The sequence below is a fragment of the Roseomonas sp. SRI_022 genome (assembly GCF_057586215.1).
In genome coordinates this window covers 1-56,933 of sequence record NZ_JBYCZL010000017.1, presented here as the reverse complement: position 1 = coordinate 56,933, position 56,933 = coordinate 1, and the positions used below count along the sequence as shown (strand labels likewise).

At 69.0% G+C, this 56,933-nt stretch carries 47 protein-coding genes and 1 tRNA gene (1 of these 48 running past the window's edge); 21 read left to right on the top strand and 27 right to left on the bottom strand.

All coding sequences use genetic code 11. The features are described 5' to 3' along the window. The 6 genes from AC2YHJ_RS17355 to AC2YHJ_RS17330 all read left to right on the top strand — a co-directional run. On the top strand, positions 1–857 hold the 3' portion of the coding sequence (locus AC2YHJ_RS17355) for an ABC transporter substrate-binding protein (RefSeq protein ID WP_487397346.1). The gene continues 304 nt to the left of window position 1, outside the view; 857 of the gene's 1,161 nt are visible here — the last part of the coding sequence; the start codon falls outside the window, past its left edge; the stop codon is at positions 855–857. Further along, a complete protein-coding gene (locus tag AC2YHJ_RS17350) occupies positions 854–1,924 on the top strand; it encodes a FecCD family ABC transporter permease (protein WP_487397345.1) in 1,071 nt (356 codons plus the stop codon). Before AC2YHJ_RS17355 ends, AC2YHJ_RS17350 begins: the two co-directional genes overlap by 4 nt. Next, the gene (locus AC2YHJ_RS17345; protein WP_487397344.1) at positions 1,921–2,694 is read left to right on the top strand and encodes an ABC transporter ATP-binding protein; all 774 of its coding nucleotides are present in this window, start codon (positions 1,921–1,923) and stop codon (positions 2,692–2,694) included. Before AC2YHJ_RS17350 ends, AC2YHJ_RS17345 begins: the two co-directional genes overlap by 4 nt. After that, positions 2,691–3,461 (top strand): class I SAM-dependent methyltransferase, encoded by a 771-nt coding sequence (locus tag AC2YHJ_RS17340; RefSeq protein ID WP_487397343.1) that lies wholly within the window; start codon positions 2,691–2,693, stop codon positions 3,459–3,461. The genes AC2YHJ_RS17345 and AC2YHJ_RS17340 overlap by 4 nt, the downstream gene beginning before the upstream one ends. 11 nt (positions 3,462–3,472) lie before the next feature. Continuing rightward, the gene (locus tag AC2YHJ_RS17335; protein ID WP_487397342.1) at positions 3,473–4,048 is read left to right on the top strand and encodes an NUDIX hydrolase; all 576 of its coding nucleotides are present in this window, start codon (positions 3,473–3,475) and stop codon (positions 4,046–4,048) included. 292 nt (positions 4,049–4,340) lie between these two features. Further along, positions 4,341–4,727 (top strand): hypothetical protein, encoded by a 387-nt coding sequence (locus AC2YHJ_RS17330; RefSeq protein ID WP_487397341.1) that lies wholly within the window; start codon positions 4,341–4,343, stop codon positions 4,725–4,727. A 364-nt stretch (positions 4,728–5,091) separates the two neighbouring features. On the opposite strand, the gene AC2YHJ_RS17325 is transcribed toward AC2YHJ_RS17330, so the two are convergent. From AC2YHJ_RS17325 to pip, 5 genes are all read right to left on the bottom strand, one after another. After that, on the bottom strand, positions 5,092–5,343 hold the full coding sequence (locus AC2YHJ_RS17325) for a hypothetical protein (protein WP_487397340.1): 252 nt from the start codon (positions 5,341–5,343) through the stop codon (positions 5,092–5,094). 270 nt (positions 5,344–5,613) lie between these two features. Next, entirely contained in the window at positions 5,614–5,925 is a 312-nt protein-coding gene (locus AC2YHJ_RS17320) for a c-type cytochrome (RefSeq protein WP_487397339.1), read from the bottom strand. 166 nt (positions 5,926–6,091) lie between these two features. Then, on the bottom strand, positions 6,092–7,483 hold the full coding sequence (locus AC2YHJ_RS17315; RefSeq protein ID WP_487397338.1) for a PQQ-dependent sugar dehydrogenase: 1,392 nt from the start codon (positions 7,481–7,483) through the stop codon (positions 6,092–6,094). A gap of 174 nt (positions 7,484–7,657) precedes the next feature. Further along, positions 7,658–7,734 (bottom strand) — tRNA-Arg (locus AC2YHJ_RS17310). 25 nt (positions 7,735–7,759) lie between these two features. Continuing rightward, a complete protein-coding gene (gene pip / locus AC2YHJ_RS17305) occupies positions 7,760–8,707 on the bottom strand; it encodes a prolyl aminopeptidase (protein ID WP_487397402.1) in 948 nt (315 codons plus the stop codon). Between the two features lie 121 nt (positions 8,708–8,828). Between pip and AC2YHJ_RS17300 the strand changes: the two genes are divergently transcribed. From AC2YHJ_RS17300 to AC2YHJ_RS17280, 5 genes are all read left to right on the top strand, one after another. Beyond that, positions 8,829–9,581, top strand: coding sequence for a hypothetical protein (locus AC2YHJ_RS17300; RefSeq protein ID WP_487397337.1), 753 nt, complete (start codon positions 8,829–8,831; stop codon positions 9,579–9,581). A gap of 78 nt (positions 9,582–9,659) precedes the next feature. Beyond that, on the top strand, positions 9,660–10,601 hold the full coding sequence (locus tag AC2YHJ_RS17295; RefSeq protein ID WP_487397336.1) for a metal ABC transporter substrate-binding protein: 942 nt from the start codon (positions 9,660–9,662) through the stop codon (positions 10,599–10,601). Continuing rightward, a complete protein-coding gene (locus tag AC2YHJ_RS17290; protein ID WP_487397335.1) occupies positions 10,601–11,821 on the top strand; it encodes a hypothetical protein in 1,221 nt (406 codons plus the stop codon). Before AC2YHJ_RS17295 ends, AC2YHJ_RS17290 begins: the two co-directional genes overlap by 1 nt. A 15-nt stretch (positions 11,822–11,836) precedes the next feature. Continuing rightward, positions 11,837–12,544, top strand: coding sequence for an endonuclease V (locus AC2YHJ_RS17285; protein WP_487397334.1), 708 nt, complete (start codon positions 11,837–11,839; stop codon positions 12,542–12,544). A gap of 43 nt (positions 12,545–12,587) precedes the next feature. Next, complete coding sequence (locus AC2YHJ_RS17280) at positions 12,588–13,586, top strand: Bug family tripartite tricarboxylate transporter substrate binding protein (protein ID WP_487397333.1); 999 nt, start codon at positions 12,588–12,590, stop codon at positions 13,584–13,586. Positions 13,587–13,811: 225 nt separating this feature from the next. Here the strand turns inward: AC2YHJ_RS17280 and pap are convergent, their stop codons facing one another. The 4 genes from pap to fsa all read right to left on the bottom strand — a co-directional run bounded on the left by pap (position 13,812) and on the right by fsa (position 17,763). Then, complete coding sequence (gene pap, locus AC2YHJ_RS17275; RefSeq protein WP_487397332.1) at positions 13,812–15,293, bottom strand: polyphosphate:AMP phosphotransferase; 1,482 nt, start codon at positions 15,291–15,293, stop codon at positions 13,812–13,814. 73 nt (positions 15,294–15,366) lie between these two features. Beyond that, positions 15,367–16,299 carry a tyrosine recombinase XerC gene (locus tag AC2YHJ_RS17270; protein WP_487397331.1) on the bottom strand — a complete coding sequence of 311 codons (933 nt, stop codon included), beginning with the start codon at positions 16,297–16,299 and terminating at the stop codon, positions 15,367–15,369. A gap of 127 nt (positions 16,300–16,426) precedes the next feature. Continuing rightward, on the bottom strand, positions 16,427–17,110 hold the full coding sequence (locus tag AC2YHJ_RS17265) for a hypothetical protein (RefSeq protein WP_487397330.1): 684 nt from the start codon (positions 17,108–17,110) through the stop codon (positions 16,427–16,429). Beyond that, positions 17,107–17,763 carry a fructose-6-phosphate aldolase gene (gene fsa, locus AC2YHJ_RS17260; RefSeq protein ID WP_487397329.1) on the bottom strand — a complete coding sequence of 219 codons (657 nt, stop codon included), beginning with the start codon at positions 17,761–17,763 and terminating at the stop codon, positions 17,107–17,109. Before fsa ends, AC2YHJ_RS17265 begins: the two co-directional genes overlap by 4 nt. 73 nt (positions 17,764–17,836) lie before the next feature. Between fsa and AC2YHJ_RS17255 the strand changes: the two genes are divergently transcribed. Together AC2YHJ_RS17255 and AC2YHJ_RS17250 are read left to right on the top strand one after the other, a co-directional pair. Next, a complete protein-coding gene (locus AC2YHJ_RS17255) occupies positions 17,837–20,059 on the top strand; it encodes a primosomal protein N' (RefSeq protein WP_487397328.1) in 2,223 nt (740 codons plus the stop codon). Then, positions 20,034–21,263 carry an OprO/OprP family phosphate-selective porin gene (locus tag AC2YHJ_RS17250; RefSeq protein WP_487397327.1) on the top strand — a complete coding sequence of 410 codons (1,230 nt, stop codon included), beginning with the start codon at positions 20,034–20,036 and terminating at the stop codon, positions 21,261–21,263. Before AC2YHJ_RS17255 ends, AC2YHJ_RS17250 begins: the two co-directional genes overlap by 26 nt. Before the next feature lie 9 nt (positions 21,264–21,272). Here the strand turns inward: AC2YHJ_RS17250 and AC2YHJ_RS17245 are convergent, their stop codons facing one another. From AC2YHJ_RS17245 to AC2YHJ_RS17205, 9 genes are all read right to left on the bottom strand, one after another. Then, positions 21,273–22,865, bottom strand: coding sequence for an ABC transporter substrate-binding protein (locus AC2YHJ_RS17245; RefSeq protein ID WP_487397326.1), 1,593 nt, complete (start codon positions 22,863–22,865; stop codon positions 21,273–21,275). A 106-nt stretch (positions 22,866–22,971) separates the two neighbouring features. Beyond that, positions 22,972–24,570, bottom strand: a complete 1,599-nt coding sequence (locus AC2YHJ_RS17240; RefSeq protein ID WP_487397325.1) for a hypothetical protein — start codon at positions 24,568–24,570, stop codon at positions 22,972–22,974. A gap of 192 nt (positions 24,571–24,762) precedes the next feature. Then, positions 24,763–25,545, bottom strand: coding sequence for a succinate dehydrogenase iron-sulfur subunit (locus tag AC2YHJ_RS17235; protein WP_487397324.1), 783 nt, complete (start codon positions 25,543–25,545; stop codon positions 24,763–24,765). Between the two features lie 13 nt (positions 25,546–25,558). Then, positions 25,559–27,370, bottom strand: a complete 1,812-nt coding sequence (gene sdhA, locus AC2YHJ_RS17230; protein ID WP_487397323.1) for a succinate dehydrogenase flavoprotein subunit — start codon at positions 27,368–27,370, stop codon at positions 25,559–25,561. A 98-nt stretch (positions 27,371–27,468) separates the two neighbouring features. Then, positions 27,469–27,861: a succinate dehydrogenase, hydrophobic membrane anchor protein gene (sdhD, locus tag AC2YHJ_RS17225; protein ID WP_487397322.1), complete on the bottom strand. Its 393-nt coding sequence runs from the start codon at positions 27,859–27,861 to the stop codon at positions 27,469–27,471. Positions 27,862–27,866: 5 nt separating this feature from the next. Continuing rightward, on the bottom strand, positions 27,867–28,313 hold the full coding sequence (sdhC, locus tag AC2YHJ_RS17220) for a succinate dehydrogenase, cytochrome b556 subunit (protein WP_487397321.1): 447 nt from the start codon (positions 28,311–28,313) through the stop codon (positions 27,867–27,869). A 130-nt stretch (positions 28,314–28,443) separates the two neighbouring features. Then, positions 28,444–28,848, bottom strand: a complete 405-nt coding sequence (locus tag AC2YHJ_RS17215; RefSeq protein WP_487397320.1) for a DUF350 domain-containing protein — start codon at positions 28,846–28,848, stop codon at positions 28,444–28,446. A gap of 296 nt (positions 28,849–29,144) precedes the next feature. After that, the gene (locus AC2YHJ_RS17210; RefSeq protein WP_487397319.1) at positions 29,145–30,263 is read right to left on the bottom strand and encodes a glutathionylspermidine synthase family protein; all 1,119 of its coding nucleotides are present in this window, start codon (positions 30,261–30,263) and stop codon (positions 29,145–29,147) included. 3 nt (positions 30,264–30,266) lie between these two features. Next, positions 30,267–30,626, bottom strand: coding sequence for a hypothetical protein (locus AC2YHJ_RS17205; RefSeq protein WP_487397318.1), 360 nt, complete (start codon positions 30,624–30,626; stop codon positions 30,267–30,269). A gap of 93 nt (positions 30,627–30,719) precedes the next feature. Between AC2YHJ_RS17205 and AC2YHJ_RS17200 the strand changes: the two genes are divergently transcribed. The 3 genes from AC2YHJ_RS17200 to AC2YHJ_RS17190 all read left to right on the top strand — a co-directional run bounded on the left by AC2YHJ_RS17200 (position 30,720) and on the right by AC2YHJ_RS17190 (position 33,656). Next, positions 30,720–31,949: an MFS transporter gene (locus tag AC2YHJ_RS17200; RefSeq protein WP_487397317.1), complete on the top strand. Its 1,230-nt coding sequence runs from the start codon at positions 30,720–30,722 to the stop codon at positions 31,947–31,949. 202 nt (positions 31,950–32,151) lie between these two features. After that, positions 32,152–32,793 carry a trimeric intracellular cation channel family protein gene (locus AC2YHJ_RS17195; RefSeq protein ID WP_487397316.1) on the top strand — a complete coding sequence of 214 codons (642 nt, stop codon included), beginning with the start codon at positions 32,152–32,154 and terminating at the stop codon, positions 32,791–32,793. After that, positions 32,790–33,656 carry a DMT family transporter gene (locus tag AC2YHJ_RS17190; protein ID WP_487397315.1) on the top strand — a complete coding sequence of 289 codons (867 nt, stop codon included), beginning with the start codon at positions 32,790–32,792 and terminating at the stop codon, positions 33,654–33,656. The genes AC2YHJ_RS17195 and AC2YHJ_RS17190 overlap by 4 nt, the downstream gene beginning before the upstream one ends. A gap of 188 nt (positions 33,657–33,844) precedes the next feature. On the opposite strand, the gene AC2YHJ_RS17185 is transcribed toward AC2YHJ_RS17190, so the two are convergent. The 9 genes from AC2YHJ_RS17185 to AC2YHJ_RS17145 form a co-directional block, all read right to left on the bottom strand. Beyond that, a complete protein-coding gene (locus AC2YHJ_RS17185; RefSeq protein WP_487397314.1) occupies positions 33,845–34,867 on the bottom strand; it encodes an aspartate-semialdehyde dehydrogenase in 1,023 nt (340 codons plus the stop codon). 606 nt (positions 34,868–35,473) lie between these two features. Continuing rightward, the gene (locus AC2YHJ_RS17180) at positions 35,474–36,595 is read right to left on the bottom strand and encodes a hypothetical protein (RefSeq protein ID WP_487397313.1); all 1,122 of its coding nucleotides are present in this window, start codon (positions 36,593–36,595) and stop codon (positions 35,474–35,476) included. Further along, positions 36,592–37,248, bottom strand: a complete 657-nt coding sequence (locus tag AC2YHJ_RS17175; protein WP_487397312.1) for a hypothetical protein — start codon at positions 37,246–37,248, stop codon at positions 36,592–36,594. Before AC2YHJ_RS17175 ends, AC2YHJ_RS17180 begins: the two co-directional genes overlap by 4 nt. Next, entirely contained in the window at positions 37,241–41,242 is a 4,002-nt protein-coding gene (locus AC2YHJ_RS17170; RefSeq protein WP_487397311.1) for an Eco57I restriction-modification methylase domain-containing protein, read from the bottom strand. The genes AC2YHJ_RS17175 and AC2YHJ_RS17170 overlap by 8 nt, the downstream gene beginning before the upstream one ends. Further along, on the bottom strand, positions 41,242–44,136 hold the full coding sequence (locus AC2YHJ_RS17165; protein ID WP_487397310.1) for a helicase-related protein: 2,895 nt from the start codon (positions 44,134–44,136) through the stop codon (positions 41,242–41,244). Before AC2YHJ_RS17165 ends, AC2YHJ_RS17170 begins: the two co-directional genes overlap by 1 nt. Beyond that, positions 44,133–49,352: a DEAD/DEAH box helicase gene (locus AC2YHJ_RS17160; protein WP_487397309.1), complete on the bottom strand. Its 5,220-nt coding sequence runs from the start codon at positions 49,350–49,352 to the stop codon at positions 44,133–44,135. The genes AC2YHJ_RS17165 and AC2YHJ_RS17160 overlap by 4 nt, the downstream gene beginning before the upstream one ends. Positions 49,353–49,468: 116 nt before the next feature. After that, positions 49,469–49,840 carry a hypothetical protein gene (locus AC2YHJ_RS17155; protein WP_487397308.1) on the bottom strand — a complete coding sequence of 124 codons (372 nt, stop codon included), beginning with the start codon at positions 49,838–49,840 and terminating at the stop codon, positions 49,469–49,471. Continuing rightward, positions 49,837–51,189, bottom strand: a complete 1,353-nt coding sequence (locus AC2YHJ_RS17150; RefSeq protein ID WP_487397307.1) for a recombinase family protein — start codon at positions 51,187–51,189, stop codon at positions 49,837–49,839. Before AC2YHJ_RS17150 ends, AC2YHJ_RS17155 begins: the two co-directional genes overlap by 4 nt. Continuing rightward, positions 51,186–51,704, bottom strand: coding sequence for a DUF2924 domain-containing protein (locus tag AC2YHJ_RS17145; protein ID WP_487397306.1), 519 nt, complete (start codon positions 51,702–51,704; stop codon positions 51,186–51,188). Before AC2YHJ_RS17145 ends, AC2YHJ_RS17150 begins: the two co-directional genes overlap by 4 nt. 475 nt (positions 51,705–52,179) lie before the next feature. Here AC2YHJ_RS17145 and AC2YHJ_RS17140 point away from each other — a divergent pair, with 475 nt between their 5' ends. The 5 genes from AC2YHJ_RS17140 to AC2YHJ_RS17120 all read left to right on the top strand — a co-directional run. Beyond that, positions 52,180–52,968: a hypothetical protein gene (locus AC2YHJ_RS17140; RefSeq protein ID WP_487397305.1), complete on the top strand. Its 789-nt coding sequence runs from the start codon at positions 52,180–52,182 to the stop codon at positions 52,966–52,968. Continuing rightward, the gene (locus AC2YHJ_RS17135; RefSeq protein ID WP_487397304.1) at positions 52,965–54,860 is read left to right on the top strand and encodes a 7-cyano-7-deazaguanine synthase; all 1,896 of its coding nucleotides are present in this window, start codon (positions 52,965–52,967) and stop codon (positions 54,858–54,860) included. Before AC2YHJ_RS17140 ends, AC2YHJ_RS17135 begins: the two co-directional genes overlap by 4 nt. A gap of 175 nt (positions 54,861–55,035) precedes the next feature. Further along, the gene (locus AC2YHJ_RS17130) at positions 55,036–55,218 is read left to right on the top strand and encodes a helix-turn-helix transcriptional regulator (RefSeq protein WP_487397303.1); all 183 of its coding nucleotides are present in this window, start codon (positions 55,036–55,038) and stop codon (positions 55,216–55,218) included. After that, the gene (locus AC2YHJ_RS17125; protein ID WP_487397302.1) at positions 55,218–55,436 is read left to right on the top strand and encodes a hypothetical protein; all 219 of its coding nucleotides are present in this window, start codon (positions 55,218–55,220) and stop codon (positions 55,434–55,436) included. The genes AC2YHJ_RS17130 and AC2YHJ_RS17125 overlap by 1 nt, the downstream gene beginning before the upstream one ends. Continuing rightward, the coding region (locus AC2YHJ_RS17120) for an AAA family ATPase (protein ID WP_487397301.1) at positions 55,433–56,933 on the top strand (1,501 nt) is incomplete at its 3' end. The genes AC2YHJ_RS17125 and AC2YHJ_RS17120, both read left to right, overlap by 4 nt.

Below are 56,933 nucleotides of genomic sequence, written 5' to 3'. Positions count from 1 at the left end.
CGCAGGCGGAGCGTCTGCCGCGCTTCTCCAACGCGGTGAATGCCGATTTCAGCACCGAGCAGGCGATCGCGCTCGACCCCGACCTGGTGCTGTTCCCGCTGTCCGCGCATCAGCGCATGGAGGCGACGAACACCTACGACAAGCTCGCCCGCGCCGGCATCGCGACGGCCGTGGTCGATTTCCGGGAGCAGCCGTCGCAGAACACGACGCCGAGCATCGAGGTGCTTGGCCGGCTGATGGGCCTCGATGCCGAGGCACGCGCCTTCAACGACTACTTCCTGCGCGAGACGCGGCGCGTCTCCTCCCGCGTGTGGAACCTGCCGCCCAACCGCCGCACCACCGTGCTCATGGAACGCGCGGCGGGCTACGATCCCAACAGCTGCTGCCAGACCTTCGGCAATGCCAATCTCGGCGTGACCCTGCAGGAGGCCGGTGGCATCAACTGGGGTGCAGGGCGCTTCCCGGGCCTGGGCGGCACGGTGAATCCCGAGACGATCTTCACTGACGACCCCGAGGTGATCATCGGCACCGGCGCGGACTGGTCGGAGAGTGTGCAGGGATCGCGCGGCGTGCCCTTCGGCTACGAAGCGACGCCCGAGCGCGTTCAGGCGGCGATCCGCGCCCTGGCCGAACGGCCGGGTTGGCCGTCGCTGCGCGCCGTGAAGTCGAAGCGCTTCTATTCGATCTACCACCAGTTCTACACGTCGCCAGCGCATCTCGTGGCGCTGCAGGTCTTCGCGAAGTGGCTCTATCCGCAGACCTTCGAAGGGCTTGATCCGGACGCGACCTGGCGCGTCTATCACGAACGTTTCTCGCCGATCCCGCTGTCCGGCGTGTTCTGGGCCCAACTCGCATGAGTGCCGCCTCGCCTGCCATGCCCGCGGCCGGCGAGGCAAGCCGCGGGGCGGGCCGGATCGCGCTGCGGCGGAGCGCGCTGCTCGTCGCGGGCGTGGTCGCCGTCGCGCTGCTGTTCATGGTGGATCTCGGCACCGGCCCGGGCGCGCTGTCCTATGGCGACATCTTCGGCGCGCTGCTGCATCCCGAGGCCGCCTCGGCGCGCCTCGCCGTCATCGTGTGGGACATCCGCCTGCCGGTCGCGCTGCTCGCTGTCGTGGTGGGCGGCATGCTCGGCCTGGCGGGGGCGGAGATGCAGACCATCCTCGACAATCCGCTGGCCGATCCCTTCACGCTCGGGCTGTCCTCCGCGGCGGGCGTCGGCGCGTCGGTCGCGATCGTGACGGGGATGTCAGTGCTGCCCACGGCGGGGCCGACGCTCGTGACGGTGAACGCCTTCGCCTTCGCCTTCGGCGCCGCGATGCTGGTGCATGTTTTCACCCTGGCGCGCGGTGCGACGTCCGAGACGATGATCCTGTTCGGCATCGCGCTGATGTTCACCTTCAACGCGCTGCTCGCGCTGCTGCAATACCGCGCGTCGGAAACGCAGCTCGTGCAGATCGTCTTCTGGATGATGGGATCGCTGCAGCGCGCGAGCCTCGAGAAGATCGGCATCGCCGCCGGCGTGCTCGGCATTGCCGCGCTGCTGCTGTGGCGTCGCCGCTGGGCGCTGACGGCGATGCGCTTCGGCGACGATCGCGCGGCGAGCCTCGGCGTCGATCCGCGGCGGCTGCGGCTGGAGGTGCTGGTGATCGTGGCGCTGCTGTCGGCCACCGCGGTGTCCTTCGTCGGCGTGGTGGGCTTCGTCGGGCTGGTCGGGCCGCATGTCGCGCGGCTGCTGGTCGGCGAGGACCAGCGCTGGTTCGCGCCGCTGTCGATGCTGTCGGGGGCGGCGATGCTCTCGGCGACCTCGATCGTGTCGAAGGCACTGTCGCCGGGCATCATCTACCCGATCGGCATCATCACCGCGCTGGTCGGCGTGCCCTTCTTCCTGTCGCTGGTGATGACGCGCCGGAGCCCCGCGCGATGACGAAGCTCGCCATCGAGGACCTGTCCGTCGCCTATGGCCGCCGTGCCGTGCTGCGCGACGTCACCGTGCCGGCGCTGCTGCCCGGGACCGTCACCGCCCTGCTGGGGCCGAACGCCTCCGGCAAATCGACCTTGCTGCGCAGCATCGCCGGGCTGAAGCGCCCGACGGCCGGGCGTATCCTGTTGGATGGCAAGCCGATCGAGGGCATGCGCCTTGCCGAGCGCACACGCCTCGTCCGCTATGTGCCGCAGGTCTATGCCGCCGCGGCCCGGCTGACCGTGTTCGACGCCGTGCTGGTCGCCGCACGGACAGCTGGGGCCGACGGCGGCGGGACGGCGGTCGCGGGGCGGGTCGAAGCGATCCTCGCCCGCACGCGCATCGAGCATCTGGCGCATCGGCTGATCTGCGACCTGAGCGGCGGGCAGCAGCAATTGGTGGCGCTGGCGCAGGGCCTGGTGCAGCCGGCGCCGGTGCTGCTGTTGGATGAGCCGACCAGCGCGCTCGACCTGCGCCACCAGTTGGAGGCGCTGGCTCTGCTGCGGTCGGTTGCGCTGGCCGATGGCCATGTCGCGGTGGTGGCGCTGCACGATTTGTCGCTCGCGGCACGGCATGCCGATCGCGTGCTGCTGATGGGGCAGGGCACGGTGGTCGCGGATGGCTCGCCGGCCGAGGTCTTCTCCGATCCGGTCTGCGGGCGCACCTATGGCGTGGACCTCGTCGCGGAGACCTCCCGACGCGGCACGCTGATGATCGATGCGGCACTGCCATGAGCGCGACGGGCAATTTCGACCTCAAGGAGGAGATCCGCGACTACTGGTCCGGCCGCGCGGCAGGGTTTGACGCAGCGCCCGGGCACCGGATCGACGATGCGGACATGGCGGCCTGGCAGCGGCTGATTGGGGCGGGGCTCGGGCCACTGGCCGGGCGCACGGTGCTCGACCTCGCCTGCGGCACGGGGGAGGTGAGCCGCGCGCTGCTCGGCCTCGGCGCGCAGGTGACGGGCGTGGATTTCTCCGAGGCCATGCTCGGGCGGGCGCGGGCGAAGCTCGCGGGGCAGCTTTGGCGGGGGCGGCTCGCCGATGCCGAGACGCTGGCCGGCCTGGCCGATGCCACCTTCGACGGTGCTATCACGCGACACCTGGTGTGGACGCTGACGGAGCCAGCGTCAGCCTTCGCGGCCTGGTTCCGCGTGCTGAAACCCGGCGCGCGGCTGCTGGTGGTGGATGGTGACTGGGTGCGGGAAGGGCTGCGCGCGAGGCTGCTGCGGCGGATCGCCGCGGCGCTGGGCGGCACGGCGTCGGCGGCGGCCGATGGCGCGGTGCATCGGCAGATCCTGTCGCGCGTGCCCTACCATGACGGGCTGACGCGGGACCGGCTGATCGAGGACCTGCTGCGCGCGGGCTTCGCCGATCCCCGGCCGCATGGGGTGAGCGGGATCTACCTGCGCGGGCTGCATGGGGCGTCGTTGGCGGAGCGGCTGCGCCTGCTGGCGCCGACGCGCTTCGCGGTGTCGGTGCGCAAGCCCGAAGCAGGCTGAAGCGGGCAGGGGTGGCGTCCCTGCGCCGACGTTCAGGGGGCTGCACGTCACGGGAACCCTCGCCACGGTGGACGGCAGAGTCGCAAACCTGCGAGTCTCCGAATGCTGCCGATTCGCGACCGCTGGAAGGGGGGTTCCGCGTGTCACGTGACAAGGGCCCGGCGTGGGGACGCCGCAGGCGCCGCCAGTGCGCGGCGCTGCCGATCCGTGAGCGCGACGGAGCGCTCCACGTCCTGCTCATCACCACACGGGGAAGTGGCCGTTGGGTGATCCCGAAGGGCTGGGCGGAGAAGGGCGTGGCGCCGCACGACCTCGCCGCGCGGGAGGCCTTCGAGGAAGCGGGCCTGCTGGGCCTGGCGGCGGCCGAGCCCGTCGGCGCCTATTCCTATCTGAAGCGCTTTCCCGATGGGCGGGTCGCCCCCTGCGAGGTGGAGGTCTTCACCCTGAAGGTCGAGGCGCGGGCTGAGACCTGGCCCGAGCGTGGCCAGCGGCGCAAGCGCTGGGTCCTGCTGGAGGAGGCGGCGGCGCTGGTATCCGAGCCGGGGCTCGCGAAGCTGCTGCTGGGCCTGCCGCGCCTGGTGTCCTGACGCCACCCGGCTGCGACGAAAGCCGTTCGCCCTTACGAGGGCTCACGAGTTCGACAAGTCCCGCCGCGACATCAACCAAACCGGCAACCCTGCGTTCATGTCCCGAGGGGGACCGCGACCCTTGACGTGGAGGGGTCGCGCCTGCGCCGGGCGCGACCGCATTGGCGGAGATGGAGCACCACCGTGGGAGGGAGCAATGGACTTTTCTGCATACATGGACGCCATCATCGCCTCCGATGAGGGAGAATGGCTGTGCGTCTCGCGGCCCGTTTTCCTTCAGGACTGCCAGGAAATGTCCGGCCCCAGCGGACATTGGGTGGAGGTCGCGGGGCACCATTCGCTCTATACCCTCAAGCCCAACCTCTCGATCGCGATCGCCGTTGGCCTGCCGCATCGGGAGGACGTCACCGACGCCTGGGTGAAGGGCTTTCCCGACACCAAGGCGCGGAGCCACTTCATCGACCTGCTCTGGTGCGGCCGCCCGATCTATCGCCTGATCGGCGTCGCAGTCGATGGCGGCCGGGCGACGCTGCCGCTGCCGATCGCCGACACCCTGGACGTACCGAAGCGGGCTGCGACGTTCTTCAAGCTGCTCGACGGCATCAGCGGCGGCGATGTCTTCGCCGACTATTTCAAGATCGCCGGCTTCACGCTCGTCGATGTGGCATGGCCGGCGTGATCCACGGGCTTGCGTGCACAATCGGACGGATCGGCGCGTCCCGCGTCAGGCGCCGGCGTCGAACCCCGTCTGCCGGGGATGGCGAGAACGAGGTCGCGGAGTTCCTCCGGGACCGGTTCCTCCGCCACGCGTGCGTAGGAAGCGCGAAGCGCGTCCCGGAACCAAAGGTTCAGCGCCGCTTCGTGGATAGGCGGGCGGCGCCTTGGTGGGCTCGAGGGGAAGGATTCGGTTTTCGCCGTCCGGGCGTCGTTCGGCTGCCTCGACATCATCCGTTCAGACCAGGTTCCTGCGGTGTCAACACGCGGAACGCGATCGCGTTGCATCACGGATCGCGTACAGGAACGCACGGCACGAAAATCCCGGTTCAGGCCTCGGGCGGCTCCTGCGGGGCCTGCAGGCTGAGATCCGCCACCCGTCGCAGCGCCTTCGCGAAGGCGTAGTGCAACTCGGGGTCCGCGCCATTGAGGATGTTGTTGTCGGCCTGCACGGCGGCCTGGCGCAGTTCCTGGGCGGTCCAGCCGAGCGGCAGGGCGCCGGTGCGCTCCAGATGCGCCGTCAGCCGTGTCAGCAACGTCACGGACACCATGCCCAGCAGCTTCGCGTCGATCTTTTCCATCGCATGCCCCTCCCGAGCCAGCCGAGCGCGCCATCGGCGGCTTGTTGCGCCGCCATCTTTTGTGAGCCTGCGCGGGACTCAAGAGGGGAGGAAGCGCCGCGAGCAGAAATTTTCCGCTGATCTGGCAACCGGGGTGTCCGCGCGGACGGGCGTTGCGGTGACGCGGGCGGCGGTTCGAGGCTTCGCGGCCAGTCTGCCCTGCGCTTCACCTGGCGGGCATCGGCGCCGGCCACTGTCCAATGCCCGCAGCTTCTGTGCATCGGGCCGCGCCTACTGGTGGGACAGGATCCACCTGACCAGCGCTTCGGCCTCCTCCTGCGTGAGATTCGCTTGCGGGGGCATCGGCATCTGGCCCCAAATTCCACTGGTGCCGGCCAGGACCCTTTGGCTCAGCGTCGCGACCGCCGTGGTGTCATTGGCGTATCGCGAGGCGATCGCCGTGTAGGGAGGGCCGATCATCCTGCGTTCGGCGGAATGGCAAGCCACGCAGTTCTTGCTCCTCGCGAGTTCGGGACTTGCGTAGGCGCCCGGAGACACGAGGAGCGCGACGAGAAGGATGGCGAGATGGCGAAGGTCGGGCATTGGCACGGCTTTCATCCTGCGCCATCCGGACCGGACGGCATCGCAGCGGAGTGGTCAGGGTGAGGAGAAGGGCCGGCAACAGGCGGCCCGACCCCGACACGCGAACGATAAGGCGTCGCAGTCGGCTGCACCGCCAGCAGGGCCGTGCAGCCGCTGCCGATCAGGCTCAGTTGGGCCTGAACTGGTAGATCTCGCCCTGGTCAATGGCGACATACAGATTGCCGTCCGGCCCTTGCACGACGGAGCGGAAGCGGCCGGCCGGAATTGGCAGCGGCACCGTGGTCCGGGTGGCGGACGTGCCGTCTGCCGCGATGTCCAGAACGTCGAGCCGGTTCCCGACCGGCGTTCCGTGGATGCCGATGCCCATCAAGGACACCACCATGCGGCCGTTCCAGTCCCGCCACTGCGGACCGTTCAGGAACGCGCAGGACGACATGCCCTGGGACAGGCCTTCATTGTTCCAGGCGGGCCTCATCGCTTGGGGGTAGGCCCTGGTGTCGGTCATCGGCATGTACGCGGCCCGCTCCGCCGGAGGGACTGCGCCCATCTGGTTCGGCATGTAGCCGCAGTATCCGTCGGGGCAATCGCCGCGACCATTGACGTTCGGCCGCGGATCCCAGCCGCTGTTGCCGCCGGCGGCGAGCAGCGTCACCTCGTCGCTGTGCCAGGGGCCGTTCTCGGCCGTATAGGCTTGGTTATTGCCCGGACGGAAGCAGATGCCCTGCGGGTTGCGATGCCCGTAGGTGAAGATCCGCGGATCGAAGCCCTGCGGGGCGTTGTTGCCGGCGGCGGGTCGCCCGTCCCGATCAATGCGCAGCACCTTCCCGCCAACGAGGGTCGGGCTCTGGGGCACCACGCCATTGTGGGTGTCGCCGGTGGTCACGTAGAGGAAGCCATCGGCCGGGCCGAAGCGAAGGCGCCCGCCATTATGCGCGCCGGCATCGCCGAAGGGGTGGTTGCTGGCGGCGGCCTTGTAGGGGATGTCGGTGACGATGTCGGTGCGGTTGGCCGTCCGCGTCAGATCGGCGTTGACCGTCAGCCGGAGCACGCGGTTCGTCCCCGGCGCCGTCAGGCTTGATGCCGAGTAGACGTAGATGAAGCGGTTCGAGGCGAATTCGGGATCAATCGCCACACCGCTCATGCCTGCCTGACCGCTGCAGAAGAGGTCGGCTGCGGTCTCGGGGTACCCCCGGGCATCCTTCATGCCCAGCAGCGGGTTGATGGTGCCGGACGGCAGCCGCACCGAGAGGCCGCGGCATTTCTCGGTGAAGAACATCGTGCCGTCGGGCAGGAAGGCCATGTCCCAGGTCAATTCCCGGCCAGACACCACGGTGGTGCTGGTCAGGCTGGGCCCGGCGGTCTGGCTCTCGACCAGTGCCGGAACGAATAGGGTTGCAGCGGCCAGGATCACGCCGGGCACTGCGAAGCGCAGACGTCGTTCCAAGGTTGCTCCCTCCCAATTTTCTTTGCCGACATTTGCCCGGTGCACGGCTTGTTCGTCCGCCATGTCGTTGTTGGCCGAGCGGCCGAACTCCGGGCGCGGGACGGTACTCTCCACCTGCTTTCAGCGGGTAGTGAAAACCCCGGGATCGGGCGCTTCGCGGGGGGGCGTGGTGGTCGCCCGGCTTACTGTTTGCTGCTAAATCGCAACAATACGCAGGCGTGAGAGAACCGCGGCCAAGCGGCGCCCCAAGGGGCGATCATCAATCAGACAGCTTGCGGGGTGTGTCAGTGGTGTCCCCGGCGAGATTCGAACTCACGGCCCTCAGATTAGGAATCTGATGCTCTATCCTGCTGAGCTACGGGGACCCACTTGGCCACCCATACCACGGCCTCAACGCCGCCGGAACCGCTCCACCGCGCCGACCAGCGCCGTCCGCACGCCCGGTTCCAGCGCCGAATGCCCGGCATCCGGCACCACCGTCAGCCGCGCACCGGGCCAGGCGGCGGCCAGCTCGAAGGCCGTCTCGGGCGGGCAAACCATGTCGTAGCGCCCCTGCACGATCTCGGCAGGGATGTTCGCGATCCGATTGATCCGGCCGAGCAGCCCCTCGGGCGGCAGAAACAGGTCATGGGCGAAGTAATGCGCCTCGATCCGCGCCAGCCCCAGCGCCGTGCGGTCCTGCGCGAAGCTCGCCACCGTGTCGGGTGACGGCAGCAGGGTCGAGCACGATCCCTCATACTGGCTCCAGGCCCGCGCCGCGGGCAGGTGCACCGCCGGGTCCGGGTGGCAAAGCCGCTTCAGATAGGATGCCAGCAGGTCGTCGCGCTCGGCTTCCGGCAGATGCTCGGCGAAGGCGGCCCAGGCATCGGGGAAGACGCGCCGCAGCCCGGTCAGGAACCATTCCACCTCTGCCTTGCGGCCGAGGAAGACGCCGCGCAACACGCAGCCCATCACGCGCTCCGGATGTTCCTGCGCATAGGCGAGTGCGAGCGTCGATCCCCAGGATCCGCCGAACAGCAGCCAGCGGTCGATGCCGAGGAAACGGCGCAGCATCTCGATGTCGGAGACGAGATGCGGCGTGGTGTTGTCGCGCAGCTCGCCCAAGGGGCGGGACCGGCCGGCGCCGCGCTGGTCGAAGATGATGACGCGCCAATGGCCGGGGTCGAAGAAGCGGCGATGCACCGCGCCAGCCCCGGCACCCGGCCCGCCATGCAGGAACAGCACCGGCTGGCCGCGCGGATTGCCCACCTGTTCCCAATACATGACATGCCCGCCGGACAGCGGCAGCAGGCCGGTTTCGTAAGGCGCGATATCGGGAAAAAGGTCGCCGCGGGGCATAGGCACCATGTGCCCAAGCCTGCGCCGCACTGCAATGGTGGAACGGTCGCCGGGATCACGGGGCACCACCGCACGCGACCGGTTAACGGGCGCGGCCATTCCGGTCTAACATGACGCTTCCATGGCCGAGACGCCCTCCGCCCCGCCGCGTTCCGCCACCGCTGGCCAGGTCGCCTGCGGCGTCTGCGGACGCGAAAGCCGCCAACCGCCGTTCCGCCCGCCAGCGCCGGAACAGGCGCCCGACCTCGACCTGCGGCCGGGCGAGCCGGTGCGCTCGACCATGACGCGCTGGCTGCAGCAATGCCCGCATTGCCACTATGCCGCGCCGGCCATCGCCAAGGCGCATCCGGGTGCTGCGGCAGCGGTCTCGGCCGCCCCGTTCCGGGCGCTGATCCAGGATGCCGGCCATCCGGCGCTGGCGCGGCGCTTCCTCGCCTGGGCCCATGTGCTGGAGGAAACCGGCGCGCTGCACGCCGCGGCGGAGGCGACGCTCCAAGCCGCCTGGGTGGCGGACGACGCCGCGCGGCCCGACCTCTCCCGCGCCTGGCGGCAGGAAGCGGTGGCGCTGTGGCGCTCCGGCCCGCCGCTCGATGCCGAGCAGACCGTGCGCGTGATCGATGCGCTGCGCCGGTCGGAGGCCTGGGAGGATGCGGAGGCAACGGCGGGCGAACTCGCCATGCTCGCCCCGCCCGAGGCGGTCGGCCATGTCATCGCGCTGGAACGTCGCCTGGTCACGGCAAAGGACGCCGGGCGCCACACCGTCGCGAGTGCCCTGCCGCCACCGGCACGCCGGCCACATGCGACACACCGGCGGCGGGATCCGGGGGCGGGCGGCCTGTTCGGCTGGTTGAAGCGGCTGTTCCGTAAGGACTGACTGACAGAGGCGGCGGGCCTTGCGTCACATTCGTTTGGATGGATATGTTATGGTATAACATCTCAGGTGCTGCCCGCCGTGAACCGTCGATCCCTGCTCGCCCTGCCTGCGCTGCTCGCCGCCTGTCCCGCCGCGGCGCAGGCCGACCGGCTTCCGGTCGTGGCCTCCTTCTCGATCCTCGGCGACATGGCGGCGCAGATCGGCGGCGATCGCATCGCCCTGCGAGTCATCGCCGGTCCCGATGTCGATGCGCATGGCTTCCAGCCGCGGCCTTCCGACGTCGCCGCGCTGCGTCAGGCGCGGCTGGTGCTGCGCAACGGCCTTGGCTTCGATGCCTGGATGGATCGGCTGGTGGCAGCCGCCGGCTTCCGCGGCCCGGTGGTAACGGCGACCGAGGGCATCACGCCGCGCGCCATGGCCGGCCATGCGCATGACCATGGCGGCGCCGGGCGGCGGCAGTCCCACAGCGTCGGCCCGCGCAGCGTGCCCGACCCGCATGCTTGGCAGGATCTGCGCCTCGGCCAGGTCTATCTGCGCAACATCGCAGCCGGGCTGATTGCCGCTGATCCGCCGGGGGAAGCGGCCTATCGCCGCAATGCGGAGGGCTATGCCGCCCGCCTCACGGCGCTCGACACCTGGGTGCGCGCGCAGGTCGGCACGGTGCCGCAGGATCGCCGCCGCGTTGTCACCAGCCATGACGCCTTCGGCTATTTCGCCGCAGCCTATGGCATCGAGTTCCTCGCGCCGCAGGGCGTCTCGACGGAAGCCGAGCCCTCGGCCGCCGACGTCGCCCGGCTGATCCGCCAGATCCGCGAGCAGCGCATCACCGCTGTCTTCCTCGAGAACATGGCGAACCCCGCGACCATCCGCCGCGTCGCGGCCGAGGCGCGGGTGCAGGTCGGCGGGCGGCTCTATGCGGATGCGCTGTCCGCCCCCGATGGCCCGGCCCCGACCTATGAGGCGATGTTCCGCCACAATGTCGGGCTGCTGGTGCCGGCGATGCGGGGCGAAGCGGGCTGATGCGGGCATTGGTGGCGGGGCTTCTGGCCCTCGCCGTGCCGGCCGCGGCGCAGGATGCGTCCACCGTGCGCTTCCCGCAATTCAGCGCCGAGATCGACATGAGCATGATCGGCGTCGGCACCACCGCCGCGACCGATCGCGCGCGCACCGGCACCTCCGTCTTCCTGTTCGGCGAGGTGGCGATGGGCCTCGCGCTGACGGAGAACGTCTCCCTCCAGGGCGTGCTCGCGACGGAGCCGGTGGGCGAGGGGGATTCCACCGGCGGGTTCCCCGATGGCGGCGTGATCGGCTTCCGGCGCCAGGCGGTTTTCCTCGAACAGTTCTATGCCGAATGGAAGCCCGCTGACACGCTGACCCTGCAGGGCGGCATCCTCGTCGCACCCTTCGGCCGCGGCTATCACGACTTTCCCGGCATCCTGACCGCGATCCGCGCGCATGAGGTGTATCTGGTGGACCAGTCGCTGGGCGCGGCCGGCACCTGGACATATCTTTCCAATCCGCGCTTCGGCGAGCATGACATCTCGGCCGCGGTCTTCACGCTCGACCGCACCTTCCTGACCGGCACCTATGTCACGTCGCGCCGCTGCTGCTCGGAACGCTACGAACGCTACAACCGCAACACGGCGGCGCAGGGCGGGCCAGGCAACAACGGCACCTTCAACAACGGTGTCGTCGCGCTGGACGGCGACCGCATCCCGTTTCTGCCGGGCTTTTCCTACCATCTCGCCGTGATGTCGCTCGCGCCAGGGTCGGACGGCACGGCGCGCGAATGGGGCTATGCCGCCGGGCTGCGTTACGAACACCGCTGGGACAGCGACCAGGCGACGCTGGTCTTCGCCGAAGGCGTCCAGTTCCGCGACGCCGGCGGCCGCCCGCGCGTCGAGGTCGAGACCACCTCGATCGATGCCGATACCGGGGAGGACATTTCCGGCACGGCGGAGACGACGCTGAGCGACCGCGTCACCTTCACCACGCTCGGCATCCAGCATCGCATCGGGCGCTGGCGCGCCACCGCCGCCTGGCAGCAGCTTCGTCGCAAGCGCAGCATCGACCCGGTGCCGGCGGAGAACTGGTACGAGGCCTCTGTCGGGCGAGAACTCGGTTCCGGCTTCGGCCTCGATCTCGGCTATCAATATGCGCGCTATGTCGATGAGGAGAACGGCAGCCGCGGCACCTCGCACTCCATCCTCGTGCGGCTGCGTTACACCAGCGGCTTCTGAGGGCATGCTCCGGCCATGAGGCCGGAGACACCGTCGCATTGGCTGCATCCGCGCGACATCGCGCAGGCGCGCGAGGCGCAGGCCGAGATGGCTGCGCGCCTCGTGACCACGGACGATGTGCCGGCGCGCATCCTGCGCATCGGCGGCGCGGATGTGTCGAACACGCGCTTCGATCCGGCGAAGCGCGTCCATGCCGCGCTGGTGACGCGTGATGCCGCGACGGACGCGCCCATTGCCTGCGCGACGGAAACGCGCATCGCCGATTTCCCCTATGTCCCCGGCTATCTCGGCTTCCGGGAGGTGCCTGCGCTCGCCGCCGCCTGGGTGCGGCTGCGCGTGAAGCCGGATCTGATCCTGGTGGACGGGCAGGGCATGGCGCATCCGCGCGGCCTCGGCCTTGCCTGCCATCTCGGGCTGGTGCTCGGCGTGCCGACGATCGGCGTGGCGAAGTCGCTGCTGGTCGGCGCCGGCGAGCCCGGCCCCGAACCTGGCGACACCGCGCCGCTACTGTGGAAGGGCACGCACATCGGCACTGCGCTGCGCACGCGGCGCGGGGCGAAGCCGGTCTATGTCTCGATCGGGCATCGCGTGTCGCTCGCGACCGCCGTCGCCATCGTGCTGGCGGCGACGCGCGGGCGGCGCCTGCCCGCGCCGATCCGCGCCGCGCATGATGCGGCCAATGCGGCGCGGCGTGGCTTGCCCGCCGATGACGAGCCGCCTTAACTGGTCGCCGTCACATCAACGAAGATCGTTCCGGGAAACGCCCATGACACAGAATGACGCGCCTCGCCGCGCCTTGTCCCGCCGCGCGGCACTCGCCCTTGGCGCCGGCCTGCCGCTGGTGGCTCGCGGCGCCGCGGCGCAGGACCTGCCTGCCCGCCCCGTGCGCATCATCGTGCCCTACACGCCCGGTGGGACCACCGACATCGCCACGCGCCTGGTCGCCGAGCCGCTGTCGCGCGTGATCGGCCAGCCGGTGGTCGTGGAGAACCGTCCCGGCGCGAACAGCATCGTCGGCGCCGCCGCGGCCGCCACCGCTGCACCGGACGGCACCACGCTGGTGATGGTGCTGCCCGCCCATGCCGCCAATGCCACGCTGCAGGCCGGCAAGATGCCGTTCGATGCGATCACCTCCTTCACGCCGGTCAGCCTGGTGGTGCAGGCGCCGCTGGTGCTCGCCGGCAGCAAGCACATCCCGGCCGAGGATTTCCGCGGCTTCGTCGAATACATCCGCGCCCGCCCCGGTCGCGTGAACTACGGGTCGAGCGGCATCGGCGCCACCGCGCATCTCGCCATGGAGCAGATGCGCCTACGCCTCGGCCTGACCATGGAGCACGTGCCCTATCGCGGCACGCAGCCCGCGCTGCAGGACCTGATGGCCGGCAATATCGGCCTGATGTTCGACACCTACTCCACGCTGAAGCCGCAATTCGAGGCCGGCAACGTCCGTCCGCTCGGCATCGCCACGCTGACGCGCCCCGACTTCGCGCCGGAGCTGCCCACCATCATCGAAGCCGGGTTGCCCGACTTCGCCGCGAGCTCCTGGTGCATGCTGCTCGCCCCCGCCCGCACGCCGGATGCGGTCACCGAACGCATCGCGCGGGAAGTGCACGCCATCGTGCGCGAGCCGGCGATGACGCGACGCCTGCAGGATCTCGGTTTCGTCGTGGAAGGGCGCCCACCGGCGGCGACCGGGGCGTTCCTGAATGCCGAGGTCGCGCGCTGGGGCGAGGTGATCCGGACGGCGAATATCCGGGTGGAGTAGGAGACTGGAGGGGCGCTGCCCCTCCAGGCCACCCCGCCAAAGGGCAGTGCCCTTTGGAATGCCATCCATTGGCGCTGGGCGGCGCTGTCAGGATGGGCACCGAAGCGCGCTGCCGCGCCGTGCGGCGATGCGGCGCGCCTGTTCCGCCCGGTGCCAAGTCCCGGCTTGCCAAATGTCACTGGCATTTGGTGGGGAGGTCCGGAGGGGCAAAGCCCCTCCGGTCGCTCATCGCTTCAGCGCGTCCTCCACCCTGTCCGCCAGCGTCGCGATCACCTTCACCCGCGCGTGCAGCTTGTTGTCCGCCTCGACCAGCGTCCACGGCGCGATGCCGGTCGAGGTGCGTTCCACCATCTCGCAGACCGCCTCCTCATAGGCGTCCCACTTCTCCCGGTTGCGCCAATCCTCGGCGGTGATCTTGTGCTGCTTGAAGGGTGTGGCCTCACGGTCCTTGAAGCGGCGATGCTGCTCGTCCTTGCTGGTCGCCAGCCAGAACTTCACGACCACCGCGCCATGGTCGGCGAGCTGCTCCTCGAAATCGTTGATCTCGGCATAGGCGCGGCGCCAGTCATGCTCGGCGGCGAAGCCCTCGACGCGCTCCACGAGGACGCGCCCGTACCAGGACCGGTCGAACACCACCAACCGTCCGGGCTGCGGCACATGACGCCAGAAGCGCCAGAGATAGGGCTGCGCGCGCTCCTCCTCGGTCGGCGCCGCGACCGGGACGATGCGATAGGCGCGCGGGTCGAGCGCTGCGCCGAGCCGCCGGATCGCGCCGCCCTTGCCGGCGGCGTCATTGCCCTCGAACACCGCGATGACGCTGATCTTGCCGTAGCGCTTGTGGCGCGTCGCGCGGGCGAGCCGCCCCTGCGCCTCCGCCAGCGCCGTCTCGTAATCCTCCCGCGACATCTCCTGCTTCAGCGTCAGCGCGCGGATGACGTTGACCTTGTCCGGCAACGGAGCGGGCGCGACGGCCGGCGCCGCGGATGCCGGCTTCGGTGCATCGAGCCGCGCCCGCAGCGCGCCCAGCAGATGCCGCCCGACGAACAGCGCGCGATACCGGTCATCCGCCGCCGGCACCACGGTCCAGGGTGCATCGCCGGTCGAGGTTGCCCGAAGGAAGGGCTCGCAGACCTCGATGAAGTCGTCGTAGCGCTCGAACAGCGCGTGGTCGTAGCGGCTGACCTTCCAGGACGTCTCCTTGTCCTTCTCCAGCGCCTTGATGCGCTTCTTCTGCTGCGTCTTGGACAGATGGAACCAGTATTTGATCAGCAGCACGCCCTCGGCGGCGAGCATGCGTTCGAGGCGCAGGATCTCCTCGATCCGTCCGGCGAAGCCGCCCGCGCCGAGCTTGCCCAGCACGCGTTCGAGGATTGGCACGGTCTGCCAGGCGCCGAAGAACACGCCGATGCGTCCCTTGGGCGGCAGCGCCTTCCAGAAGCGCCACATCGGTGGATGCGCGGCTTCCTCCTCGGTTGGCAGCGCGAAGCCGGTGACCTCGATGAAGCGGGGGTCCATCCACTCGCTCAGCAGGTGGACCGTCTCGCTCTTGCCCGCGCCCTCGACGCCGGCGATCAGGATCAGCACGGGGAAGCGGCGCTGTTCGCCCAAAGCGCGCTGCACCTCCAGCAAGGCGCGGCGGAGTTCCGCCTCCTCCCGCTTGTAGTCCGCCTTGGCCACCTGGTGATCGAGTTCGGCCGCTTCGAACATGGCGTGTCGTCCTGCCGACGCTGCACTGATCCATCATGGTGCATGAAGCGCCTGCGGCGCCATAGCGCGGCCTTCACCCCGCGCGCGGATGCGCTTTCTTCCAGGTCGCGAGCAGCCCCGCGGCATCCACCGCCGTGTATCGCTGCGTGGTGGACAGGCTCGCATGGCCGAGCAGTTCCTGGATGGCGCGTAGATCCGCCCCGGCACCCAGCAGATGCGTCGCGAAGGAATGGCGCAGCGCGTGCGGCGTGGCGTGCTCCGGCAGCCCGGCCAAGCGGCGGAACTCCCGCAATGACTTCTGCGCCACCGCCGCATCCAGCCGCTTGCCGCGCGCGCCGAGGAACAACGCTTCGTCCGGCGCGCCCGGCCCACGATGGCGCAGATACTCCGCGACCGCCGCGCGCACCGTCGGCAGCACCGGCACCAGCCTTTCCTTCGAACCTTTGCCGATGACGCGCAGCGCCGCGTCCTGCCCCAGCAGCGGCGCGTCGCGCAGGTCGAGCGACAGCGCCTCCGCGATGCGCAGCCCCGCGCCGTACAGCAGCGCGAACAGCGCAGTGTCGCGCGCCGCCTGCATCTCCGGCCGCTCATGCCGGCCGAGCGAATGGACCTCGCCGACCTCCCGCGCGACGGCGCGGGCCTGGTCGGGTGTGAGCGCGCGCGGGATGGGCGGCTTCGGCCGCGGGCCGCGCAGCGCGCCGAGCGGCAGTGCGGCCATGCCATGATGGCGCGTCAGGTAGCGCAGGAAGCCCCGGATCGCCGCGAGCCGTCGCGCCCGCGTCGCCGTGGAATCGCCCTCCATCGCCCGTTCCGCGAGGAAGGCGCGCAGATCCGGCGGGCGCAGCGCGCCGAGCGCCGCCAGGTCCGCCTCGCCGCCCAGGTGACGTGTCAGGAAACCGAGGAATTCGGCGGCGTCATGGCCATAGGCTTCAAGCGTATTGGCGCTCGCGCGACGTTCGCGGGCCAGCCAGTCCAGCCAGGCTGTGCGTGCCTGATCGCCCGTCATCGGGTTCGGCCCGCGCACAGCGGGGCGGGCGAGGGATCGGCACCGGCCCGCACCCCCACCCGGCCACCCAGTCCAGGATATTGTCGTTGGGTGACCGGGTGGGGGTGTGGGCTGGTGCTGCCCGTCATCATTGACGCGACAGCGCCGCCGAGACGGCGCGGCCGAGGAAGGCGAGGATCGCCACGGTCTGGCGCATCGGCAGCGCGGCCGGGTCGCGCGCGCCCACCGCGATCAGCGCCGGCGGACCCACCGGTAGCGGCACGCGCGCCAATGCGTCGCGCACCACCAGCGGCGCCGCCTCGGCATGCAGCAGATCGACATCGGTCGGCATGGTGCGCACCACCGCGTCGCGGCCATGGCCGACCAGGCGCGTCACCGCGCCGCGCGGCAGGCGGATCATGGCGGCGGGCAGGGCGCCGGGACCGAAGCCGGGCTCGGCCGCAAGGGTGCAGGTCTCGACGCCGAGCAGCGCGGGGATTTCCTGCGTCACGGCTTCCATCACGTCCTGGGTCCGCATCAGCGCCAGCACGGCGAGGCGCACCCGCACCGACAGGGCCGCGCCGGCGCGCCCGGCCTCCAGCGCAGCATGCACTTCCGATTCCATGGCGCGGGCGCGGCCGCGTTCCGCAACGAGCATCGCCGCCATGTGGTCGGCGAGGTTCTCCCCATGCAGGCGCCGCGGCGGCACCAGCACGCGATAGATGTCCGGACGTTCGGACAGGAAGCCCGGATGCATACGCAGGAAGGCCTCGACCTCCTCCGCCTGGAGATCCGTTGACGGGACAGCCTGGGCGGGGAGGGGCGCGGTCATAGGATGGATTGTCCCGTCTTGTTCCAGTCGGCCAGGAAGGCCTCCAGGCCGCGATCGGTCAGCGGATGCTTCAGCAGCATACGGATGACGGATGGCGGAAGGGTTGCGACATGGGCACCGAGCTTCGCTGATTCGATCAGATGGATCGGGTTGCGGACCGAGGCGACCAGAACCTCGGTCTTCAGGGCGGGGTAGTTGCGGTAGATCTGGACGATGTCCGCGATCAGCCGCATCCCGTCGGTCGAGATGTCATCCAGCCGGCCGACGAAGGGAGAGATGAAGGTGGCACCCGCCTTGGCGGCCAGCAGCGCCTGCGCGGCGGTGAAGCAGAGCGTGACGTTGACCATTGCGCCTTCGCCGGCCAGCGTGCGGCAGGCGACGAGGCCCGCTTCGGTCAGCGGCACCTTCACGCAGACATTGGGCGCGATGGCGCGCAGCACGCGGCCTTCCGCCAGCATGCCGGCCGCGTCCGTCGCGGTCACTTCGGCGCTGACGGGACCCGGGGTGATGGCACAGATCTCCGCAATCACGGTCTTCATGTCGCGGCCGGATTTGGCGATGAGCGACGGATTGGTGGTGACACCATCGACGAGGCCGGCCTCGGCAAGGGACCGTATGTCGGCAACCTCGGCGGTATCGACGAAGAACTTCATGCTGAGAGACCTTCCAGGGGCAGATTGCGGCGTGTTCGGAACGAAAGCCGTGCGCGGGATCACAGTGTAACCCATGGTGCATGCAAATTTGGAGCGGACGGAGGACACGTCGTCTCTTGTTCCGCGCGCGGCACGGCTGCGCGTGCTGCTGCCTTTGCCGCTGGCCGATGCTTACGACTATCGAGCTCCGGCGGGCGTGCCGGTCGCCCCCGGCGCCTTCGTCGTCGTCCCGCTTGGCCGGCGCCAGGCGATCGGCGTGGTGTGGGACGGCGCGCCCGACCCCAACCTGCCGGAATCACGTCTTCGTGACGTCGAGCAGTTGCTCGATGTCCCACCGATGACCGCGACGCTGCGCCGCTTTGTCGACTGGGTCGCCGCCTACACCTTGAGCCCCCCCGGCGCGGTGCTGCGCATGGCGATGAGCGCGCCCTCGGCGCTGGAACCGCGCGCGCCGCAGGCCGGCTGGCGCCGCGCATCCCGACCGCCCGAGGGCGCACGCATCACCCCGCCGCGTCGCCGCGTGCTGGACCTGCTGGCCGATGGCGGCGCACGCGCGGGGGGGGAGATCGCCGAAGCCGCCGGCGTCGCCCCGGCCATCCTGCGTGGCATGGCCGATGCGGGGCTGATCCAGCCCGCCTTGCTGCCGCGCCGCCCGGTCTTCGCCGCGCCGGACCCGTCGCATCCCGGCCCGGTCCTGGGTGCCGAGCAGGACGCCGCGGCGCGCGCGCTGCGCGAAGCGGTGGACCGGCGCGCCTTCTCGACCACGTTGCTGACCGGCGTGACCGGCTCGGGCAAGACCGAGGTGTATTTCGAGGCGGTCGCCGCCTGCATCGCGCAGGGCCGCCAGGCGCTGGTGCTGCTGCCGGAGATCGCGCTCTCGGCGCAATGGCTCGACCGCTTCCGAGCGCGCTTCGGTGCGGCCCCGGCGCTGTGGCATTCCGAACTGACCTCCCGCACCCGGCGCGAGACCTGGCGCGCGGTGGCGGAAGGCGAGGTGCGGGTGCTGGTCGGGGCACGATCGGCGCTGTTCCTGCCCTTCCCGGATCTCGGCCTGATCGTGGTCGATGAGGAACACGAGACGGCCTTCAAGCAGGAGGAAGGTGTCGTCTACCACGCGCGCGACATGGCGGTGGTGCGGGCGCGGCTGTCCTCTGCGGCCTGCGTGCTGGCGAGTGCGACGCCGTCGCTCGAAAGCACCATCAACGCCGAGACGGGACGCTACGCTGCCGTGCACCTGCCGGCGCGGCACGGTGGCGCGGATTTGCCCGACGTCGGGCTGGTCGATCTGCGCCGCACGCCGCCGGAGCGCGGCCGCTTCCTGTCCCCGCCGCTGGTCGAGGCGGTGACGGCGACGCTCGCGCGCGGGGAACAGGCCATGCTGTTCCTGAACCGGCGCGGCTATGCGCCGATGACGCTGTGCCGCGCCTGCGGGCACCGGATGCGCTGCCCGAACTGCACCGCCTGGCTGGTCGAGCACCGCGCGCAGCGCCGCCTGCAATGCCACCATTGCGGCCATGTCGAAGCGCCGCCCGAGGCCTGCCCGCAATGCGGCGCGGCGCATTCCACCGTGCCGATCGGCCCGGGCGTCGAACGCGTGCTGGAGGAAGCAAGCGCCCTGTGGCCCGAGGCTCGGCGACTGGTGATGGCATCCGACACCATCCCCGGCCCGGCCGCCGCGGCCGCCGCCGCGCAGTCGATCCAGCGGCGGGAGGTCGATCTCATCATCGGCACGCAGATCGTCGCCAAGGGCTGGCACTTCCCGCACCTGACGCTGGTGGGCGTGGTCGATGCCGATCTCGGTCTGGCCGGCGGGGACCTGCGCGCGGCCGAGCGCACCTTCCAGCTGCTGCACCAGGTCGCCGGCCGGGCAGGGCGGGAGGAGCATCGCGGCCATGTCCTGCTGCAATCCTTCGCCCCCGAGCATCCGGTGATGCAGGCGCTGGTCTCGGGCGACCTCGAGGCCTTCATGGCGGCCGAGGCGGATGACCGCCGCCCGGGCCACTGGCCACCCTTCGGGCGTCTCGCCGCGCTGATCGTCAGCAGCGAGGACGAACGCGCCGCCGAGCGCACCGCCCGCGACCTCGGCCTCGCCGCGCCGGGCGGGGAGGGGGTGGAGGTGCTCGGCCCCGCCCCGGCGCCGCTGGCGATCCTGCGCGGGCGGCACCGGCGCCGGCTCCTGCTGAAGACGCGGCGCGACATCGCGGTGCAGCCGCTGCTGCAGGATTGGCTTGGGAAGGTTAGCGTGCCGGGCAACGTCCGGGTGCAGGTGGATGTCGATCCGGTGGGCTTCCTGTAGCGGTCTCGGCCTGGCCGCGCTGCTGTTCGGCGCGACGCCGCGCGCCGCAGCCGAGGAAGCATGGCTGCCCCGCCTTGCGCTGTTCGATGGCCGCTTCACGGTGGCACCCGCCGGCCGCCTGGACCTCGATGCCGGATCCTTCGCCGGGCAGGAGGTTCGGCCCGGTTTCCAGAGCAACGTCACCGTCCGGCGGGCGCAGGTAGGCGTGCTCGGGCAGATCCTCCACGACCTCGACTACGTGCTGCTGTGGGATTTCGCGCCGGGCTCGCCGGGCGCCCAGCCGGATGGCGGGCGGCTCTACGAGGCGCAACTCGGCTGGCGGGTGTCCGAGGCGGTGACGGTGCGCGCGGGCGTCTTCACGCCGCTGCACACACTGGAGGTGTCAGGCGGGTCCTTCACCCAGATGTTCATGGAGCGTGCCTCGATCATCCAGATCGCGGCCAGCCTGGCCTCGGGGTCGAGCCGCATGGCCGCGGGTGTCGAACTACACGGCGAGACATGGTTCGCCAGCGCCTACGGTACCGGCGGTGTGACCGCGCCGCCGGCCGAGGGCAGCGACGGTGACGATCGAGAACGCGGCATCGTCGGCCGCGCGGCGTTGCAGCCCTTCGATGGACCCGTCCGCGTGCTGTTCGGCGTCAACGGCGCGCTGCAGGCGCAGCCGCGCAGCGCCGGGCAGGACGCCGTGCGGCTGCGCGACTATCCCGAACTACGCATCTCGCCGAATCGCTTTCTCGACACGCGCAGCATCCCGGCCGGGCAGGCCTGGGCGGTGGGGCCTGAACTGTCGGGCATGATCGGGCCGCTGCATTTCGCCGCCGAGTACCAGGCGATCGGCGTCGATGCCGACAGCGGCGGGACGCGGCATTTCTCCGGCTGGTATGCGGCGGCGTCCTGGCCGTTGCTGGGCGCGCCGCGGCGCTGGGATGCGCGGCGCGCGGCGTGGGTGAAGCCAGAGGAAGCAACCCTCGATCCCGCGGCCGGCGCCTGGGGCTGGCTGGAACTGGCCGGGCGCTACAGCCGGGCGGACCTCGATGACGGCCCGACGCGCGGCGGCGTGCAGTCGATCTGGACGGTCGGGCTGAACTGGTATCCGGCCGACCGTGTCCGGGTGACGATGCAAGGGGAGGTCGGGCGGATCACCGGCCATGGGCCCGACCGCCCGTTCCAGGCGGTCGGCTGGCGGATCTCCTTCGCGCCCTGACCGCGACCGTTACCGCGCCTGCCGCACCCCCATCGCGATGGTGCGTTCATCCATCCGCGGGTCATGCGTCAGCCCGCGCCGCACCGCCCAGGTGTTGACGTACTGGATCAGCTGGATCAGCGGCTCCTCCTCGGCGTAGAGCGCGACCGCCTCATGCCAGATCGCCTCGCGCCGTTCGTCGTCGAGCGTGGCGGAACCCCGCGCGGCCAGCGCATCGAAGGCCGCACCCGAGAAGCGCGCATTGTTGTTCGCGCCGGTCAGCAGCTGGCGGTTGTTCGTCGCCAGCGTGTTGATGAGGAAGTTCGACCCTTCGCCGGTGGAACTGCCCCAGGCGGCCATCTGCATGGCGTATTCGATGCGCGCGCGGCGCGGCACGAAGGCGGTCCAGGGCAGTGCCTCGACCTGCACGCGCACGCCGATGCGCGTCCACATCTGTGCGATGGCCTGGGTCAGCCGCGCATCGTTCGGCCAGCGGTCATTGGGCGTATGGACGGTGACGCGGAAGCCGTTCGGATAGCCTGCCTCGGCGAGCAGGCGCCGCGCGCCATCGGGGTCGAAGGCGCGCGGGCGGACATTCGCATTGTAGCCGAAGGCGCCTTCGGGCAGCCATTGCGCGGTCGCGGTCGCAGCCCCTTCCATCACCTGGTCCACCAGCGCCTGCCGGTTGATCGCCATCGACAGCGCGCGGCGCACCCGCACGTCCTTGAACGGGTTCACCGGCAGCGGCGTGCCGGCATTGTCGGTGATCAGCGGCGTGCCGCCGTCGCGCGAGTAGTCCGGCGCCATGTAGACGGTGCGCGTGCTGGCGATCTCGGTAACCGTGACGCGCGGCTCGCGGCGCAGGCGGGCGAGGTCGGAGGTCGGCACCTGCTCGATCACGTCGAGATCGCCGGCCAGCAACGCCGCGGTGCGCGCCGCGTCATTGTTGACGATGCGGTAGTTCACCCGTGCCCAGGGCTCCGCGCCACCGAAATACGCCTCGTTGCGCGCCAGCTCGATGCGGTCGCCGGAGCGGTAGGACACCAGGCGATAGGGCCCGGTGCCGACGGCGGCACGGCCAGTGTTGTAGTCGTCGGAACTCGCACCTTCCGCCGCGTGGCGCGCGATGATGGACACCGATGCGAGGTCGAGCGGCATCAGCGGATGCGGCGCGGCGGTATGCAGGCGCAGTGTGTGCGGGTCCACCACCTCGACGCGGGTGATGGCGCGCAGGAAGCCCTGGAAGCCGCCCGGGCTGTTCGGCACGTTCGGCACGCGGCCGAAGGTGAAGACCACGTCGTCCGCCGTGAAGGGGCGACCGTCGTGCCAGGTCACGCCCTCGCGCAGCTTGAACTCCCACACCGTGTCGGAGACGACGCGCCAGGACGCGGCGAGCGACGGATGCGGGCGCGCCCGGCCGTCGCGTTCCACCAGCCGGTCGAAGATGTGCATGGTCAGCGCGTTGTTCGGGCCGACATTGTGGAAATGCGGGTCGATGGTGGTGACCGGCGAGGCGGAGCCGATCGTCAGCGTCTGCGCCAGGGCGGGCGGGGCGAGGCAGGCGGCCAGGGCCGCGGCCAGCGCCGCGATGCGGGCGGGGCCGCGCGGGCGAGGATTGGTCATTGGTCGTTCCCGTTCTTGTGGCCCGCGACGGGTGGCCCCGGCGGGATGCCGGGATCATGGCACAGGCACCAGATGGGGAAAGCACCCCCGGGCCGGACGGGCGGCCTCAGCCGCCCGGCCTGCTCAGCAGCAGGGCGCCGAGGCCGCCTGGCGCATCGCCCGCGAACAGGGTGATGCGCAGCGGTGGCGCGCCCGCCTCGATATCGAGGAACAATTGCGGCTGGCGGTCCACCCGGCCCTGCCGCAGCGGCGGGGCGCCTGGCGCGCCGATGGCGAAGCGGATCGCCGGCAGGCCTTCCCCCGGCAGAGGCATGAACCGCAGGCGCCAGCGGCCTGGCGCCGCCGTCGCGAAGCTGCCCCAGGCGCGGCGTGGCGCGCCGCCGGCCGACAAGGCTTCCAGCCAGATCGCCGCATAGCCATCCGGCATCAGCCGCGGCATCCCATGCGGGCCGGCATAGTCCATGTCCTCGGGGTCGAGCACATGCACCTCCCGGCCGGTGATGCGCTCGGCCTGCGCCGCGAGGTGCGGCAGGCGCAGATGCTTGCCGAGCCGCTGGCGCTGCGCCCAGGCGATGCCCCGCGCGTGTTCCTGCCGTTCCCACAGCGGCGCTGGGCGGAACGCCGGCTTGGGCGAGCCCGCGAGATGCAGGACCCAGCCGCAGCGCCAGTCATGCGGCTGCACGCCGATCGGGATGTAGTTGAACCCGGCTTCGAGCTCGGTGATCGGATGGCCGGCCCGGCGGGCGACGACATTCATCAGGTTCTGTTCGATCAGCGTACCGGCAAGGACGCCGCGGCCGAGCTCGTCGAGCATGTGTAGATGGGCGCGCGACAGCACCATGACGCCGGCGTTGAAGTAGGTTTCCGGCGGGAAGGGCGCGCCGCCGAGGAAGGCGACGGATTGCTCGGTCAGGTGCTGGCGGTCGATGCGCCGGCCCTCGGGGAAGGCGCCGACCGCGCCCGGCGGCACCAGGGCGAAGAGGTCCGGACAGTGCGGGCGGATGACGAGGTCCGAATCCATCAGGATGAAGCGGTCATATTCGGCCGCGACATCGCGGGCGGCGGCCTTCAGCAAGGCCAGGGGCAGGCCCGGCGCGTCGTGCAGCAGCCGGAGGTCCGCGCCGATGGCAGCGGCATAGGCGGTGATGCTGGGGCCGCTGATCTCCCATTCCGCCTCAGCCTGCCGCCCGACCACCATGACGATGATCGCCCGCTTGCCGGCCGGGGCCGGCAGCGGTGCGGCAGCGCGGCGAGGACGCAGGGCGAGCAGGTTCGGCGCGGCTTCCAGCGGGTCGCAGCCGTGGTCGAGAGTGTCGGCCGCGGCCCGCGCCGCGCCGGTGAGAAGCAGCAGCCCGCCCGGATCGAGCAGGTCCGGCGCGGCGGCGATTGCCTCCGGTTGGTTCAGTAGCAGCGCGTCGGCGCGCAGTCCCTCCCGCGCCGCTTCGCGCAGGGCGGCGGCCGGGTCCGGCAGCGGCGCGCGTTGCCGGAGGTGCAGCAGGCGATCCTCGGGCAGGTAATCGCGGAGTGCCTGCAGGAGGCCGGGACCTTGGGCGATGGCCATCACCCAATCTGCCCCGATCCGCCGCCCCGCATGGAGCAGCGGCCGGGCGGCCGGGCCGGACCAGGCGGTCAGGAGGCGGCGCGCGTCGGGTGCGTGGCGCGCGATGCTGTCGGCGAGCGTCGTCGCGTCGGGGAAGGGGGTCATCGGCGCCGGCACTGTGACCTTCGGCCCGATGCTAGGCATCAGGCCGCGAGCGCACGGCGCGACCGCGCCCAGATCGACCGTCGTGCCCCGCGCGACAGTGCAGGGCGCGAAGGCAAGGCCGGCGGATGCCGGCCGCCCGCCGTTTGAGGGACCAGATATGGAGCCAAGGCTGACGACCGCGAAAGGCGGTCGTCAGCCTTGGCGTTCGACCATCAGCTTCTTGATCTCGCCGATCGCCTGCGCCGGGTTCAGCCCCTTCGGGCAGGTCCGGGTGCAGTTCATGATGGTGTGGCAGCGATACAGCTTGAACGGATCTTCCAGCGCATCCAGCCGCTCGCCGGTCGCCTCGTCGCGGCTGTCAGCGATCCAGCGATAGGCCTGCAGCAGCACTGCCGGGCCGAGGTAGCGGTCGCCGTTCCACCAATAGGACGGGCAGGCGGTCGAGCAGCAGAAGCACAGGATGCATTCCCAGAGGCCGTCGAGCTTCGCCCGTTCCTCCTTGGACTGCAGGCGCTCGCCATCGGGCGGCGGGGGGGTGTCGGCCTTCAGCCAGGGCTCGACCGAGCGCAGCTGCGCGTAGATCTGCGACAGGTCCGGCACGAGGTCCTTCACCACCGGCATGTGCGGCAGCGGGGAGATGCGGCAGTCGCCCTTCACCTCGTCGATCGGCTTGAGGCAGGCCAGCGTGTTCAGCCCGTCGATGTTCATCGAGCAGGAGCCGCAGATGCCCTCGCGGCAGGACCGCCGGAAGGTCAGCGTGGAATCCACCTCGTTCTTGATCTTGATGAGTGCGTCGAGGACCATCGGGCCGCACTGGTCGAGATCGATCTCATAGGTGTCGGTGCGCGGATTGGCGCCGCCATCCGGATCCCAGCGGTAGATCTTGAACGCCTTGACGTTCTTCGACCCGGCAGGCGCCGAGTAGGTACGGCCCTCGCCGACCGTGGAATTCTTCGGAAGCGTGAACGTCGCCATCGGTCGGGATTCCTCAGTACACGCGCGGCTTCGGCGGGAAGACCTGCACTTCGTTGGTCAGCGTGCGCATCTTCACGTCGCGGTAGTCGAGCGCCACCGCATACTTATCGTCCACCCGCGCGAGGGTGTGCTTCATCCAGTTCACGTCGTCGCGCTCGGGGTAGTCCTCCTGCGCGTGGGCGCCGCGGGATTCCTTGCGGGCATCGGCACCGTGGACGGTGGTCAGCGCATTGCCGATCAGGTTGTCCAGCTCCAGCGCCTCCATCAGGTCGCTGTTCCAGACCAGGGAACGGTCGGCGATCTTGATGTCGGCATAGCCGGCAGCGACCTTGTCCATCTTCTCCACGCCCTCCTTCAGCAGTTCGGAGGTGCGGAACACCGCGGCGTGGGTCTGCATGGTACGCTGCATGTTCAGCCGCAGTTCGGAGACCGAGGTGCTGCCCTTCGCGTTGCGCACGCGATCGAAGCGATCGAGCGAGGCCTCGCCGGCCTTGGGCGGCAGCGGCGCCTGGGAGGCACCGGGCTTGAGCGTTTCGGCGGCGCGGTGCGCGGCGGCGCGGCCGAACACCACGAGGTCGAGCAGCGAATTGGTGCCGAGCCGGTTGGCGCCATGCACCGACACGCAGGCCGCTTCGCCCACCGCCATCAGGCCGGGCACGACGCGGTCCTGGTCGGCGGCGGTCGCGGCCAGCACTTCGCAGTGAATGTTCGTGGGGATGCCGCCCATGTTGTAGTGCACGGTCGGCAGCATCGGGATCGGCTCCTTCGTCACGTCCACGCCGGCGAAGATCTTCGCCGTCTCGGAAATGCCGGGGAGGCGTTCGTGCAGGATGTCGGCACCCAGGTGTTCGAGGTGCAGGTGGATGTGGTCCTTCAGCGGACCGACGCCACGCCCTTCGCGGATCTCCATCGACATGGCGCGGGACACGACGTCGCGCGAGGCGAGGTCCTTCGCCGTCGGCGCGTAGCGCTCCATGAAGCGCTCGCCCTCGGAATTGGTCAGGTAGCCGCCTTCGCCGCGCGCGCCTTCCGTCACCAGGCAGCCCGAGCCGTAGATGCCGGTCGGGTGGAACTGCACGAATTCATTGTCCTGCAGCGGCAGGCCGGCGCGCAGCGCCATGCCGCCGCCATCGCCCGTGCAGGTATGCGCCGAGGTACAGGAGAAGTAGGCGCGGCCATAGCCGCCCGTCGCCAGCACCACGGTCTGCGCGCGGAAGCGGTGCATCGACCCATCTTCCAGGCACCAGGCCATGACGCCGCGGCAGACGCCTTCCTCATCCATGATGAGGTCGAGGGCGAAATACTCGACGAAGAACTCGCAATTATGCTTCAGCGACTGCTGATACAGCGTGTGCAGGATCGCATGGCCGGTGCGGTCGGCCGCCGCGCAGGCCCGCATGGCGGGTTCCTTGCCGTAATGCGTCATGTGGCCGCCGAAGGGGCGCTGGTAGATCTTGCCGTCCTCGGTGCGGGAGAACGGCACGCCGTAATGTTCCAGCTCGATGATCGCGGGCACCGCCTCGCGGCACATGTATTCGATGGCGTCCTGGTCGCCGAGCCAGTCCGACCCCTTCACGGTGTCGTACATGTGCCAGCGCCAATCGTCCTCGCCCATGTTGCCGAGCGCGGCGCCAACGCCGCCCTGCGCCGCGACGGTGTGCGAACGCGTCGGGAAGACCTTGGTGATGCAGGCGGTCTTGAGGCCGGCCGCACCCATGCCGAAGGTGGCCCGCAGGCCCGCGCCGCCGGCACCCACCACGACGACGTCGTAGGTGTGGTCCACGATGCGGTAGGCGCCGTTGGAAGGCTTGCTGATCGCGTTCATCGCATCCGTCTCACTCGTTCCGCGCCGCCGGGGATGGCACCCCGGCCCGCGATGCTGTCGTCAAGCTAGGCGGTCTTCGCAGCCCCGCCAGGGGTTGTTCAGATCGCGATCCGCAGCACGGCGAGGGTCGCCGACAGCCACAGCAGGAAGCAGGCACCCTTGATCGCGAGCAGCGTGCCCATCTTGGCCATCTCGCCGCGCACGTAGTCCTCGACCACTTCCTGCAGGCCGTGGGCGGTGTGATGGAAGGCAGCGGCCAGGAAGGCGAGCAGCAGCACGGCGTTGAACGGCCGGGCGATCCAGTTGGTCGCCTCCAGCCAGGTGGCGTCGGGCATGCGCGCGAGCGCAAAGACCAGCCAGATCGTCAGCGGCAGCAGCGCGATCGAGGTGACGCGCTGCATCCACCAGTGGTGCGTGCCCCCCTTTGCGGCACCGAGGCCGCGCACGCGGCCAAGCGGAGAGCGGAGGGAACGTATCGTCGGCGCGGCCATCGGCGTCAGATCCAGGTAATGAGCATGATGAGCCAGGTCAGCGCGGTCAGCGCCGCGGTGCCGATCAGCACCCCCCGGCCGGTCAGGTAGGTGGTCGGCAGGTCGAAGCCGCGCCCGCTGTCCCAGTACAGGTGCCGCAGCCCGTTCAGCGTGTGGTACCAGGCCACCGCGGTCAGCCCCATCAGCCCGATCACGCCGACGAAGGATCCGAAGAACCACTGCGCCCCGTTGAAGGATGCCTCCCCGGCCGCCGCGGCGACCAGCCACCATACCAGGAACACCAGGCCGATCGCCCAGAGCACGCCGGTGATGCGGTGCGTGATCGACAGCGCCGAGGTGATCTGCAGCATGTCATACGCTTGCAGATGCGGCGACAGCGGGCGGCGGACGAGGGTGCCGTCCGACCGGCGCCCGACCATCACGGCCTCCCGCGCGTCGGTGATCTTCGACATGGGTCCGTAACTCCAGTGGGCCGCCCGCCCCGATCCCCGAACCGGGGGGCGGCCTTTTCACGCGCTCTTGTATGGTGCGCCGCAGGAGAGCGTCAATTCCGAGACGGGCGCGACCTGGCCGGGGAACGGTTCAGCTGCTCATGGCCGCGGCGTTGACGATGCCGACCGCGATCGACACTCCGGCCTTCACGATCGCTCCGGCGGCCTCGTTGCGCTGTTCCATCGCCGCCCGCCAGCCGGGGCCGAGCAGGCGCACCACCACGAAGAAGCACAGCAACTGGGCAAGCACCGCCACCACGCCCCAGACCGCCGCATCCAGCAGATTGGCCGAGTTCGACACCGATGCCCCGATCGGGATCGCCATGCCGATCAAGGCACCGGACAGCGCGACCGCGGCGGCCGTGTTGCCCTGGCGGATCAGCGCCACCTCGTCCTGCGGGGTGATGCGGCAATAGGCCCAGCCCCCGACCCAGACCAGCGCGACACCGGCGATGAAATGCGTCAGGAACCCCGGCAGGGTGGCGAGGCTGGTCATGGCGTTCTCCTTGGGCGAACCGACATTATTGGCCCGATGGGCGGCGTCGGGCGAGGAGTGTAAGGCGCGACCGCGCCCAAGCCGCCGGCCCCTTGGCGCCCGCCGTCGGGGCCGGTCATGGCGTCCACCCTCGGCGAACCGGCATCATCGGCCCGATGCGCCGCATCGGGCCGGGAGCGCACAGCGCGACCGCGCCCAGACCGTCAGCCGCCCCCGGCGCATCAGCGCATGGCGCGAAGGCAAGCCGTGCGGATGCACGGCGCCCGCCGTTTGAGGGGTCAATCAAAGTTGAGGGATCAATCAAAATAATGCGGCACGAAGCGGCTCGAATCGCGGGTCACCGGCGTCGCATCCTCCCGGATGCCGAGCCCGCCGGGCTCGCCGGCGATGATCCAGGACCCGAGCACCGGATATCGGCCGGCGAAGCACGGCAATTCGGCATATTCCTGCCAGACCCGTGGCTGGTCGCCATAAGGGCCGTCGGTCTCGATCCCCGGCGCGGTGATGTTAGCCCCCTCCCGCCCCCAGAGCGGCTTGGCGATCTCCGGCCGGCCGGTCTTGCCCGGTTCCAGATGCGCCGCCAGCAGGTTCGGGTGGTTGGGGTTGAGGTGCCAGAGCAGGGAGAGGAAGGCCTTGCTGGCCGGGATCAGGCGCCAGGCCGGCTCGATCCAGCGGGTCGGCGCCTTCGGGATGTTCGCCCCGAACGCCTCCCGCAGCAGCCAGTCCCAGGGGTAGAGCTTGAACATCGCCTCGATCGGGTTCTCGTCGGGGTCGGTGAAGACCTGCCCGTTCCAGCCGATCTCCTCCATGGCCAGGAAGGGGGCTTCGAGCCCCGCCTGGATCGCCGTGTCGCGGAGGTAGTCGACGGTGCCGCGGTCCTCGATGCTCTCGGCGTCGCAGCTGAAATGGACGGTGGGCGGCAGGCCCATCGCGCCCCAGGCGGCGATCAGCCGTTCGTGCAGGGAATTGAACTGGTCGTGGAGTTCCGGCCCGCGGCCCTCCTCCAGGCATTGCAGCCATTCCCACTGCACCACCGCGGCCTCGAACAACGCGGTCGGGGTGTCGGCATTGTATTCCAGCAGCTTGGGCGGCCCGGTGCCGTCCCAGCGCAGGTCGAGCCGGCCGTAGAGCGAGGGTTCCTGCCTCTCCCAGGATCGCGCGACGATGCGCCAGGCGCCGTCGGGGATGCCGAGTGGATCGTTCAGCCCCTGGCGCACCGCGTAGTCCACGGCGGCGCGGCTGATCCGCTCGATCTCGGCGGTGGCTTCCTCGAGCGTGCCGATCTCGGCCTCGGCGAAGCGGTAGCAGGCGCTTTCGTCCCAGTACGGCTCCCCGCCCACGTCGGCGAAGGCGAAGCCCATGCGCCGGGCGCGTTCCCGCCGGTCGGGCCGGGGGTCGAGGCTGCGCCGTTCCACCCTTCAGGACCCGGAGGAGGAGAAGGAGCGCGAACTGGACCCGAATCCGCCACGCGAGGAGACGGTGGTCGCGTTGCCGCGGAACCCGCTGGAGGCGATCAGGGCCGATCCCCCCGTCGTGCTTCCCGACCGCCCGCTGCGCCCGAAGAACCAGGACGATCCATGATAGCCGGACCTGTAGCCGGAGGAGGAGGAGGTCCGCGCCGCGGCGCAGATCTGTTCGGCATCGGGGCGATTCTGGGCACGGGCTTCCTGGCATTCCCGCTGCCGGTTCTCCCGGTTTGACCCCGGCCCCATGAGCATGGCGGCGCCGCCAAGCATCACGCCGCCGCCCAGCAGCACCAATGTGATCGTGCGCGCCATTCGCATGAAACGAATGTTAGGCTGGCGAGGCGTTGACGGGAAAGCATCCTGCGCGCAAGCGTTGTGATGAATTTCACAGGCCAGGGTGGAACCATGTCCGCCGAAACGCCCCCCTCCGCCGGCATCGGCCAGGATGCGCGCATCATCACGCTGATCGGGACAGGGCATTTCCTGTCCCATTTCTATGTGCTGACGCTGCCGCCGCTGTTCCTATTCTGGCGGGAGGAGTTCGGCTCCTCCTTCGCCGAGCTCGGGTTGGCCGTGGCGCTGATGTCGGGCACCACGGCGCTGCTGCAGACACCGGTCGGCTTCTGGGTGGACAAGCATGGGGCGCGCTCGGTGCTGGTCGGCGGCACGCTGCTGATGGCGCTGTCGGTTTCGGCGATGGCCTTCGCGCCCGGGATCTGGGCGATCTGGCTGCTGGCGATCCTGTCCGGGGTAGGCAATTCCGTGATCCACCCGGCGGACTACGCGATCCTGGCGGGTTCGATCGACAAGTCGCGCATGGGCCGCGCCTTCGCGCTGCATACCTTCACCGGCAATCTCGGCTTCGCGCTAGCCCCGCCGGTGGTAGCGCTTCTCGCCGCCACCATGGGATGGCGCACGGCGCTGCTGCTGGTGGGGCTGTTCGGCGTGCCGGTCGTCATCGCCATCCTGGTGCAGAGCCGTATCCTGCGCGACCAGCCCAAGGCCAAGAAGGCGGAGGGCGGGCCTACGGGCCGGCAGATCCTGCTGTCGCGCCCGATCCTGCTGTTCTTCGGCTTCTTCATGCTGTCCTCGATGGCCGGGTCGGGCATCCAGGCCTTCGTCATCACCGTGCTGGGCAAGCTGTGGGGCACGCCGGTCGCCGTCGCCTCCATGGTGCTGACCGGCTACATGATCGGTGCGACATCCGGCACGCTGGTCGGTGGCTGGGTGGCGGACAAGTCGAAGCGAAACCTGATCGGCTTCGTCTTCGTACTGACCGGCTTCTCCATGGCGATGATCCTCGCACTCGGCCTGCTGCCGATGCCTGAATTCCTGCTGCCGATCGTGGGCTTCCTCGGCGGGCTGGCGATGGGCGCATCGCGCACGCCGCGCGACGTGATGCTGAAGGATGCCTCGCCCCCCGGGGAGATCGGCAAGGTGTTCGGCTTCGTTTCCTCTGGCCTGCCGCTGGGGGGCGCAGTCACGCCGGTGCCGCTCGGCTTCCTGATCGACATGGGCTACCCAATGCTGGTGCTGCCGGTGGTCGCGACGCTGCTTGGGCTGTCGTTGCTGTGCGCCGGGTCGGCGCAGGCCGAGGCCCGCAGCCGGCGGGCGACGGCCGTGGCGGCGGAGTGACGGCGCCGGCGGAAAGGGGCGAGGCCCTTCTTCGGAGTTCTCCCTTCGGCCCTCGAAAGCCTCCTCTTGGGGTCGCGCGCGGTGCACCATCCGCTGGTGCTTGCGGCAATCCTGCCGAGCGCCAAATCCCGGCATTCCAAAGTGCACTGCACTTTGGCGGGGTGGTCCGGAGGGGCGGCGCCCTTCCGGGGTCCCGCGCCTGATGGCCTTCGACAACCTCCTCCTCGCGCTCACCTGGCTGGCCGTCGCCGTGCTGGCGGTGGCCGGCGCGCTGACGGCGTCGCGCAAGCAGCTCGACCCGGTCGGCTTCATGCTGGTGGCCTGCCTCTGCGCCTTCGGCGGCGGCACGGTGCGCGACGTGATCCTGAACCAGCCGGTCTTCTGGCTGGCGGTGCCGGAGATGGTCGCGCTCGCCGCGGGCCTTGCCATCGTCGTGTTCTTCACCGCGCACCGGATCGAACGCCGCTTCGTCGCGCTGCTTTGGGCCGACGCGGTCGGGCTTGGGCTGTTCGCGGTGCTGGGGGCGGAAGCCGCGCAGCGCGCCGGCGTCGATGCCTGGGTCGCGGTGCTGATGGGCACCATCACCGCGACGGCGGGCGGTATCCTGCGCGACATTGTCTGCGCCGAGGTGCCGCTGGTCCTTCGCCGCGAGATTTATGCGACCGCCGCTGCCATGGGTGCGGCGGTCTTCATCCTGGCGCAGGGCGCCGGGGCGGGGCGGACGCTGGCGGTGTCGCTCGGCATCGCGGTCGGCTTCGGGGCGCGGGCGGCGGCGATCGCGGGGGGCTGGTCGCTGCCGACCTACCGGGCCCGGCCAGGCAGGGAGTATCCGGACCAGCGATGACCCAGCCGGTGCTGGCGGTGCTGCTGACCCTGGGCGCGGGGCTGCTCTACACGCTCGGCTACGCGCTCGCGAAGATCCTCGCGGGGTCACTCGACCCGGTGCAGATCACCTTCCTGCGGTCGGTCATCGTGCTGGCCGGCGGGGCGCTGTGGCTGACGCGCAGCGCGGATGCCGCCGGGGCGCTGCGGCGCCTGGCCATGCCCGCGCAGGCGAGCGACCAGCGGCTGGCGGCGGCGGTGCTGATCCTGTCCACCACGCTCGCCGTGGTCGGCTACTCGCTGGTGCCGGTGACGGAGGCTTCCGCCCTCGGCTTCACCGCGCCGATCATCCTGGTGGTGCTCGGCGCGCTGGTGCTGCGGGAGAAGGTGACGCCGCGTCGCTGGATCGCGGTCGCGCTTGGCTTTGCCGGCATGCTGGTGGTGGTGCGGCCCGGTGGCGAGCTGTTCACGTGGGCGGCGGTCATGCCGGTGTCCGGCGCGCTGACCTATGCGCTGTACCAGGTGCTGACACGGCGCATCCGCGGCGTGGCGGATGAATGGGACGCGACGATGCAGGGCGCGCTGGCGGGAGTGGTGCTGCTGGGTCCCGCGATGCCATGGTTGTGGCGCGCGCCAGATGCCGGGGACGTGGCGCTGGCGGTGCTGTACGCGGCCGTGCAGACCGCGGCGCTGCTGTGCATCGCCGGCGCGGTGCGCCGGGCGGAGGTCTCAGGCCTCGCGCCCTGGCATTATTCGCGCATCGTCTTCGCGCTTGGGCTGGATGCGCTGCTGTTCGCGCGCGTACCGGGAGTGTGGGCGCTGGCGGGATGCGCGTTGATCGCGGCGGGTGGGTTGGTGCTGGCCTGGCCGCGCAGGGCGCGGTGAAGTTGGAGGGGCCTTGCCCCTCCAAACCACCCCACCAAAGGGCAGTGCCCTTTGGAATGCCATCACTTGGCGCCGCGCGCCGGTGTCGGGTCAGGGGGCGAATGGCGGCTTGGCGCACGACATGTGTCCGGCGCGAAGGGGAGGAGGCCTTTGGTGGGGCGGCCCGGAGGGGCTGCCCCTTCGGCCTTTCACCCCACCAGCACTCCGTTGCGGTGCACTTCCTCCGCGATCTGCACCGCGTTCAGCGCCGCGCCCTTGCGCAGGTTGTCCGCCACGCACCAGAAGGCGAGCCCGTTCGGCACCGTCGGATCGCGCCGCAGGCGGGAGACGAAGACCGCATCCTCCCCCGCGATCTCGATCGGCGTCGCGTAGCCGCCGTCATCGCGCGTATCGAGCACCGTGATCCCCGGCGCCTCGCGCAGCGCCTCGCGTGCCTGGCGTTCGGTGATGGGGCGCTCGAACTCGACATGCACCGCCTCGCCATGGCCGATCATCACCGGCACGCGCACGCAGGTGGCGACGACCTGGATGTCGGGGTCGAGGATCTTGCGCGTCTCCACCGCCATCTTCCATTCCTCCTTCGTCGCGCCATCGTCCATGAAGCGGTCGATATGCGGGATGACGTTGAAGGCGATGGGCTTGGTGAACTGCTCGGGCGTCGGCGGGTCGTTGACGAAGACGCCGCGGGTCTGGGACCACAACTCGTCCATCGCCTCCTTCCCCGCGCCGGAGACGGATTGATAGGTCGCGACGACCACGCGCTTCACCTTCGCCATGTCGTGCAGCGGCTTCAGTACGACGACCATCTGGATGGTCGAGCAATTGGGATTGGCGATGATCCCCTTCTTCGGACGTGTCGCAATGGTCCGCGCATTCACCTCCGGCACTACGAGCGGCACGCCGGGTTCCATGCGGAACTGGGAGGTGTTGTCGATCACGAGGCAGCCGGCCGCCGCCGCGCGCGGCGCATGCACAGCCGAGACGGCAGCACCTGGAGAAAACAACCCGAGATGCGTGCCGGCGAAATCGTAGCGGTCGAGGTCGCGCACCTTCAGCACCTTGTCTGGTCCGAAGGAGATCTCCTGCCCGGCCGACCGCCCCGAGGCGAGCGCGACCACTTCGCTGACCGGGAACTGCCGTTCGGCCAGTGTCTTGATGATTTCGCGCCCGACCGCTCCGGTGGCGCCAACGATTGCGACCTTGTAGTTCATTGCGGCGCCTCCTGATGGGAGCCGCCATCTAGCAGCGGATGGCGCCGCACGCACCCCGCGCGCCAATTCCGCGCGGTCCAGGGGACCGTTGCCCCCTGGCGGGGTGGTCCGGAGGGCCTGGACCTCTCTATACCGAACAGCCATCAGGCCTCACTGACAGCCCTCGAGCCGCGATTGCAGGTTCAAATCGGGGACGCGCAACCGACGATGCCAATACATCGAGGTGGCAATCTGAGCTGCAGGTGGAGGACTGCGGCCAAGGGAATGGCGCACCGTCGACGCGAATCCCACCCGCTCCGCCAGTTCCAATTCGCATCGGGCTCTCCGCCTCACCGACGACCCGGCTGAGTGGCAGGCTTCTTGGGGTTTTCGAGGCAGACCTGTTGACTGGCCCGGCGCGGAGGTGGCCGGAAATCGCTCTCCGGAGGCCAATTCTCTCCGGACCTGTTGACTTGGCCGATTTAGTACGGAACTCGCAAACTCAGGTAAAGGGCCGGTTTCGGCGCGGTCAGAGCTTGCTCCGGTTCGTATCCCACTTGCCCGAAATCCGTACTTCGTGAGCGAACACTTCGGTACGCGGCTGGTCTCCACCCAGATGTAGCACCCCTACAACGTTGCATCGCCCAGCCGCGTCGCCCGCTCACGCTCGATCAGCAGCGGCAAGAAGGCAACGCCAGGCTTCGTCGATAGCAGGCGCTCTTCGCCGGCCGTGACCGCTTCCACGAAAGCTGGTTCATAGCCCACGAGAAAGCCGGCGGCCTCGCGGTCCTCGCGCGGGCGGAGCACCACCGAGCCCAGGACTTCTACTTCCTTCTCATCGGCAATGCTGGCCCGCCAGCGTCCCGGGATCGTCGGCCCGCCTCCCACCCCGCTGAAGAACGCTTCCGGCGCATCCCCGCGGAGCGCGGCGGCGATCCCGGGCAGACCGAGGCCGAAAAGGGATTGCGCCAATTGCAGCCTCACCATCCCGGCGCGCAGGGCGGCGGCCTCGCCTTCATCCAGTTCCTCGCCGTCGTCGTCCGGGTCATCGAGGCGGAGCAGCGGGCGGACGAAGCCGGCGGTGATGGGATCTTCGGCACACCACCCGCTGCCGACAGCCCAGCTCTTGGAGCGGATCCTGCGCCACCCTGACCCGCTATCGCGCTCGATCCGCATGCGGGCAAGCTGCCCGGCGGCACCCTGCATCGTCGCGTTCATCTTGTTGCGGAAGTAGGTGCCTTTCGCTTCGAGAAGGCCTGCCGGCGGATGACAACCCGTCGTTCCGACCCATACCCAATCCGGCAGGTCGCCCTTGGCCCCGGGGATACGCGTCGCGCGAAGCCTCCGCGACATCGTGCCAGGCAAAGCCATGTCGTCGCCGTCAATGGCAATGCAGGCGGCAACATTGAGATGTTGATGCGCGAGCCAGCGCGCCATGAAGCGACCGAGCAGGCCGGAGGTCGCGCGTCGCACTTCCCGTCCCAGGCCGGGGCCTCTCCCTCGCCAGGTGAAGGAGGTGTCCCCAGGAACCAGAAGGTCCTCGATTAGGGTGGCGAGGCCAAGCAGCGGCGCGGCGTTCTGGCTGAGTTCAAGGGAAGCAGCCCGGGCGAGGGTGTGCAGGTCCACATCCACCCGGGGCCCTGCTGGCACGCTCGCTGGGCGCGCGGTGGCGGGATAGACGGTGAAGTCGAGCGATCGCGTCGTGGTGCCCACGCCGAGGATAGCGGCACGAGGTCGTCGTGCGCTCATGTGAACCCGCGTTGGTGCAGGCGTTCATGGCGGTCGGCCTTCAACTCCGACAGCCAGCGCTCACCCTTCGCGTCGAGGAAGGTCCCCTTGATATCCACCCCGGGGTGTACCGGCATCGGCAGGCACGTGCCGACCCCATCCGTTTCCGCCCAGCGGGCCGGAAGCAACATTCCTCGGCACTCCGAGCGAAAATGCAGGCTGTCGTTTGTTACCCAGAGCTTGCTGTCTTGCCCCAGTGCCGATGCGCGGAAACGTTCCCACCCCAGCTCCGCAAGAAGCCCGTTTTCCCAGGCCAATCTGATTGCCGGTTCGAGGGCGCACACAGCGGCAGCGTTGAACAGCATGCCGTGCTGCGTGGAGAGCCAGTAGGCGGCGCGGTAGCCGGTCCGCCCGTTGAAGAGCCAGTCGAACAACGCCGCGCTGACGCGGAAGGCCGCCTCGAGGCGAAAAAAGCCAGGCCGTTCGCAAGCCTGGACCCGATGGAGACAGAGTGCTCCGGCGCGGGCCTCCACGAAAGCCGCGTCGGCCAGGTCGGCGATGAGCCTCTCAGGTGGCGGGGCCACTTCCAGGAGGCGCCTGCGGCGGTCGCCGTCCACCGTTCCCGCGAGGCGCCACTCGGCGGCGGGCACGGCCGCGAGCGCCATCTCAGCCATGCTGCCCCCATCCCGCGAAGGTGCCATCGGCCGTCAGCCGGTCCCATGCGGCCAGCACCAGGCGGGCCATGCGGTACTCGCCGTGCTGGCGGATCTCCTTCTCCTTCAGCACGCGGAAGGTCTCGGAGGGGAAATCGGGGCCGTGCAGGTCCGTGGGGTCGAGGATGTAGCGCAGCTCGTCGCGGGTCAGGCCGTAGAGATGGGCGTAGGCCGCGTCGAGCTCGGCGCGGAGATGGGCGCGGCGGCCTTCATCCCAGCCGAAGGGCGGGCCGGTGAAGCCAAGGTCCTCCGCCCATGGGCGCATGTCCTCGGCGGTGTAGGTGAGTTCGAGGACGCGCTGGACAACGAACGTGCGCAGGTGCGTTGAGTACCGCTCGGTCTCGATGAAAGGCAACTGCTTGAAGACATATTGACCGAGATTAAGATAGCTCACCTTCTGGCGGCACATATAATCGACTACAATCGCGTTTGCATTCGCGCAAAAGCAAGCAAACAAATCGTTTCCTACATTTAAATTCACAAGAATTGTCTTGTGGCCAACGCCAAGGCGTGGAAAAAATGTGCATACAAGTGTTCGATATGTAGATGCGGTTGTTGCTTCCCCGTATCCGAATAAGAATCTTTTATTCGTCCATTTGGCTAATCTTGAATCGACCTCGGACTGCTCCACCCAGTAATACGGAAGGGATAGACGGGTTGGATTGCGGTGTTCGTCATCGCTTAACTCAGGCAGGACGCGGTGACCGCGTTCCGTATCACGTCCAGTGTAGTCGGCGTATCGGTGGTCAAACTGATCCATCATCTTTGCTTCGTAGAGCCGCACCATGCGCGCGCCACTCGGCAACACCCAATCCGCACCGTCGCGCACTGCGCCGGCCTCAGCCAGTTGGACGGCGGTGCGGAACAGGCCGCTATCGTTTGACATATGCAGCATGGCCATGAAGCTCACGCCCCACGGATTGCCGGCCTTGCCCTTCGTCTCGTCGATCAGCACGGGCACGCGGGCGTAGATGCGCTTGGTCAATTCCGCATCGGCCGAGGAGCGGAACACCGGGCAGGTCCGTGTGTTGGGGTTGATCAGCCGGATGTCCTCGGCCGAAAGGGTGAAGGCACGGCGCCGGTCAGCAAGGTGCTCGACGCGCGTGGCGAAAAACACGAAGTGCGCCGAAGCCTCGCTGCTGCCCAGCGTCAGCAGCGCGAACTTGTATGAGCGATGCACCTCCTCAAACAGGCCTTCGCGGTTCTCGAAGTCATACAGGCTGGCCAGCCGCCCTCTCCCAGCCACCTCATCGAAGAACGCCTTGGTACTGTCGTCGGTCGCGATACCGGTCGGCACGATCAGCCCCGCGCGCCCGCACGGCGAAGGCAGCCGCAGGAAGACCTCGGCGAAGAGTGCGTAGGTGTTAACGTCGCCCACTGCCGTCAGCGGAAATCGCCCGCAGCCGCGCACGAACTGGCTGGATGCCTCGGCGTCGCGCTTCGCGTGTTCAAAGGCGCGCAGCAGCGCGCGATCCGCATCATCGCCGCCTCGCAGCCCCTCGATGAGTTTGCGCCGCGCCGCCGCATTCGGTGCTGTCGCGATGGCCTGATGCCGCGCGGCGAAGAACTCCTGCTCCTGTAGCTTGATGCGCTCCCAAGGCGGGTTCCCCAACACGCAATCGAAGCCCCCAGCCGCAAACACATCCGGGAACTCCAGCGGCCAGTGGAAGAAGCGCAGCCGCGCCGCCGTTTCCGCCACCGCCCCCACCAAGGGGCCATAGACGCTGGAGGGCGCGCGCAGGTAGCGCCACACCGTGTCGGTCGTCGGCACCAGATCCCGCCCGCGCAGTTCCGGCCGCTGCGCTTTCGGCGCGAAGAAAACCGCGCACCACAGGTCGCAGGCCACGCGCAGATCATGCGCGACACTGCCGTTGCGCAGGCTCTCCAAGGCATGGCGCTTTACGCGCACCGCCTCCGCCGTGTCCTCCGGCGCCTCGCTCAGCGCGGCGATAGCGGCGGCGAGATCGTCGGGCAGCTCAACTTCGGGCAGCAGCGCCAGCGTCGGGTTGTCGCGCTCGCCCTTGTTCCGCTTCTTGAGGTCGCGACAATACGCCTTGTCATCGCCCGTCAGCTCCTTGAACGCCTCGTCCGGGATGCCGCCCTTGAGCACAGACAGGTCCGCGACGCCGATCAGGCTGTCGCCGCACTTGATCCGCGCATCGAGGAAGGAGAGCGGCTTGCCCGGCTCCAGCGCCTCGATCCACAACGCCGTGCGGCACAGCTCGACCGAGAGCGGGTTGCGGTCCACACCGTGGATGCAGCGGCGGATCACCTCACGTAGGGCGTGGCGGCGTACCGCCTCGTCCGGCAGGTCACCATCGGCATCGAGCCGCGCCACCGCCTCCGCCAGCCGCCGCGCCGCCATCAGCAGGAAGTGGCCGGAGCCGCAGGCGGGGTCCAGCACACGCAGCCGCAGTAACGCCTCGCGCGGGTTGTCGGGGTTGTCGCGGATGGCGCGCTCGATGACAGGGTCGAGGGCGGAGGCGCGCAGCTCCTGCGCCAGGCTGCTCGGGGTGTAGTAGCTGCCCGAAAGCTTTCGCTCGTTCCCCTTCACCGTGCCGCCGGCCGCATCGCCCACGAAGGCGAAGGTCCATGGCCGCGTCGCCACCTGCACGACGGGGTGGAGCTCTAGCAGGCTCTCATAGACCGAGCCCAGCTCCTCGGTATCCATGTCCCGGTAATTGACGCGCTGGAGCGTGCCCCGATCGGTGAAGAAGGTCAGCGCGTGGATCGCCTCCAACAGGCGGCGGTTGGACAGCACCGCACCGTCCAGCGCCGGGCACTGGTCCTCCTCGAACAGGCCGCCGAGGGCGGGCAGGCCGAGCGGCGGGGCGCCGCGTGCCAGCGCCCGGAAGGTTACCGTCAACCCCGCCCAGAGGTCCGCGTGGCCATCATGATGGCGCTTGCGGCGCGAGCGCTCGCGCAGCCGCGCCAGCGCGTAGCCCTGCGCGTAGAGGGCACGCGCCTCGGCCGGCGCGTCCGGCGCGTGCAGCAGACCGCGCTCCTCCGCCGTGGCGAGCAGGATGAGGCGATAGACCAGGCGGAGCAGTTGCTGGTGCAGCGCGTCGGCGGAGAGCGTGCCGTCGTCCAGCGCGGCGCGCAGCGCGGTGTTGGCCGGGTGCTCCACGAATCCGGAGCCGAGGTCGCGCAGCGCCTTGGTCACTCCGGCGCGGAGCTGCGTCAGGGCGCGTTGCCCGGTCTCCGCCCCCACCGCACGCCAGCGCTCCAGCCAGCACCCGGCCATGCCGCCCTCGCCAGGCGCCAGGCGGGAAGCGTGGGCGACAAGCCAAAGGGCGGCGAAGTCGGGATACAGGCCCTCTTCGAAGATCCGCTCCAGATCTGCTTCGACATAGGCGGGCCGGGTCAGGGAGGGGTTATCGCGCAGCAGGCGCAGCCGCACGCCGTTGGACACGACGCCCCACAGCGCCGTGGGCTCGGCGTTGAGGTATTCCTGCATCGCCGCGTGCGGGGCTCGGCGGCGGCCGCCATCGCCGAACTCGGGGCTGGCGCGGTCGAGGTCGCGGGCGGCCACGGTCAGCAGCAGCGGCACGGCGCCGGCATGGGCGCGGTGGGTGATGGGGAAGCCGCGTTCTCCGACATAGGTGCCGGGCGGGGCCTTCGCGATATCGGCGTAGCCCAGCACCTCGCGGAGCAGCCGCAGCAGCCAGCGCTCGACGCCGCTGCGCTGCGCGTCTCGGTCGGTGCGCGCGCGGTCGCGGCGGTACTCCTGCCAGAGCATCTCCGCGTCGCGCCAATAGCGACCGATCTCGTCGCGCAGGCTGCGGCTGGCGAGCATGCCGTAATCGGTGGCGGCGCGACCGGGCACACGCTCGCCCACCACGGCCTGGAGGAATTCGGCGGGAAAGAGGCCGCCTTCGATGCGGATGGCCGTGAAGGCGCTTTCCACGCGCGGCGGCGCTGAGGTGCGCGGCGACGGGAGGGGCAAGGCGTCCATCACGCCGGCACCAGCACATAGAGACCGATCACGTCGGCGGGCAGGCAGGGCTCGACGGACGGGCGCCAGCCCTTCCCGGCCGAGGCGTCGCGGACGCGGGTGTGGTCGGCGAGCAGCGCCTGCGCGCGGGTGCGCGCGATCTCCTCGATGGCAGGCATGGCAGCGGGCAACTCGTCCAGAGCGTCGCGCACTTCGAAGGCGCGCTCCTCGGCCTCCATGTTGCGCGCAGGCGCCGCTTCCAGCAGCGACAGCGCGTCGGCATCCTCCAGCAGGCGGGGCGGGTCGGAGCCGGCCAGCGCAATACCGATGGCCTCTTCGGAGAGCAGGGTGCGCACGCGCTGCCAGCGTGTGCCGTCGCGCTCCTCGACGCCGATCTGCGAGCGCAGGCGCAGCAATAGGATCGTGGTGCGTCGCGTAACCGTGCGAGTGGCCACCGCGCCGCAGCGCGCCGCGAGCGCCGGCTCATCCTCCGCGAGCGCGCGTTCGGCGACGTGATCGGCAAGTGCTGCGACCAACGGGTGGGTGCGGTGGACGGCCTCGAACCCCGCGGGGGCGGGGAAGCGGAAGGTCAGGCGTACCGACTTCCCGGACAGCCCCGCGGCGTCGAGCCTTTCGCGTATCTGGAGTGGCAGGTGTTCGGCGGGAAGGCGGAAGCGCCCCGCGCCGCGCTCCTCCAGCGGGGCACGCAGTCGCTCGCAGGCCGAGGTCACGAAGCGGCGCACATCCGCCTCGCCGCCGAGGGCCGCCACCGCCTTGTTCCACTCGGGCAGCACTTCCTCGGGCTTCAGGCGGGCCTGGCGGAAAATGGTGATGCTCTGCCGTGCGTTCTCCTTCGCGCTCTCCCATGCGGTCTCGAGATCGGACTCGGCGCGGCCGAAGTCGAGGCGGCCCTGACGGAGGTCATCGGCGACGCGCCCCTTGTGCAGCAGAACGGTGCGCAGGATCGCCTCGGTGACCTTGTTGGTGTCGGCGGGCACCGGGACGGCGACGCCGAGTTCGCGGCGGATGCGCTCGGCCTTGCGGACGATAACGCGCAGCACCGCACCGTCCACCGGGTTGTTCTCGCCATACAGCATCAGCGCGCGGACGACCTTTTCTGGCTGGCCGAACCGGTCCACCCGGCCCTCCCGCTGCTCGTGGCGCGTGGGGTTCCAGCTCAAGTCGTAGTGGATCACGGCCGAGAAGACGGCCTGCAGGTTGATGCCTTCGGAGAGGCAATCGGTCGCGACCAAAACAGGCAGCTTGTCCTGTGCGATAGCCACCAGCGCATCGATGCGCGCGCGCCGCTCCTCCAGGGGAAGCAGGCCGGTGATGACCTCGACATGCTGCTTGGCTGGGTCAAGCGCCGCGGCGAGGTGCTCGCCAACGTAGTGCGCGGTCTGGATGAAGCGGCAGAAGACAACGGGGCGGAAGCCCTCAGCGATCAGCGCTTTCGCCCGGGCGACGAGAAGCCGCAGCTTCGGATCGCGGTCCGGCCCGCGCAGTGCGTCGGCGCGCGCGAGCAGCCCGCGCAGCGCCATGGCGTCCTCGGGGGTACCGCCCGCCTCCTCGCTCAGTCCTGCCGGGGCGGCGTCCTCGGCGGTCAGGCTGTCGGTCGCTTCGCCGTCCATCACCGCCGCTGCGCCCTGCTCGTCGAGGGCCTGCACCTGCTCCACCTCCGTCGCGCCCTCGACCGACCGGAGCCGGGTTGCCAGCGCGACGGCAGCGGAGGCCGGGGACGAGGAGACGCAGCGGAGCAGCGCGAGGGCGGCCCACCATGACATGCGCTGGCGCAGGACGGACTCGCCCTCCGCACGCCGCACCATGCCGCGCGCGTAGTCGAGCACCTCGTCGAAGAGGCGGCCCCAGTCGCCCGAGAGGGTGTAGGTGGCCTCTGACGTCTCGCGGTCCGGGAAGACGCTGCCCTCGTCGCGCCATTCCGCGATGTCCGCCCGGCGGCGCTGGACGAAGTGCAGCGCGAGGCGCTCGCGAAGCTTCTGGCGGGTGGGGCCGTCGCCCATGCCCTGAAGGGCACGGAAGTCCGGGTGGAGCAGGCCGAGCAGGTTGTGGAAGGCTGCCTCATCGCCCGAATGCGGCGTCGCGGTGAGGTGGACCATGTGGCGGTCTGGCTTCGCCGCGAGGCCGCGCAGCAGCGTTAGTCGCTGATTCCGTTCGTCACCCCCGGTGCCGACCGAGGCGTGCGTCTCCTCCACGATGACGAATTCGGGGCAGGCGCGCAGGAACTCGTCCCGGCGTCGGTCGGATTTGATGTAGTCGAGCGAGACGACCGTGAAGGGATGGACATCGAAGATGGACTGCCCCTGCGGCAACCCGCGCTCCAGCCGCCCGGCGGTGCCGGTCCGCACGATCTCCGACTGGATGCCGAACTTGGACGCGAGCTCGCCTTGCCACTGTTCGCAGAGGTGCGGCGGGCAGATCACGGCGAGGCGCGCGATCTCGCCCCGATCGAGCAGCTCCCGCGCGATCAGGCACGCCTCGACAGTCTTGCCGATGCCAACATCGTCGCCGATCAGCAGGCGCACCGTGTCCATCTTCAGCGCCATCAGCAGAGGGACAAGCTGGTAGGCGCGCGGCTCGACCGAAATGTTGCCGAAGGAGCGGAACGGCCCCGCGCCGGCTCGCAGCTTGAGGCGCAGCGCGTCACGAAGGAGCAAAGCGGCAGCCTGAGCGCCGGTCTGCTCTGGGTCGGGCGGTGGAAAGGTCGCGGAGCGCGGCGCGACCGGCTCCAGCGGCAGGTAGATGAGCGTCTGGTCCTCCTCCGCGCCTCCGAGGGGCCGCAGGCGAAGCAGGTCTGGCGAGTCGTTGCCGGGCAGGACGACCCATTCCCGACCGCGCGCTGCCACGAGGGTGCCGGGGCGGAACTCAGCACCCGGGTTGTTCAGAGCGACGCTCATGAGCGGCCCTTGCCGAATACGAAGGGGAATTTTGCGAGGACAGCGGGCCAGTCGCCGCGTTGCTGAGTGAAGGAGACCACCTTGTAGCCCGCGTCCCGCAGCGCGCGGCGCTTAGCCTCGTCTATCATCTTGGCGGCGTCGCCTTGGTGGTGGGGGCCGTCCACGAAAATGAGAGCCTTTGTGCCGTCGTAGGCGAAGTCGGGCCGCACTGAGAACTCGGCCAACAGCGGCTGCGCTCGGTCCGGGAGGCGGAAGCCGCCATCGCGAACCGCCTCCAGCCACGCACGCTCCAGTCCGGATCCGCACTGGCGGAGCAGCGCGTCGAAGGCATCCTCCGCACGCGCGCCTGACGCGCTGCCCACCGAGGCGTCGGCGCGCGCCAGACGGCAGAGCAGGTCGAGCACCGCCTTGTGCCTGCGGTCGATGCGGCCGTGATCGGGCTGGTTGGAGTAGGAGAGGAGGCAGCGGTAGCACCCGGCCTCGCACTCCGCATCCGTGTCCTGCAGATCCGCGTGGTCGGTCCAGAGGCCCGACTTTGACCGCCAGTGCGCGACCTCCAGCGCCCGAATGGCGATACGCCGGATCGCGTGCGGGTCGGCCACCAGGCGGCTCAAGACACCTGCACCGCCTTCCGCGGCCTCATAGAGCAGGATGGCGTTGCGGTTGTCGCGGTCCGGCAGGGGTTCAGCCGCCAGCTCGCTCTCCTCCAGCTGGAACAGCCCCTCGACTCCGCGCTTAAGTGCGTAGGTCAGGGTTGTGATCTCGTCCGCGTCGAGCTTCACCGCTGGGCGAAGGACCAGGACGTTCCGGCGGTCCTCTACGAAGGGAATGATGCGCTGTACGGCGCGAGCGGTCGGCGCGTCGTCCATGGCGTCGTCGGGCGCCTGCTCGTCACGCGACCACTCGCCTGAGGCGACATCAATGTTGAAGCCGAAAATCGACTTGTTCTTGCGGCGCCGCCAACCGAGGTTGATGCGCCACACCGTCGCCGCCGGAGCGTAGCTCGCCTTAACCAGCAGGTCGCCGCCCTCGCGAAAGTCCACCGGCGTGTGTCGCCGCTGGCCCTCTGCCTCGGCGAATCTGAGCGTCGTGACCACCTCATAGCCCTGCCTCTGGCGCTCCTCCTCGTCGGAGGTGATCCGATCGGCACGCTTGGTGCTCACCTGATCGATGCGGTGCAGGTCGAGCAGCGTAGGCATCCCGCCTTCGAGCCGGGCGCCGCAGCTGACGCACAACTCGTGGTCTGCCTCCGCATCAAAGTGGCCGTAGCCGCAGGCGGGGCAGAGCTTTGCGCGGCGGGTAGTGAGCCGCGCCGAGGTGGATACGCTCTCCGCGTCACTCACCGTCAGGATAGCCTTGCGGACCCGGTAGGTGGATCCCTCGTGATAGATGATCGAGCGCGGCCCGAACTCCGACAGGCCGAGGAAGCGAGGCCGCGAGAGGAAACCGTCGCGGCCGATCTTCTCGCGTCGCGCCGGGATGAAGGCCAGCAGCGGCAAGCGCGGGAAGTTGTAGCCCGGCAGGAACCCCTCCGAGGCAAGATAGCGGTAGCAGTAGAAGTCGGACGACATTGTCGCGCGATTGTCGAGCAACAAGTCGCGCTGGACGCGGGCTTCGTTGTATCGTGCCTTGGCCTCATCACGAGTTTTCTGGTCGGCAGCGGCGTTCATCTGCACTGCGTGCGCCAGGTCCATCTGCCGCTGGGCCGCATTGAACAGTGTCCGCCAGCGGTCGAAGGCCGCGTCGAGATTGAGGTGTGCGGAGCGGATCACATGGTCAAGCCAGTCCGCCGTGAACCACGGCGCGCGGTCCGGAGTCAGCTCGTCGCGCAGGGAGCCAAGGATGGAAATACCGCGAGCAGCGGCGCGCTGCCGCACGCCAGGCTGGTCCACCTGCGCGGCGATGGCCGGCAGCAGAGGCAGGACAGGAAGGGTCTCTTTGTCGAGCACATCCTGCACCGACGGACCGAGCTTCTGCCCGGTCTCACCGAGCCAAACGGCGTTTAGGTGCGACCGGATCAGATCCTCGTTGGCAAGATCAAGTGCAGGCGGATTGACCGCGCCTGCCACCATGCGCGCTGGGTCGCGGAAGAAGTACTGGTCGTGCGGTGAGCGCGCCGCGCAGTAGGTGAGAACCAGCGCGGGCTGGCCGGACCGCCCCGCGCGGCCGCTCCGCTGCGCGTAATTCGCGGGCGTCGGCGGCACGTTGCGCATGTAGACGGTGTTGAGCGTGGCAATGTCGACGCCCAACTCCATCGTCGGCGAGCAGAAAAGCACCGGCAGCTCGGCGCTGCGGAAACGATCCTCGCGTCGCTCCCGTTCGTCGGCGTCGACTTGCGCCGTGTGCTCGCGAGCTTGAAGGGCGTGAAGGAAGCGGTCGTCGCCGCGCAGCATCTCCGCTACGTTGTGGTAGAGATCGCGGAAGAAGGCGTTGTCGCTGTCGCTACCCGAGCCTTCGCCGAGCGTCCACTGGATGCCACCAGCAGGCACACGCCAGCCGGTGTAGCCTCCCTCCACCTCGACCCGCTCGACAAGGCCGTAGATAGCCAGCACCGCAAGCATTTCGTCCGCGATTTGATTGTAGGCGTCCTCGTCGATCTTCCCCGGCACAGCATCGGCCGCGGTGCCCCACGTATTCTTCGCCTTAATGCGGCGCCCGAAGGCCGAGCGATGGGAGAGGTGAATGACGCGGTCCTGTAGACGACCCGAGGGCGGCTGCGGCCGGGCGACCATCGCCGAGGCGACGACGGGCCGCTCATCCTCCGCCATCCCCCACGGTTCGCGTAGCTCGCTGAACGACCGCTTCTGCAACTGGTCGAGGAAGTTTCCGTCTAGAAATGCGGTCTTGATCGCGAGACCGCGTCGCATCCGGTCCAGCAGATCGCGCAGCAGCTTCAGGCGCGTCTCTGCTGAAGCGCGGGCCAGTAGCGGGTGACGCTTGGTCCACTCCGCGTCATCTGCCGCGCATTCTTCGAGTGAGACGTAGCCGATGCGCAGGAAGCCCAGCTGCTCGAGGTTGGGGTGCGTGAATCGCCAGCCTCGCCGCAGGTCGAAGTAGAGACGATAGCCGAGAACGTCGCGCAGTGCCTTCTTCGCCGCGTCGGCGCGGAGCCCCTTCGCCTCCGGCGCGCTCGCGTAGTCTAACGGCGTGAGCCGGAGGTGATCCAGCACGCGGTGCGTCAACTCATCGTCGGAGAGCGAGCCTCCGGGCTGGTTGCGCAGCGCGGCGAGGAGCGCGCCGCGCAGCAGCAGCACCATCACGAAATCATTGAGGTGCCCAGCCTGCAGGCTGGCATCCTGCCGGTTGTCCGTAAAGCCGAGCAACTTTCGCGCGGCCTTTGGCAAGGACGCCTCGCCCAACAGGTGCCGCATCGCCGCGATGGTGAGGACCGTCGTGGCGCTCGACCGCCCTTCGGCGGAGAGCGAGCCAAGCTTCGCCGTCTCGCTGCGGACCGCGCCATCGAAGACTGTGTCGCAGCGCGGGTTGAGGCAGAAGCGGAAGCTCCTCGGCACGAACCAGCCCGGCACGCCACGCTCGTCTCCGCTGCCGTCAGGCCCTGCGCGGAACGCGACGGGGCGGTTCTGCCGGTAGTTCTGGCGGAGGCGCTGGGTGCCGTCTCCGGCAGGCTCCAGCCATTCGTCTGGGTAACGATCGGCGTCCTCGGCGTCGAACTCACCCTGCGCGTCGGGCATCCAGTAGCCGTGGACAGTGCCGCCCTCGTCATCGGCGCTGCGGTCGCCGAACTCGCGCGGCGCAATGTGGACGGGACGGCGCTCGGAGACTGTCGCCCAGACCGGCAGATACTCCTGACCGCAGGCCCTACAGAACACAGCGGTGAAGAGGGGCTTGCGGTCGGCGCCCGGCTGGAACTGCTGGCCGTTTAGCGTCAGGTAGCGCGCCCCGGGGGCCTCCAGCGTGGTGAACACGTCGCCTGCTCCGGCGACGAATTGGTGCAAGCGGAACGCGAGCAGGGGCCGACCGTCCGGGCCGGGCGTCCGGTAGGCAAGGAGCAGCAGTCGGCGGATGTGTTCGTGGCACTCCGCTTCGGAGCGTCCGCTCGCTGCCGCCAGCATCTCCGATGCCTCGCGCAAGGTCTTCGGGTTGCTGGTGCGAACCCAGCGCCCGTCCGGGCGGCCGTCCTCGCGGGCAAGGCCCAGGGTGGTTTCGAGCCACGCCGCGACGGGATGGCGGCGGAGCGCCTCGGTCGACGCCGAAGACGGCACGCCGGCGACGATGGCCATAGCGAGCGCAGCCCCATCGGTGGCGGCTGCGTCGTCCGTAACGCGCTGCAGTGTCTCCGTGATAACGTGTTCGGGTCTCACTTCCGCGCCGAACAGGCGGCTGGCCACGGAGGCCACTGCGCGGGCGCGATCGGCGGCGGTTCCGCCCGTCGCCATGGTGGCGCTGGTGCCGACGCAGAGGAGGTCGGGGTTCGTGCGGTCGCGGACGCGACGTACGAGCATGGCGACGTCCGCGCCCTGCCTTCCCCGGTAGGTGTGCAACTCGTCAAGAACGAGGAACCGCAGCCCCTTGGCCTGCGCCACGACCTGCGGGTCGGGCGATGAATGCCGCGTGAGCATCAGCTCCAACATCACGTAGTTGGTGAGCAGGATGTCAGGGGGGCTCGCCGCGAGTCGTTGCCGGGCTTCCTCGCCCTCCTGACCGGTGTAGCGGGCGAACGTGACCGGCTCTCCGCCCTCCGGATATCCGAGGCACAGGTATTTCTGCAGCTCCTCAAGCTGGGAGTTGCAAAGGGCGTTCATCGGGTACACCACGATGGCGGTGAGCGCTGTCGGCTGCCCGGCGGCTTTCCGGCGCAGCACATCGTCCACGATGGGCACGAAGTAGCTGAGCGACTTACCCGAGCCCGTGCCTGTGGTGAGGACGTAGCTCTTCCCTTGCTTGGCGATCCGGATCGCCTCCTCCTGGTGGCGATGGAGGACGAGAGGCGAGCCTGCCGCCCCCTCGGCAGACTTGCCGAACCGAAAAATCCGCTCGCACTCGGGGTGCAGAAGTCCTTCGGTGACGAAATTGCCGATCGCGCCCGCCGGTACGAATGCCGGGTTGAGCCCGACCATCGGCGCCGGCCAGAAGCGTTCCGCCGAATACTCGGCATCGACATGGCGCTTGATGTCGGCGGACCGAATCTTCACGAAGGAGCGGGTAAACTGCTGATATTCGTCGATCAGTTTGTCCCGGAACTCAAATACGTCCATGGTCCCCCGGCGCCGTCCTTTCCCGTCTGCAATAACAGCATAGAGGATGAGGTGAAGCTGCGCACCTGGCTTGTGGAGGAATGCGCCGTTCTCAGCAGGTATACGGAAGCGGCAGATTACTGAGCGGGCAGCTGTCTATCCCATTCGGCTTCAAGCCCGGCGAGTGCCCAGGTGAGCGTGACGCCATCGACCTGCCGCCCGTCCAGGATCGCCTCGACGATATCCGGCGCCAGCAGCGTCAGCCGCAGCACGCGCGAGACGTAGGACGAGTTGATCTTCTCGGCCGCGGCCAGCTCGTGGATTGTGGCGAAGCGTCCGGTCTCCAGCATCCGCCGCCACCGGAACGCCCGCGCTACCGCCTTGATGAGCGTGATGTCCTGCCGGCGGTCCAACGCCAGCATGCCGGGCGTGACCATCGCCTTCCGCCCGCCTCGCGGCTTCACCGAGAGCGGGATGACCACCGTGAGGGTCTGCGCCTCGTCACTCATGCCGCCGCCCTCCCGGCCTCGGGCGCCTGGGCAGCCAGGTCCCGCACCAAGCTACCGAGCCCGTCCAGCCGCAGCCGCACCGCGGCGCCCTCCGCCCGGACGTCGACCCTGTCCACTAGCAGCCGGACGATGCGCGCCCGCTCGGCGGGGAAGAGCTCGTCCCACAGTGGCTCGATCCGCTCCAGCGCCAGCAGCGCCTCCTGCTCGGTCACGTCCGTCGCCGTCGCCCGCGCCGCCCGCCAGGTGCCGACCACCATCTCGGGCTGGCGCAGCAGCGCGCGAACCTGGGCGACCACCGCCGTCTCGATCTCCCCGGCCGGGAGGCGTCCGATCGCGGGCCGCTCCGTCGCACCACCCTTCAGCACGGCTTGGCTGACATAGTAGCGGTACATCTGCCCGCCCCGGCCGCGGCTATGGCTGGGCGACATGGCGCGGCCCTCGCTGTCGAAGATCAGGCCGCGCAGCAACGGCGCGGTGGTGTTCCGCGTCCGGTTGACCCGCACCCGCGGGCTGACCTGCAGGACGGCGTGCACCGCGTCCCACTGCGCCTGGGCGACGATGGCGTCGTGCTCGCCGGGATAGGCCGTGCCCTTGTGCACCGCCTCGCCGAGGTACACGCGGTTGCTGAGGATCCGGTAGACGTCGCTCTTCGTCAGCGGCCGGCCCCGCTTCGTGGTGGCACCCTCGGCGCGCAGCAACTGGACCAGCCGGGTGCAGGACTCCGTCTCGACGAAGCCCTGGAAGATCCGCCGCACCAGCGCGGCCTCAGCGTCGTTCACCAGCAGCTTCCGCTCGCGCACATCGTAGCCCAGCGGCACGAAGCCACCCATCCACATGCCGCGCTTGCGCGATGCTGCGACCTTGTCGCGGATCCGCTCGCCAATGACTTCGCGTTCGAACTGAGCAAAGCTGAGCAGGATGTTCAGCGTCAGCCGGCCCATGCTGGTGGTGGTGTTGAACGACTGGGTGACCGAGACGAAGGTGACGTTGTTCGCGTCGAACACCTCGACCAGCTTGGTGAAGTCCACCAGCGAGCGGCTCAGGCGGTCGATTTTGTATACCACCACGACGTCGACCAGCCCCTCCTGGATATCGGCGACCAGCCGCTTCAGGGCAGGGCGCTCCAGGGTGCCGCCTGAGATGCCGCCATCGTCGTAGTGGTCGCGGACGAGCACCCAGCCCTCGGCACGCTGGCTGGCGATATAGGCCTCGCAGGCCTCGCGCTGGGCGTCGAGGGAGTTGAACTCCATGTCGAGCCCTTCCTCGCTCGACTTCCGGGTGTAGACCGCGCAGCGCAGCTTCCGCACGGTGGCCGGCATCGCGCCGGCCGGCTTCGCGTCGCGCTTCATGCCGCGCTCCGGCTCGGGCGCAGCCCGAAGAACACGCGCCCGTTCCAGCGCGTGCCGGTGATGGCGCGGGCGATGGCGGACAGCGATTGGTAGGGACGGCCGCTATAGTCATAACCGTCGCGCGTGACGGTCACCACGTGCTCGACGCCCTGGTACTCGCGGATCAGCTGGGTGCCGGCGATCGGCTTGTCGTCGCCGCGCATGCGGCGGACGGTGACCTTGCCGCCGTCGAGTTGCTCGCCGAGGGCCTCGAGGCGGGCCAGCGTCTCGGGCTTCAGGCCGCCATAGGCCAGTTCCTGGATGCGATATGCCAGGCGGCTCTCCAGGAAGCGCCGGTTGTAGGGCGGCGGCTCGGTGCCGAAGAGGTCCCGCCATTGCTGCTTCAGGGCCGGCGTGGTGGCGGTCTTCAGGGCGGCGAGCCGGCCGAGTACGTCGGCAGGCGGGATGGCGGGCAGGGCAGGGGTGTGGCGCGCCACGGGCTCGATGGCATCGGAACTGTTGGTTCGGCGGGTCATGCGGAAGTCCTCTCCAAGGGGACCGCATGCACGCTCCCGTGACCGGAATAGTGTAGCGAACTCTCTCCGATGACTCCGAGGTCGCGGTCGATGTCCTCGGCGGTGCGGCTTCGCAGGCGCAGTAGGCCGCGGGCGAGGATGTCGCAGACCTCGCGGAGGCGGAGCGGCATGGAGTGTTTGTGATGAAGCTGCATGGCGAGAGCGGCGTATCAAAACCGGATGACGCTTTCATAGTGTGATCAAGCGCTTAGAGAAGCTGCGCGAAAACAAAAGCACTGCAAGGCAAGGCTTCGAATGCTGGCCGAATACTGGAACTTGCGCTCGTCTTCGCAGGATTGCGACAGTATCGTCGAATCGAGCAGCGCGACCCGGTTGCGAAGCTCGGCTGCGGAGGGAATGGCCCTTGCCAGTTCAGGTGGATTGCTCTTGGCCTCGACCGCACAGCGGTCGCGCTTTCGTCGTGGGCCGCTAGCGGATGGGTCACCAACGTCTTGGAAAGCTTCCGGCTCACCGCCTGCTTCCGGAGATCATCCGGTTCCTGCTGGACGGGACGGTGCCCAGTCCAGCTCTGGTCGAGCATGTTCATCAGCTGAGCCACGACGCTCTCGTGCAGGCCATGCGGGATCCAGTGTTTGTCGAAGCCGTGTGGCTCTTAATGTGCTTGCCCCACGTGGCTGCGTCATCGCGCTTCGAAGACGGCATGGCCGCAATCGGCATTATCGTGCCGGGACGGTTGTCCGTTGCCGGCTTACTCTCCGCTGTTGATGCAGCCCTGGAGCGCGTGCAGCGGCGATGCGATAGCAAAGCGACAGATCTGGGTGAGATCGCGCGGCAATCAGCACTTTCATCGCTCAGCGAGGTAATCCATTCGCGGCTACCCCGCCTGTGGCAGCCGACATCGGAGGACACGCGCCACGTGCTCGCAGTTCTCAGAAGTGCGGAGGCCGGCGCTGACCTGATCCAACAGTTCCATTCGCGCTTTGTCGAGCGAGTCCTTCACTTCTACGTCGATCGAAATCTGCATCGCATGGTGGGCCCGGGAAGGACCAGCAAGTCGTTCGGCGATCGCCGGAACTTCGATGCCGCGTTGCGTCGGCACTGCGACGAAGCGTCGCTTATCATGCGTGGGTTTGCACGTGACTGGTTGGGTAAGAATGTCTATCGCGAAGGGAAGACCCTGACCCATCAGGATGTCAAACGCTTCGCGAGCTACTCACTCGAGAAGCTGAGGCTCGAGCTGGCGCAGCGCAAAGGCGTGTCGTGAAGCAGTTCGACATCGAATGCGGCGTCGCCGCTCCCTCTCGCACCGGTGGCATCTCGCTCGCGCTGGGCGGCAGCGGGAGAAATATCAACCTCCGCATCGACTACATCACCCGTCGCATGGTGGCGGACGTACCGGATCTTCTGACCGACCTGCTTGAGATTGCCGCATATGTCTACTGCGCTGACCAGCGCCTACCGAGGGGAACGAGCCATTTCTCGAACTACGGCGAGAACTGGCGGAGAACGCTGAACTTCTCGATCCCCGTCAGATATCCAGGGGTGTGGCAGCAGGAGGAGGTTCAACGTCTGCTTACGGCGACGCTCGGATTCCTATCCGATGACAGCTACGCTTTCGAGTTTACCAAACTGCGTGCGCCGTCCGTTATGCGCGATGCCTATTTTCACGAGCTGATCGAGTCGGCTCGCGAACCCGAGGTGGTTGCCCTCTTCTCAGGCGGCATCGACTCGTTTGCCGGCGCCGCGGAGGACCTGCTCCTGCGCGGTCGCGCGGTCTCGTTGGTCGCTCACTCTTCCGCGCCGAAGGTCCGGCATGTTCAGGATGAGCTGATTGCCAGCCTGCGAGCCGAGCTCGGGGAAGAACGGAGTCGTCTAACCTTCGTACCAGTGCTGGTCACGAACACATCGGCAGAGCCCGTTGAATTCACCCAACGCAGCAGGTCATTCCTCTTCGCCTGCCTCGGTTTCGTTGTTGCTCGTCTGGCAGGTAAGGATAGGCTGACGTTCTACGAGAACGGCGTCGTCAGCCTCAATCCGCCTCTCGCCGGCGACGTCATCGGCGGGCGCGCCACTCGCACGACTCACCCACGCGTTCTGCGCGGACTTGAAGATCTGTTCTCGACGCTCCTGCAGCAGCGCTTCGTCATCGATACGCCTCTTCAGTGGCTCACCAAGCCGGAGGTAGTCAGTCTCATTCAGAAGGCGGGAGTCGCGCACCTCCTACCCAAGACAAGTAGCTGCACCCGACCGAGAACGTGGTCGAAGAGCCAGCGCCACTGCGGCGCGTGTTCTCAATGCATCGATCGGCGGTTCAGTGTTCTCGCTGCGCAGTTGGCCGATTACGAGCCCGCGTCGAACTATAGGACTGACCTCCTCACAGCGGACCGAAGCCAGGATGACGATATGCGGATGGCAGTGAGTTACGTCTCCTTCTTCAAGAAGATGCTGCTGACGCCGCGCTCCCGTCTTCTAGCGGAACTCCCGGAAGTGGTTTCCGCTATCGGGCATTTCCCGGACAGGAGTGCGGAGCAAGCCGAAGCGGACATCTTTGATCTCCTCCAGCGTCAGGCACGTGCTGTCGAAGGAGTTATCACGTCGGCGCTTAACCAGTACGGAACTCAGGTGTTTCGTGACGAACTTCCAGCGGGATCGCTCCTTTCCATGTGCTTAACGCGGCGCGTCGTCGAGGTCGCACCGCCGAGCGATTACGACGCTCGAGCAAAAGACTTCATCGACCGGCTTTCCGCGCCCATCCTCGAATTCGCTATTGACGCCGTGAAGCAGTCGGTGGTGTTTCGTGGTGGTACCTCGCTGGAAGGTGCAAACTACAGGATCGTGCACGAACTTCTGGAAGACTTTCGACGAGCAAAGGCCGAAGGACGCGATGTGCCATTCGTTCCATCGGCTGAACTGGCCGTGCGCCTCGGCACAGAGGAGCAATCGATGAGGCAGCAGCTCACCCGCCTCAGATCCGCGATGGAACCACTCGTGGTGTCACTCGGCCTGGTGCTCGACCAGAACAGCTTCATCGAGAACCGTCCGCGCATCGGCTACCGGATCAACCCGGCCGCACGCGAATTGGCATTAGGAGACCTTGGCGTACTGTCGGCGAACGCCCAGGGCTCCAACGCCAATGTCACAGGCGATGCCCCCTGACGTCACAGCGGGCGTGACCAATAGGCAGCAGAGCGCCCTTTTTTCGGGCTGGCACGTCACAAGAAGATCCGCGGCTGCGAATACCAGTCTTCCCATAAGTCATTGAAACTCCACGCATATGGAGGCGATGCAGCGCGTCTGCGTCGCCCTCCGCGAACAGCGATGGAGCCAAGCAGTGACGACCAGGCACCTCACTCAGATTGAAGTCGCCCGCCGCTGGTGCCTCAGCCCGCGGACGCTGGAGCGCTGGCGCTGGCTGAAACAGGGGCCGCGCTACATCAAGGCGGGCGGACGCGTCATCTACAGGATCGAGGACATCGAGGCCTTCGAGGCAGAGCAGCTTCGGGGGCAGCGTTGATGGACGCCGCCGCCGCCGCTGCGATGTCGGATCCGGAGCGCAACCCGCATTTCCGCCGCCGTTGGAATGACCCAGGTGCGGATACCCCAGCCTCCATGCCGCGCCCTGGGGCCAGCGCCATCGGCACCCTGGGGCTGGTGCTGCAGGAGGCGATGGACCGTCGCCGCGTCGAGCGGGACCAAGCCGTCGCCGCCAACAATGGCGATCCGCCGCGATGAACGCCGAGCCCCCCCTTCAGGCGGATCGGGACGAGCTCGAGCGCTTCGTTGGTGCGCTGTTCCGCTACGCCGACGACGGCAGCTACGTCTCCCTCCGATCGTTCTACGACGATGCCGACCAGGTCTTCCGCATCCAGGCTCATCACCTCGCCGCGGATCGCCAGCACCTCGTCGATGCCGCCTGCGACCTTGCCACCCGCGCGGCCCGGGAGAAGCGTCCGGTTGTCTTCGCGCCACCGATCGCGACCTTCCGGACCGCTGTTCAGGCGACAGAATCCAACCTGCACAACGGCCTCACCCTCAGTGTGGAATGCGACAGCCAGCCCGAGGAAGCGCGGCAGATCCTGGAGCAGCTCCTCGGGCCGGCGACCGTCGTTGTCGCCAGTGGCGGTGAATGGCCCGATGCGGACGGGGTCATGCAGCCGAAGCTGCATCTGCATTGGCGCCTGACCGAGCCGACGCGCGACGAGGCGTCTCACGCCAAGCTGAAGCAGTGCCGCGCCATGGCGACGGACCTGGTCGGCGGTGATCCCACCACCAATCCTATGGTGCATCCGATGCGCTGGCCGGGATCGTGGCATCGTAAGGCATCGCCGCGGCTCTGCCGCATCGTCGCCGAGACCGAGCACGAACTCGACCTCGACGACGCCGAGCAGTGCCTCCGCGAAGCTTGGGACGTCTTCAAAGCCACGCGGCCGAAGACCGATGACAAGCCGCAGGACACGCCGAACGAGGGAGAGCCGCGGGATTCGCGCGAACTCGTCAGGGCCATCACCTCCGGTGCCGATTACCACGCGCCAATTGCCGCCCTCGCCATGCGATACCTCAAGGGAGGCATGGCCGACGCGCAGGCGGTGCTGACGCTGCAGGGCATCATGCAGGGCGTGCCGGAGGCGATCCGCGACATCAAGGACGGTGTGACGCACCCGCTGCGCTGGCAGTCCCGCTACAACGACATTCCCCGTGCCGTCAGCACGGCCCGGGCGGAGATCGAGGCGGATAAGGCAAAGGCGGCGTCGGATGACGTCTTCGCGGCCGCGCGGATCGGGGAGTTCCGCCTCGACGCCATGACCGCCGGGCTGCCCCCGGCCCAGGAGTTCCTGCTGACCCCGTTGATGCCGCTGGGAAAGGTCGGCCTGATCTTCGGCGCAGGTGGCATCGGAAAGTCGCTGGTCGCCCTTTCCCTGTGCCTGCGGGTCGCCATCCGGGGCAGGTTTGGCGAGGTCGCGCTCGGCGGCTTCTCGATCCTGGGCGGCCACATTCCGCTGGAAGCGGCGGGCGCGAGCGTCTTCCTGACGCTGGAGGACGACACGGCAGAGATCCATCGCCGTGTGGCGTCGCTGGATCCGCAGAACCGTCGCGATGGCGCGCCTTGCTTCGTCATCCCCGCCCTGGATGTTCCCGGCTTCGACCCCGCGCTGGTTGTTGCGGAAGGGCGTCTCGCGGCGCTGACGGCATTCGCCATCGACGGCCTTGACCGTCTGCTGACCAACGTCA

Bases quoted from the DNA above. Each gene is read 5' to 3' on its own strand.
- AC2YHJ_RS17350 (WP_487397345.1), top strand. From the start codon at position 854: ATGAGTGCCGCCTCGCCTGCCATGCCCGCGGCCGGCGAGGCAAGCCGC.
- AC2YHJ_RS17345 (WP_487397344.1), top strand. From the start codon at position 1,921: ATGACGAAGCTCGCCATCGAGGACCTGTCCGTCGCCTATGGCCGCCGT.
- AC2YHJ_RS17340 (WP_487397343.1), top strand. From the start codon at position 2,691: ATGAGCGCGACGGGCAATTTCGACCTCAAGGAGGAGATCCGCGACTAC.
- AC2YHJ_RS17330 (WP_487397341.1), top strand. From the start codon at position 4,341: ATGTCCGGCCCCAGCGGACATTGGGTGGAGGTCGCGGGGCACCATTCG.
- AC2YHJ_RS17325 (WP_487397340.1), bottom strand. From the start codon at position 5,343: ATGGAAAAGATCGACGCGAAGCTGCTGGGCATGGTGTCCGTGACGTTG.
- AC2YHJ_RS17320 (WP_487397339.1), bottom strand. From the start codon at position 5,925: ATGCCCGACCTTCGCCATCTCGCCATCCTTCTCGTCGCGCTCCTCGTG.
- pip (WP_487397402.1), bottom strand. From the start codon at position 8,707: ATGCCCCGCGGCGACCTTTTTCCCGATATCGCGCCTTACGAAACCGGC.
- AC2YHJ_RS17300 (WP_487397337.1), top strand. From the start codon at position 8,829: ATGGCCGAGACGCCCTCCGCCCCGCCGCGTTCCGCCACCGCTGGCCAG.
- AC2YHJ_RS17290 (WP_487397335.1), top strand. From the start codon at position 10,601: ATGCGGGCATTGGTGGCGGGGCTTCTGGCCCTCGCCGTGCCGGCCGCG.
- AC2YHJ_RS17285 (WP_487397334.1), top strand. From the start codon at position 11,837: ATGAGGCCGGAGACACCGTCGCATTGGCTGCATCCGCGCGACATCGCG.
- AC2YHJ_RS17280 (WP_487397333.1), top strand. From the start codon at position 12,588: ATGACACAGAATGACGCGCCTCGCCGCGCCTTGTCCCGCCGCGCGGCA.
- pap (WP_487397332.1), bottom strand. From the start codon at position 15,293: ATGTTCGAAGCGGCCGAACTCGATCACCAGGTGGCCAAGGCGGACTAC.
- AC2YHJ_RS17270 (WP_487397331.1), bottom strand. From the start codon at position 16,299: ATGACGGGCGATCAGGCACGCACAGCCTGGCTGGACTGGCTGGCCCGC.
- AC2YHJ_RS17265 (WP_487397330.1), bottom strand. From the start codon at position 17,110: ATGACCGCGCCCCTCCCCGCCCAGGCTGTCCCGTCAACGGATCTCCAG.
- fsa (WP_487397329.1), bottom strand. From the start codon at position 17,763: ATGAAGTTCTTCGTCGATACCGCCGAGGTTGCCGACATACGGTCCCTT.
- AC2YHJ_RS17255 (WP_487397328.1), top strand. From the start codon at position 17,837: ATGGTGCATGCAAATTTGGAGCGGACGGAGGACACGTCGTCTCTTGTT.
- AC2YHJ_RS17250 (WP_487397327.1), top strand. From the start codon at position 20,034: ATGTCGATCCGGTGGGCTTCCTGTAGCGGTCTCGGCCTGGCCGCGCTG.
- AC2YHJ_RS17245 (WP_487397326.1), bottom strand. From the start codon at position 22,865: ATGACCAATCCTCGCCCGCGCGGCCCCGCCCGCATCGCGGCGCTGGCC.
- AC2YHJ_RS17240 (WP_487397325.1), bottom strand. From the start codon at position 24,570: ATGACCCCCTTCCCCGACGCGACGACGCTCGCCGACAGCATCGCGCGC.
- AC2YHJ_RS17235 (WP_487397324.1), bottom strand. From the start codon at position 25,545: ATGGCGACGTTCACGCTTCCGAAGAATTCCACGGTCGGCGAGGGCCGT.
- sdhA (WP_487397323.1), bottom strand. From the start codon at position 27,370: ATGAACGCGATCAGCAAGCCTTCCAACGGCGCCTACCGCATCGTGGAC.
- sdhD (WP_487397322.1), bottom strand. From the start codon at position 27,861: ATGGCCGCGCCGACGATACGTTCCCTCCGCTCTCCGCTTGGCCGCGTG.
- sdhC (WP_487397321.1), bottom strand. From the start codon at position 28,313: ATGTCGAAGATCACCGACGCGCGGGAGGCCGTGATGGTCGGGCGCCGG.
- AC2YHJ_RS17215 (WP_487397320.1), bottom strand. From the start codon at position 28,848: ATGACCAGCCTCGCCACCCTGCCGGGGTTCCTGACGCATTTCATCGCC.
- AC2YHJ_RS17205 (WP_487397318.1), bottom strand. From the start codon at position 30,626: ATGGCGCGCACGATCACATTGGTGCTGCTGGGCGGCGGCGTGATGCTT.
- AC2YHJ_RS17200 (WP_487397317.1), top strand. From the start codon at position 30,720: ATGTCCGCCGAAACGCCCCCCTCCGCCGGCATCGGCCAGGATGCGCGC.
- AC2YHJ_RS17195 (WP_487397316.1), top strand. From the start codon at position 32,152: ATGGCCTTCGACAACCTCCTCCTCGCGCTCACCTGGCTGGCCGTCGCC.
- AC2YHJ_RS17190 (WP_487397315.1), top strand. From the start codon at position 32,790: ATGACCCAGCCGGTGCTGGCGGTGCTGCTGACCCTGGGCGCGGGGCTG.
- AC2YHJ_RS17185 (WP_487397314.1), bottom strand. From the start codon at position 34,867: ATGAACTACAAGGTCGCAATCGTTGGCGCCACCGGAGCGGTCGGGCGC.
- AC2YHJ_RS17180 (WP_487397313.1), bottom strand. From the start codon at position 36,595: ATGAGCGCACGACGACCTCGTGCCGCTATCCTCGGCGTGGGCACCACG.
- AC2YHJ_RS17175 (WP_487397312.1), bottom strand. From the start codon at position 37,248: ATGGCTGAGATGGCGCTCGCGGCCGTGCCCGCCGCCGAGTGGCGCCTC.
- AC2YHJ_RS17170 (WP_487397311.1), bottom strand. From the start codon at position 41,242: ATGGACGCCTTGCCCCTCCCGTCGCCGCGCACCTCAGCGCCGCCGCGC.
- AC2YHJ_RS17165 (WP_487397310.1), bottom strand. From the start codon at position 44,136: ATGAGCGTCGCTCTGAACAACCCGGGTGCTGAGTTCCGCCCCGGCACC.
- AC2YHJ_RS17160 (WP_487397309.1), bottom strand. From the start codon at position 49,352: ATGGACGTATTTGAGTTCCGGGACAAACTGATCGACGAATATCAGCAG.
- AC2YHJ_RS17155 (WP_487397308.1), bottom strand. From the start codon at position 49,840: ATGAGTGACGAGGCGCAGACCCTCACGGTGGTCATCCCGCTCTCGGTG.
- AC2YHJ_RS17150 (WP_487397307.1), bottom strand. From the start codon at position 51,189: ATGAAGCGCGACGCGAAGCCGGCCGGCGCGATGCCGGCCACCGTGCGG.
- AC2YHJ_RS17145 (WP_487397306.1), bottom strand. From the start codon at position 51,704: ATGACCCGCCGAACCAACAGTTCCGATGCCATCGAGCCCGTGGCGCGC.
- AC2YHJ_RS17140 (WP_487397305.1), top strand. From the start codon at position 52,180: ATGGGTCACCAACGTCTTGGAAAGCTTCCGGCTCACCGCCTGCTTCCG.
- AC2YHJ_RS17125 (WP_487397302.1), top strand. From the start codon at position 55,218: ATGGACGCCGCCGCCGCCGCTGCGATGTCGGATCCGGAGCGCAACCCG.